The organism is Marinospirillum insulare DSM 21763 (assembly GCF_000686905.1).
In the GTDB taxonomy this organism is placed as follows: Bacteria; Pseudomonadota; Gammaproteobacteria; order Pseudomonadales; family Halomonadaceae; genus Marinospirillum; species Marinospirillum insulare.
Genome location: NZ_JMLW01000011.1, coordinates 1 through 57671 on the forward strand (window position 1 = coordinate 1; position 57671 = coordinate 57671).

At 43.1% G+C, this 57671-nt stretch carries 56 protein-coding genes, 1 tRNA gene and 1 rRNA gene (1 of these 58 running past the window's edge); 34 read left to right on the plus strand and 24 right to left on the minus strand.

The genetic code is table 11. The features are described from left to right. Nucleotides 1-131, minus strand: a 16S ribosomal RNA gene (locus BP27_RS0105730); the annotation flags it as partial. Nucleotides 132-571: 440 nt separating this feature from the next. Continuing rightward, entirely contained in the window at nt 572-1771 is a 1200-nt protein-coding gene (tyrS, locus tag BP27_RS0105740; RefSeq protein ID WP_027850740.1) for a tyrosine--tRNA ligase, read from the minus strand. Nucleotides 1772-1897: 126 nt separating this feature from the next. Here tyrS and BP27_RS0105745 point away from each other — a divergent pair, with 126 nt between their 5' ends. After that, nucleotides 1898-3013 carry an anhydro-N-acetylmuramic acid kinase gene (locus BP27_RS0105745; protein ID WP_027850741.1) on the plus strand — a complete coding sequence of 372 codons (1116 nt, stop codon included), beginning with the start codon at nt 1898-1900 and terminating at the stop codon, nt 3011-3013. A gap of 13 nt (nt 3014-3026) precedes the next feature. On the opposite strand, the gene erpA is transcribed toward BP27_RS0105745, so the two are convergent. The 4 genes from erpA to argC all read right to left on the minus strand — a co-directional run bounded on the left by erpA (nt 3027) and on the right by argC (nt 5842). After that, nucleotides 3027-3380, minus strand: coding sequence for an iron-sulfur cluster insertion protein ErpA (gene erpA, locus BP27_RS0105750; protein ID WP_027850742.1), 354 nt, complete (start codon nt 3378-3380; stop codon nt 3027-3029). 105 nt (nt 3381-3485) lie between these two features. Further along, nucleotides 3486-4019 (minus strand): bactofilin family protein, encoded by a 534-nt coding sequence (locus BP27_RS15365; protein ID WP_084324527.1) that lies wholly within the window; start codon nt 4017-4019, stop codon nt 3486-3488. Continuing rightward, the gene (locus BP27_RS15370; protein WP_051610374.1) at nt 4020-4757 is read right to left on the minus strand and encodes a DUF6776 family protein; all 738 of its coding nucleotides are present in this window, start codon (nt 4755-4757) and stop codon (nt 4020-4022) included. A 35-nt stretch (nt 4758-4792) separates the two neighbouring features. After that, nucleotides 4793-5842 (minus strand): N-acetyl-gamma-glutamyl-phosphate reductase, encoded by a 1050-nt coding sequence (argC, locus tag BP27_RS0105765; RefSeq protein ID WP_027850743.1) that lies wholly within the window; start codon nt 5840-5842, stop codon nt 4793-4795. Nucleotides 5843-5998: 156 nt separating this feature from the next. On the opposite strand from argC, the gene hemJ reads away from it, so the two are divergent. The 15 genes from hemJ (at nt 5999) to BP27_RS0105840 (ending at nt 22219) form a co-directional block, all read left to right on the plus strand. Further along, a complete protein-coding gene (gene hemJ / locus BP27_RS0105770) occupies nt 5999-6436 on the plus strand; it encodes a protoporphyrinogen oxidase HemJ (RefSeq protein ID WP_027850744.1) in 438 nt (145 codons plus the stop codon). Between the two features lie 19 nt (nt 6437-6455). Continuing rightward, entirely contained in the window at nt 6456-7277 is an 822-nt protein-coding gene (gene thiD / locus BP27_RS0105775; protein ID WP_051610376.1) for a bifunctional hydroxymethylpyrimidine kinase/phosphomethylpyrimidine kinase, read from the plus strand. Further along, a complete protein-coding gene (thiE, locus tag BP27_RS15375; protein ID WP_084324528.1) occupies nt 7270-7956 on the plus strand; it encodes a thiamine phosphate synthase in 687 nt (228 codons plus the stop codon). Before thiD ends, thiE begins: the two co-directional genes overlap by 8 nt. Continuing rightward, on the plus strand, nt 7931-9214 hold the full coding sequence (gene hemL, locus BP27_RS0105785; protein ID WP_027850746.1) for a glutamate-1-semialdehyde 2,1-aminomutase: 1284 nt from the start codon (nt 7931-7933) through the stop codon (nt 9212-9214). Before thiE ends, hemL begins: the two co-directional genes overlap by 26 nt. Nucleotides 9215-9238: 24 nt before the next feature. After that, nucleotides 9239-10813 carry a bifunctional aminoglycoside phosphotransferase/ATP-binding protein gene (locus BP27_RS0105790; RefSeq protein ID WP_027850747.1) on the plus strand — a complete coding sequence of 525 codons (1575 nt, stop codon included), beginning with the start codon at nt 9239-9241 and terminating at the stop codon, nt 10811-10813. A 180-nt stretch (nt 10814-10993) separates the two neighbouring features. Next, nucleotides 10994-11431, plus strand: a complete 438-nt coding sequence (gene dksA / locus BP27_RS0105795; protein WP_027850748.1) for an RNA polymerase-binding protein DksA — start codon at nt 10994-10996, stop codon at nt 11429-11431. Nucleotides 11432-11521: 90 nt separating this feature from the next. After that, nucleotides 11522-11695 (plus strand): hypothetical protein, encoded by a 174-nt coding sequence (locus BP27_RS17290; RefSeq protein ID WP_027850749.1) that lies wholly within the window; start codon nt 11522-11524, stop codon nt 11693-11695. A 1-nt stretch (nt 11696) separates the two neighbouring features. Next, a complete protein-coding gene (locus tag BP27_RS15380; RefSeq protein WP_051610378.1) occupies nt 11697-14654 on the plus strand; it encodes an ATP-binding protein in 2958 nt (985 codons plus the stop codon). Next, nucleotides 14647-16092, plus strand: a complete 1446-nt coding sequence (locus BP27_RS0105810) for a sigma-54-dependent transcriptional regulator (protein ID WP_027850750.1) — start codon at nt 14647-14649, stop codon at nt 16090-16092. Before BP27_RS15380 ends, BP27_RS0105810 begins: the two co-directional genes overlap by 8 nt. A 723-nt stretch (nt 16093-16815) precedes the next feature. Next, on the plus strand, nt 16816-18180 hold the full coding sequence (gene pcnB / locus BP27_RS0105815) for a polynucleotide adenylyltransferase PcnB (RefSeq protein WP_027850751.1): 1365 nt from the start codon (nt 16816-16818) through the stop codon (nt 18178-18180). Between the two features lie 16 nt (nt 18181-18196). Next, the gene (gene folK, locus BP27_RS15385) at nt 18197-18706 is read left to right on the plus strand and encodes a 2-amino-4-hydroxy-6-hydroxymethyldihydropteridine diphosphokinase (protein WP_051610380.1); all 510 of its coding nucleotides are present in this window, start codon (nt 18197-18199) and stop codon (nt 18704-18706) included. 104 nt (nt 18707-18810) lie between these two features. Next, nucleotides 18811-19602 carry a 3-methyl-2-oxobutanoate hydroxymethyltransferase gene (gene panB / locus BP27_RS0105825; RefSeq protein WP_027850752.1) on the plus strand — a complete coding sequence of 264 codons (792 nt, stop codon included), beginning with the start codon at nt 18811-18813 and terminating at the stop codon, nt 19600-19602. Then, the gene (panC, locus tag BP27_RS0105830) at nt 19599-20465 is read left to right on the plus strand and encodes a pantoate--beta-alanine ligase (RefSeq protein WP_027850753.1); all 867 of its coding nucleotides are present in this window, start codon (nt 19599-19601) and stop codon (nt 20463-20465) included. Before panB ends, panC begins: the two co-directional genes overlap by 4 nt. 22 nt (nt 20466-20487) lie before the next feature. Next, complete coding sequence (gene panD / locus BP27_RS0105835) at nt 20488-20868, plus strand: aspartate 1-decarboxylase (protein ID WP_027850754.1); 381 nt, start codon at nt 20488-20490, stop codon at nt 20866-20868. 175 nt (nt 20869-21043) lie between these two features. Next, the gene (locus tag BP27_RS0105840) at nt 21044-22219 is read left to right on the plus strand and encodes an acetyl-CoA C-acetyltransferase (protein WP_027850755.1); all 1176 of its coding nucleotides are present in this window, start codon (nt 21044-21046) and stop codon (nt 22217-22219) included. Nucleotides 22220-22309: 90 nt separating this feature from the next. Here the strand turns inward: BP27_RS0105840 and dnaJ are convergent, their stop codons facing one another. The 5 genes from dnaJ to BP27_RS0105865 form a co-directional block, all read right to left on the minus strand. Continuing rightward, nucleotides 22310-23437: a molecular chaperone DnaJ gene (gene dnaJ / locus BP27_RS0105845; RefSeq protein ID WP_027850756.1), complete on the minus strand. Its 1128-nt coding sequence runs from the start codon at nt 23435-23437 to the stop codon at nt 22310-22312. A gap of 99 nt (nt 23438-23536) precedes the next feature. Next, nucleotides 23537-25459 carry a molecular chaperone DnaK gene (gene dnaK, locus BP27_RS0105850; protein ID WP_027850757.1) on the minus strand — a complete coding sequence of 641 codons (1923 nt, stop codon included), beginning with the start codon at nt 25457-25459 and terminating at the stop codon, nt 23537-23539. A gap of 64 nt (nt 25460-25523) precedes the next feature. Continuing rightward, the gene (gene grpE, locus BP27_RS0105855) at nt 25524-26117 is read right to left on the minus strand and encodes a nucleotide exchange factor GrpE (RefSeq protein ID WP_027850758.1); all 594 of its coding nucleotides are present in this window, start codon (nt 26115-26117) and stop codon (nt 25524-25526) included. Between the two features lie 96 nt (nt 26118-26213). Further along, complete coding sequence (locus BP27_RS0105860) at nt 26214-26417, minus strand: hypothetical protein (RefSeq protein ID WP_027850759.1); 204 nt, start codon at nt 26415-26417, stop codon at nt 26214-26216. A gap of 105 nt (nt 26418-26522) precedes the next feature. After that, nucleotides 26523-27824: an ISL3 family transposase gene (locus tag BP27_RS0105865; RefSeq protein WP_027850760.1), complete on the minus strand. Its 1302-nt coding sequence runs from the start codon at nt 27822-27824 to the stop codon at nt 26523-26525. A gap of 265 nt (nt 27825-28089) precedes the next feature. On the opposite strand from BP27_RS0105865, the gene BP27_RS0105870 reads away from it, so the two are divergent. After that, the gene (locus BP27_RS0105870; RefSeq protein WP_027850761.1) at nt 28090-28554 is read left to right on the plus strand and encodes a cyclic nucleotide-binding domain-containing protein; all 465 of its coding nucleotides are present in this window, start codon (nt 28090-28092) and stop codon (nt 28552-28554) included. A gap of 95 nt (nt 28555-28649) precedes the next feature. Then, nucleotides 28650-30107: an NAD-dependent succinate-semialdehyde dehydrogenase gene (locus tag BP27_RS0105875; RefSeq protein ID WP_245597816.1), complete on the plus strand. Its 1458-nt coding sequence runs from the start codon at nt 28650-28652 to the stop codon at nt 30105-30107. A gap of 118 nt (nt 30108-30225) precedes the next feature. Here the strand turns inward: BP27_RS0105875 and BP27_RS15390 are convergent, their stop codons facing one another. Continuing rightward, entirely contained in the window at nt 30226-30570 is a 345-nt protein-coding gene (locus BP27_RS15390) for an acyl-CoA thioesterase (RefSeq protein WP_051610382.1), read from the minus strand. 414 nt (nt 30571-30984) lie between these two features. Here BP27_RS15390 and BP27_RS0105885 point away from each other — a divergent pair, with 414 nt between their 5' ends. The 6 genes from BP27_RS0105885 (at nt 30985) to BP27_RS0105910 (ending at nt 38653) form a co-directional block, all read left to right on the plus strand. Next, nucleotides 30985-31974 (plus strand): PstS family phosphate ABC transporter substrate-binding protein, encoded by a 990-nt coding sequence (locus BP27_RS0105885; RefSeq protein WP_150112022.1) that lies wholly within the window; start codon nt 30985-30987, stop codon nt 31972-31974. Nucleotides 31975-32089: 115 nt separating this feature from the next. Then, the gene (locus BP27_RS0105890) at nt 32090-34369 is read left to right on the plus strand and encodes an ABC transporter permease subunit (protein WP_027850764.1); all 2280 of its coding nucleotides are present in this window, start codon (nt 32090-32092) and stop codon (nt 34367-34369) included. 41 nt (nt 34370-34410) lie between these two features. Beyond that, nucleotides 34411-36087, plus strand: a complete 1677-nt coding sequence (gene pstA / locus BP27_RS0105895; protein ID WP_027850765.1) for a phosphate ABC transporter permease PstA — start codon at nt 34411-34413, stop codon at nt 36085-36087. Between the two features lie 34 nt (nt 36088-36121). Beyond that, nucleotides 36122-36955 carry a phosphate ABC transporter ATP-binding protein PstB gene (gene pstB / locus BP27_RS0105900; protein ID WP_027850766.1) on the plus strand — a complete coding sequence of 278 codons (834 nt, stop codon included), beginning with the start codon at nt 36122-36124 and terminating at the stop codon, nt 36953-36955. A 60-nt stretch (nt 36956-37015) separates the two neighbouring features. Then, nucleotides 37016-37753 (plus strand): phosphate signaling complex protein PhoU, encoded by a 738-nt coding sequence (gene phoU, locus BP27_RS0105905; RefSeq protein ID WP_027850767.1) that lies wholly within the window; start codon nt 37016-37018, stop codon nt 37751-37753. 69 nt (nt 37754-37822) lie between these two features. Then, on the plus strand, nt 37823-38653 hold the full coding sequence (locus tag BP27_RS0105910) for a response regulator (protein WP_027850768.1): 831 nt from the start codon (nt 37823-37825) through the stop codon (nt 38651-38653). On the opposite strand, the gene phoR is transcribed toward BP27_RS0105910, so the two are convergent. From phoR to BP27_RS15400, 4 genes are all read right to left on the minus strand, one after another. After that, on the minus strand, nt 38636-39937 hold the full coding sequence (gene phoR / locus BP27_RS15395; RefSeq protein WP_036239522.1) for a phosphate regulon sensor histidine kinase PhoR: 1302 nt from the start codon (nt 39935-39937) through the stop codon (nt 38636-38638). The two genes, BP27_RS0105910 and phoR, sit on opposite strands and share 18 nt — an antisense overlap. Beyond that, entirely contained in the window at nt 39930-40619 is a 690-nt protein-coding gene (gene phoB / locus BP27_RS0105920; RefSeq protein WP_027850769.1) for a phosphate regulon transcriptional regulator PhoB, read from the minus strand. The genes phoR and phoB overlap by 8 nt, the downstream gene beginning before the upstream one ends. 77 nt (nt 40620-40696) lie before the next feature. Then, the gene (gene ubiA / locus BP27_RS0105925) at nt 40697-41563 is read right to left on the minus strand and encodes a 4-hydroxybenzoate octaprenyltransferase (RefSeq protein WP_027850770.1); all 867 of its coding nucleotides are present in this window, start codon (nt 41561-41563) and stop codon (nt 40697-40699) included. 2 nt (nt 41564-41565) lie between these two features. Next, the gene (locus BP27_RS15400) at nt 41566-42120 is read right to left on the minus strand and encodes a chorismate--pyruvate lyase family protein (RefSeq protein WP_150112023.1); all 555 of its coding nucleotides are present in this window, start codon (nt 42118-42120) and stop codon (nt 41566-41568) included. 60 nt (nt 42121-42180) lie between these two features. On the opposite strand from BP27_RS15400, the gene BP27_RS0105935 reads away from it, so the two are divergent. Together BP27_RS0105935 and BP27_RS0105940 are read left to right on the plus strand one after the other, a co-directional pair. Continuing rightward, on the plus strand, nt 42181-43359 hold the full coding sequence (locus BP27_RS0105935; RefSeq protein ID WP_027850771.1) for an FAD-dependent oxidoreductase: 1179 nt from the start codon (nt 42181-42183) through the stop codon (nt 43357-43359). A gap of 93 nt (nt 43360-43452) precedes the next feature. Then, a complete protein-coding gene (locus BP27_RS0105940) occupies nt 43453-43815 on the plus strand; it encodes an SCP2 sterol-binding domain-containing protein (protein WP_084324529.1) in 363 nt (120 codons plus the stop codon). Here the strand turns inward: BP27_RS0105940 and BP27_RS0105945 are convergent, their stop codons facing one another. Beyond that, nucleotides 43816-44058, minus strand: coding sequence for a hypothetical protein (locus BP27_RS0105945; RefSeq protein ID WP_027850773.1), 243 nt, complete (start codon nt 44056-44058; stop codon nt 43816-43818). Between the two features lie 101 nt (nt 44059-44159). On the opposite strand from BP27_RS0105945, the gene dsbG reads away from it, so the two are divergent. From dsbG to BP27_RS17295, 5 genes are all read left to right on the plus strand, one after another. Then, nucleotides 44160-45035, plus strand: coding sequence for a thiol:disulfide interchange protein DsbG (dsbG, locus tag BP27_RS16710; protein WP_027850774.1), 876 nt, complete (start codon nt 44160-44162; stop codon nt 45033-45035). Between the two features lie 9 nt (nt 45036-45044). Further along, nucleotides 45045-45857 carry a TlpA disulfide reductase family protein gene (locus tag BP27_RS0105955; RefSeq protein WP_027850775.1) on the plus strand — a complete coding sequence of 271 codons (813 nt, stop codon included), beginning with the start codon at nt 45045-45047 and terminating at the stop codon, nt 45855-45857. Between the two features lie 51 nt (nt 45858-45908). Beyond that, nucleotides 45909-45985, plus strand: a tRNA-Arg gene (locus tag BP27_RS0105960). Nucleotides 45986-46419: 434 nt separating this feature from the next. Then, nucleotides 46420-48051 (plus strand): sodium:solute symporter family protein, encoded by a 1632-nt coding sequence (locus BP27_RS0105965; protein ID WP_036239525.1) that lies wholly within the window; start codon nt 46420-46422, stop codon nt 48049-48051. 36 nt (nt 48052-48087) lie between these two features. Beyond that, nucleotides 48088-48225 (plus strand): putative transporter small subunit, encoded by a 138-nt coding sequence (locus BP27_RS17295; protein ID WP_162833723.1) that lies wholly within the window; start codon nt 48088-48090, stop codon nt 48223-48225. A gap of 62 nt (nt 48226-48287) precedes the next feature. Here BP27_RS17295 and tnpA read toward each other — a convergent pair whose 3' ends face one another. Next, the gene (tnpA, locus tag BP27_RS0105975; protein ID WP_027850777.1) at nt 48288-48716 is read right to left on the minus strand and encodes an IS200/IS605 family transposase; all 429 of its coding nucleotides are present in this window, start codon (nt 48714-48716) and stop codon (nt 48288-48290) included. 57 nt (nt 48717-48773) lie between these two features. On the opposite strand from tnpA, the gene BP27_RS0105980 reads away from it, so the two are divergent. Further along, on the plus strand, nt 48774-49952 hold the full coding sequence (locus tag BP27_RS0105980) for an RNA-guided endonuclease InsQ/TnpB family protein (RefSeq protein ID WP_027850778.1): 1179 nt from the start codon (nt 48774-48776) through the stop codon (nt 49950-49952). 113 nt (nt 49953-50065) lie between these two features. Here BP27_RS0105980 and BP27_RS0105985 read toward each other — a convergent pair whose 3' ends face one another. Continuing rightward, nucleotides 50066-50986 (minus strand): sensor domain-containing diguanylate cyclase, encoded by a 921-nt coding sequence (locus BP27_RS0105985; protein ID WP_027850779.1) that lies wholly within the window; start codon nt 50984-50986, stop codon nt 50066-50068. 188 nt (nt 50987-51174) lie between these two features. Between BP27_RS0105985 and BP27_RS0105990 the strand changes: the two genes are divergently transcribed. Together BP27_RS0105990 and mog are read left to right on the plus strand one after the other, a co-directional pair. Beyond that, complete coding sequence (locus tag BP27_RS0105990) at nt 51175-51579, plus strand: hypothetical protein (RefSeq protein ID WP_027850780.1); 405 nt, start codon at nt 51175-51177, stop codon at nt 51577-51579. Between the two features lie 9 nt (nt 51580-51588). Next, complete coding sequence (gene mog, locus BP27_RS0105995; protein ID WP_027850781.1) at nt 51589-52119, plus strand: molybdopterin adenylyltransferase; 531 nt, start codon at nt 51589-51591, stop codon at nt 52117-52119. A gap of 64 nt (nt 52120-52183) precedes the next feature. Here the strand turns inward: mog and BP27_RS0106000 are convergent, their stop codons facing one another. From BP27_RS0106000 to BP27_RS0106020, 5 genes are all read right to left on the minus strand, one after another. Further along, on the minus strand, nt 52184-53674 hold the full coding sequence (locus BP27_RS0106000) for an MFS transporter (protein ID WP_027850782.1): 1491 nt from the start codon (nt 53672-53674) through the stop codon (nt 52184-52186). Nucleotides 53675-53691: 17 nt separating this feature from the next. Then, on the minus strand, nt 53692-54168 hold the full coding sequence (locus BP27_RS0106005) for a universal stress protein (RefSeq protein ID WP_245597817.1): 477 nt from the start codon (nt 54166-54168) through the stop codon (nt 53692-53694). A 37-nt stretch (nt 54169-54205) separates the two neighbouring features. Then, nucleotides 54206-55798 carry an MFS transporter gene (locus BP27_RS0106010; protein WP_027850784.1) on the minus strand — a complete coding sequence of 531 codons (1593 nt, stop codon included), beginning with the start codon at nt 55796-55798 and terminating at the stop codon, nt 54206-54208. A 239-nt stretch (nt 55799-56037) separates the two neighbouring features. Next, nucleotides 56038-56700, minus strand: coding sequence for a two-component system response regulator NarL (gene narL, locus BP27_RS0106015; protein WP_027850785.1), 663 nt, complete (start codon nt 56698-56700; stop codon nt 56038-56040). Nucleotides 56701-56728: 28 nt separating this feature from the next. Next, a protein-coding gene (locus BP27_RS0106020; RefSeq protein WP_027850786.1) for a histidine kinase crosses the window boundary here: on the minus strand, nt 56729-57671 show its 3' portion. Its footprint extends 917 nt past the window's final position; only the last 943 of its 1860 coding nucleotides appear in the window; its start codon lies off the right edge, out of view; the stop codon is at nt 56729-56731.

Here is a 57671-nt window from a genome sequence, read left to right on the forward strand (position 1 = left end):
AGATACCCAAGTATTACTCACCCGTCCGCCGCTCGTCAGCAAGAAGCAAGCTTCTCCTGTTACCGCTCGACTTGCATGTGTTAGGCCTGCCGCCAGCGTTCAATCTGAGCCATGATCAAACTCTTCGGTTTAAAATCATAGTGTCACTTAAGGTGACTAATCTTGGCTCAAGGTTTCAAACGAATACTTGAATCTCAACCTGTCTAGTAAACTAAACCTGTAAAGCTTCTTATAAGCGCTTGCCTTGATATCTTGTGACTTCATCACAAGCCATCCCGCAAGCGCCCACATGAATGTTCCTGATGCTTCATTCTTAAAGAGCGGTGACTCAAAGTAGCTAGTTAATCAATCTAACAAGCTGCTGAATCAGAGGAGCGTAGTCTACAGCGTTTCGCCCCAGCGTCAAGCTTTGTTTTTAAATTCTTTAAAAGAAATACCTTTAAAAACAATCCTTTACACCCCTTGCCAAAGCTTTTCTAACTGCTTATTTCTAAGCACTCCCTGACAAGAGAGGCGTATTATAGGCACTAACTTTTTAAACGCAAGGGGTTTTTGAAAAAATATTACAAAATTATACTAAGCGTACTTTTGCATAGTTTTTCTTTCCTACTTGAATAACCTGCTCGCTGCCTTTTGCTAGACGGAAGGCTTCATCTACCACCTGATGATCAACCTTCACCGCACCTCTTTTTACTGCGTCTTTTGCCTGCGCCCCATTGGCAGTTAAACCTGCTCGATTAATGATTGCAGCGATTGGTAAATCTGCCTCACCTTCAAGATCAACATCCACTTCGAGCAAGTCTTCTGGTAACTCACCTTCTCCTAGACGGTTACCCGCCGACTTGTGCGCATTGGCTGCTGCTTCTTCACCGTGAAAACGCTCAATCAGTTCTCTTGCTAGCAGTATTTTAATGTCTCTTGGATTGGCGCCTTGCTCTACATCTTTCTTTAATTGGTCGATTTCTGCCAAGCTCTTAAAAGATAGCAATTCAAAATAGCGCCAAATTAAGCTATCAGGCATAGAAACTAGCTTATTAAACATAACACCTGGCGCTTCATCTATACCTACATAGTTGCCTAAGGATTTCGACATTTTCTGCACGCCGTCCAATCCTTCTAGTAAAGGCATAGTAATAACCACTTGTGGCTCCTGACCCCGACCCTTTTGAAGCTCTCGCCCCATTAACAAGTTGAATTTTTGATCGGTACCACCTAGCTCTATATCTGCCTGCATTGCTACTGAGTCGTAACCTTGAACTAGAGGATAAAGAAACTCATGTATAGCGATAGGCTGATTACTCTTGTAACGCTTTTCAAAATCATCCCGCTCTAACATACGCGCTACTGTCTGCTGTGCTGCCAAACCAATTAAATCTGAGGCAGACATTTTACTCATCCACTCTGAGTTAAATACTACCTGCGTTTTCACTGGATCAAGCACTTTAAAAACTTGATCCTTATAGGTTTGTGCGTTCTCCATTACTTCTGCTTCAGTTAGCGGCTTACGGGTTACGTTCTTACCCGATGGATCACCAATACGGCCAGTGAAGTCACCTATTAAAAAAAGCACGGTATGGCCTAGATCTTGAAGCTGGCGTAACTTATTTATTAATACTGTATGCCCTAGGTGTAAATCAGGAGCTGTAGGATCAAACCCAGCCTTTACTCTTAGCGGGCGATTTTCTGCTATTTTTTTTACTAGCTCTTCTTCAACTAGTATCTCGTGTGTTCCACGGCGAATAACTTCTAATGCCTCTTGCTGCTTATCCATTACTTTTCCTTACTTATCAATAGGGTGGTTTTAATACTTAGCCGTGTTCAGCCTAAAAATTTGTGGCAAAGTATAACACTAGGAAATAACTAATTAACCTTCTCACATTAACTCTAAGGAAAATTCATGAGCAGCCATTATGTTGGCATGATGTCAGGCACCAGCCTAGATGCAGTCGACGCACTATTAATTGATTTTAGCCTTAGCCAACCAAAACTAATCAAGCGCTGCTCGGTAGACCTACCCATTAAGCTAAAAGAGCTACTGACTTTTTTAGCTCATTCACAAAACCTAACCTTTAGACAATTAGCTGAAGCAGAAGATGGATTAACACGGCTCTATGCTGATTGCGCTTTGCAGCTTTTAGCAAACCTGCCAAACAATCTCCAACCTAAGGCCATGGGCTGTCATGGACAAACGCTAGAACACCAGCCTAATTTAGCACCCAGTTATACTTTACAATTACTCAACCCTAGCCTACTTGCAGAGCTAACTGGACAAAATATAATCGCTGACTTTCGGCGAAGGGATTTAGCAGCGGGTGGCCAGGCTGCACCTTTGGTGCCGGCTTTTCACCGCAATGTATTCCAGTCTTTAGCCAAAGATAGGATTATTGTGAATTTAGGCGGCATCGCTAATGTGACTTACCTACCTAAAAGTTTAGAACAAGATGTAATTGGCTTTGATACCGGGCCGGCTAATTTACTGCTTGATTACTGGCATCAGCTGCATTGGAAGCAACCCTTTGACGAAGGCGGTCAAAATGCTTCAGGCGGAAAATTACTAACTAGATTACTTGAAGCTGCCTTAGAAGATGAGTTTTTTTCCTTGCCAGCACCTAAAAGTACCGGTCGTGAAAAGTTTAACCCTAACTGGTTAACTAAACTTCTCTCAGGCTTCTCAAAAGAACAATTGAATGCACAGGACGTACTTAGAACTTTAACTGAACTTACTGCTGCCTCTTTGACTGATCAAATACAGTTACTTGATCCTGACAGCGAAGCTGAAATATTTATTTGTGGCGGGGGTTGGAAGAACAGTTTTTTAATAGAAAGGATTCGCAAACTATCGCCTGCTCAAAAAATCGCTTCTACTGAGGTTCTAGGTATTCCACCTCAGGATGTAGAAGCAGCTGCCTTTGCTTGGCTAGCTTGGCGACACGTGCAAAATAAAAGTGGCAACCTTCCTAGTGTAACAGGCGCTTTAGGCGAAAGAGTGCTAGGTGGATTTTATCCTGCCTAGTCTTTTGTGTCAGTTACACTGAGAAAGAGGAACCACAACCACAAGTAGTTGATGCATTAGGGTTAACGATAATAAACCTTGCCCCTTCTAACCCTTCAACATAATCGACAGTTGAACCACTTAAATAAGGGTAACTAAGTTCATCAAGTAAAAAACGAACGCCCTGCTCATCAATAACAGTGTCATCTGGCTGAATTTGATCATCGAAATCAAAACCATACTGAAAACCTGAGCAACCACCACCCGTCACATAGACACGAAGGCTCAAATCAGAATTAGATTCTTCTTCTACTAGACTTTGCACTTTCTTAATTGCGGCAGGAGTGGCGAGAAGTGCTTGAGGTACAAAACTTACGGCAGAGGTCATATATTTAACTCCAAGATGCTGAGTTAAAGTTTGACTTAACCCAGCACTCTAGTCAAGTATGCAAGTACCAGCTAGTTGCCAATTGCTAGCAACTAGCTGTAGCTGTTACTTTTTAGCTAAATCCTTAGGAGGAACATTTATCTGATTTGGCTCAGCCACTGGAGAAGCTGCTAGCTTTGGAGCAACACTAGCTTTGCTTTCTTTATTTGTATCAACTGTTCCTTTAGGTTTTTCTCGGGTCACTTGTTTAGGCATTTTTGCCCTTTCGTTACCCTTACCACTCTTGTAGCGATGTGCTAGGCGACCATCAACTTGAGAACCCATAACCATCTCTACTGTATTGTAGAAAATATCCCCTTTGATAGCGGCTTTAGCAGCTAATTCTAAATGCTCACAAGAATGAACATCGCCTACAATAGTTCCGTTAACAATGACATGAGGAACAGATACTTCACCCTCGACAAAGCCTTTGTCACTTACTCTTAATACTGCCTTAGACTCATCATCAGCAATAATATTCCCATAAACTTTACCGTCTATATGAAGACCGCCAGAAAAGTGTATATCTCCAACTATCTCTGCTTTACCTGATATTAGAGTGTCGAAATTATTGCTCGGTGGCGTTTTATTCCCAAACATTTACTTGGTCTCCTGGCTAATCCAGTCAAATTCTGTTTCGATGCGCATAGCTTTGTTTCCAGTTGATTGCAAAATTACCTGTACTTTTTCTGGCTTGAAGTCTTCTGGCAAGTGTATCTGTCCTGCTACGTTTTGAAAGAAACGAAACCTAAACCGAACACTTAGCTCATCAACCTCAGGCGAAACATCTTTTAGTGGCAAGGTAACATTTAAGGTTTTTCCACGAGACCCAACCAAACTAACCAAGGCGCGCCCTTCAATAAATGAATTATTATCAGTAACTTGAGTGATAACTAACTGATAATCAAATACGCCAGCATCTTCTGTTGGCTTAATATCAAATCTATCTATTCTAAGCCCACGGTCAGCTTTTTCAGGTGCCATAACTCGCTGATAAAAATGCAACTCATTTTCTAATTTTGCAATTCGCGCATTTAAGTTGAGCACTGTTTGCTGTACCTCTTGCTGGGCTTGCTTATCAACAGCATTACTACTTTCAGTGACCAACACTCTACGTCTTAACTCAACCAATTCTTTTTCTTGTTGGCGTGCCGTAATTCTAAGTTCGTTACGCTCAACAACTGCTGTACCACGCTCATGCCATATAGACCACTGCCCAAAATAATAACCACCAACAGCCAGTGCAAGCATCAAACATAAAACAATTACACGAGTAATTAGACGCCGGGCCGGGTTATAAGCAACGATCTCCAGGCGTTCGCCCTGTCCTTTATTCATTTTTTTATCCGCAACTGCTTAGTTAACTACAAAGCTTAGGGCATAAGTCCTGCATAGGTTAACCCTGCCAGCTCATCCTGACCAAACATGATATTCATGTTTTGTATTGCCTGTCCGCTGGCACCTTTGACCAAGTTGTCAATAACTGCAAGAACAATAACTAAATCACTGCCTTGTGGTCTGTGTAATCCGATTCTACACACATTTGCCCCGCGCACACTACGAGTTTCTGGACAAGAGTTCCACGGCATTATATCCACAGACGGCTCATTCTTGTAGCGCATTTCAAAAAGTTCTTGTAACTCTGCGTCGGTTAATCCTTGGTTCGCCGTATTCAAACGCACGTAAAGCGTTGCATGAATACCACGTATCATAGGTAACAAATGCGGCACAAATGTTAAGCCTACTGGTTGACCAGCAGCCTTGGTTAACTCTTGAGTTATCTCTGGGTGATGTCGATGATTACCGACAGCATAGGCTTTGATGCTTTCTGCCGCCTCACAAAAGAGCGATGGAACTTTAGCCCCTCGACCCGCACCTGACACACCTGTTTTACAGTCAGCAATAACCCCTTGGGTTTCTACTAGGCCTTTTTCAAACAAAGGCAACAGCCCAAGTTCCACTGCTGTTGGGTAGCAGCCTGGTACTGCAATTAAGCGTGCAGTTTTTATTTCTTCTCTAGCTATTTCTGGCAAACCGTAAACAGATTCTTTTAAAAGCTCTGGAGCACCATGCGGCTGGCCATACCACTCAGCCCACTCCTCAGCATTGTTTAACCTAAAGTCAGCAGACAAATCGATTACTCTTGTGCCAGCATCTAATAATTCACCCGCAAGCGCATGAGCAACACCGTGAGGCGTAGCAAAGAAAACCACATCGCAAGCGGCTAAAAGCGCAACATCTGGCTCTGTAAAGAAAAGGTTAGAGTAGTGACCTCGTAAGTTAGGGTACATTTCTGCAACACCAACGCCTGCCTCAGAGCGTGAAGTTATAACTTCAACCTGTGCATTCGGGTGAGATGCTAGAAGTCGCAGCAATTCAACACCTGTGTATCCTGTACCACCAACAATACCTATTTTTATCACTTTACTCTCCTAACCGTTATTGCTTAGTCTTTTACTCTAGGCGTGTAATCAATAATACACAAAATCACTTGTTAAGTATGCCACCTAAATACGTCTTATTACCTTTAGAAGCTATGTTAGAGTATCCTTCTTTTCTTTTACTCGCTTGGATTACTAATGACTTACTTATGGCTTAAAGCCTTCCACCTGATTGCTGTAGTCACTTGGTTTGCTGCACTTTTTTATCTTCCAAGACTGTTTGTTTATCACTCACAGGCTTTAAAGGAAGGCGATACACAAGGAGTAGAGCGCTTTAAAACAATGGAGCGCAAACTTTACAGAGGTATAATGAATCCCTCCATGGTCGCCGTGCTCTTGCTAGGTACTGGCTTACTTAGCTTGAACTTTGCGGGCTACTTAGCTCAAACTTGGTTGCAGATTAAACTAGGTTTAATCGTCTTATTGCTAATTTACCATTTTTGGTGTGGTATCCTGCAACGCAGCTTGGCTTTAGATAATAATAAGCAAAGTGAAACTTGGTATCGTGTTTTTAACGAACTACCCGTCTTTATACTTATTTTTGTTGTGCTCCTGGCGATTATCAAGCCTTGGTAAAGCATTGGACGTTTGAACTATGATCAAACTTGGGGTTCACCCTAATTTTCAAAAAAAACATCCACCTGTACTTGCTATTGGCGGGCACGACCCTTCAAGTGGAGCTGGCATAATTGCAGATGCTCAAGCTATTTTAGGCTTAGGTGCTTGGCCTATCACTTTGATTTCCTGTTTAACGGCTCAAAACACCCAACAAGTAAAACAAATTACTTACCAGCCCATTGAAGCACTTCAGCTACAGTTAGAAGTGTTACTTGCTGACTTCACACCTGCAGCCATAAAGCTGGGTGTCTTGGGTAGTTTAGAGGTGCAAGAGTTAGTTGCAAAACTAATTAAACGCTACCCTCAAACATCTTTGGTTATTGATCCAGTACTGGCTAGCACCAGCGGCACCAGCTTCACAAGCGACAGTTTAATAGGGCATCTAAAAGAAGAAATTCTACCCTACGCCACCCTTATTACACCTAACCTGCAAGAGCTAGAGCAGCTAGTTCCAAACAAAGAAACCGTTGAAAGCCAAGCTCAAGAACTCATTAAGCTTGGCTGCAAAGCCGTCTTAGTGACCGGTGTTCATAAACAAACGCACACTGTCAGAAACTTGCTTTTTACCAATTCAACTAACGAGCCCTTAGTAAACCGTTGGCAACGTTTAGAAGGTGAGTTTCATGGTTCAGGCTGCACACTTGCTTCGGCTGTTGCTGCCTTGCTTGCCCGTGGAGAAGCACTCCCGCAAGCCTCTGTTAAAGCGCAAGACTACACTTGGCAGAGTTTAGACAAAGCACTCAAGCTTACCGAAGGTCAGTTACTACCCCTTAGAATTCGAGAAGATAATCATGCCTAATCAACAAGCATTACGAGGCATTTATGCAATAACTGATGCAGACCTACTAGCTGACGATACTCAGCTACAAACAGCTGCTGAGTCTGCAATGCGTGGTGGCCTAAAACTCCTGCAATACCGTGATAAAACAGCAGACCCTAGTAAAGCATTGCGCCAAGCCCGTCTTTTAGCAGACCTGTGCCTTAGCTACAATTGCCAACTGATTATTAATGATGACCCAGAACTTGCTAAAGCAGCTAATGCCGCAGGTGTTCACCTAGGTCAAAGCGACTCCAATCTTATTGATGCACGTGAGTTATTAGGTAAAAAGGCCATTATTGGTAGCACTTGCCATAACAGCATTGAGCTAGCTTCTCTAGCTGCTCAATCGGGTGCTAGCTACCTTGCTTTTGGTCGTTTTTTTCCTTCTTTAACCAAGCCCCAAGCTCCATCAGCCTGTTTAGATATTTTAAAAGTTGCTAGCCAGTTTAACTTACCGCTCGTAGCTATAGGTGGCATACAGCCAGAGCACCTTCCAAGTTTAGCTAAGGCGGGGGCGAGCATGGTTGCAGTCGTAGCAGGTATTTTTGCTCAACCCTGCCCCAAAACCGCAGTAGAGACTTATCGCAATATTTTCGAACCCACTCTTTCTTTTACTTCTTATGAGGCCAATTATGACACGCTCAGCAGATCTGTTTAAACGTGCGCAAGAATTTATTCCAGGTGGCGTTAACTCACCTGTCCGTGCCTTTAAAGGCGTTGGTGGAACACCTTTATTTATAAAAAAGGCTGAAGGTGCATACCTAGTTGATGAAGATGACCAACGCTATATAGATTACATTGGCTCTTGGGGGCCGATGATTACGGGTCATGCTGATAAAGATATTTTAGATGTAGTGCGTAGCCGTTTAGATTTAGGTTTATCTTATGGTGCACCTACTGAGCTAGAAACTGAAATGGCTGAAGTGCTTTGTAAGCTAGTACCCTCTATGCAAAAAGTACGCATGGTGAACTCAGGTACTGAAGCAACCATGAGCGCTATTCGCTTAGCAAGAGGTTACACAGGTCGAGATAAAATTGTAAAATTTGAAGGTTGCTACCATGGTCATAGCGACTCCTTACTTGTGAAAGCAGGTTCTGGCGCACTAACTTTTGGTGTGCCTACCTCCCCGGGTGTACCTGCAGACCTTGCACAACACACATTAACTCTCACATTTAATGACATTGAGGGTGTACGCGCTTGCTTTAAAGAGTTAGGCGACCAAATTGCTTGCATTATTGTTGAACCAGTAGCAGGGAATATGAACTGCATTCCACCCCAAGCAGGTTTTTTAGAAGCCTTACGTGAGGTGTGTACAGAGAGCGGCGCATTATTAATTTTTGATGAAGTAATGACAGGTTTTCGAGTTGCCTTAGGTGGCGCACAAGAACACTATAAAGTGGACCCGGACTTAACCACCTTAGGTAAAATAGTTGGCGGTGGTTTTCCAGTAGGTGCTTTTGGTGGCAAGGCTGAATTTATGGATAAGCTCTCCCCACTAGGGCCTGTTTACCAAGCGGGTACATTGTCTGGTAATCCCTTAGCTATGGCTGCAGGATTAGCACTACTTAAAAAAGTCAGTCAGGCTGATTTCCATAAACAGTTAAGCAGCTATGCCAAGCGCCTCTGCCAAGGCTTAGAAGAAAGAGCTAAGGCTGCTGGCATACCTTTTGTTACACAACAAGCAGGCGGTATGTTTGGCTTGTTTTTTACTGAGCAATCGGCCGTTAATAACTTTGCTGATGCGACTGCATGCAACCTAGAGCGGTTCAATGCCTTCTTTCATGCCATGCTTAAAGAGGGTGTTTATTTAGCACCATCCGCTTATGAAGCAGGCTTTATTTCTTCCGCTCACCAAGAAGAAGAACTGGAAGCAACTTTAAATGCAGCAGAGCAAGCTTTTGCTAGCTTAAAATAAATTCATTTCACCAAGGAGCTGCTCGTGAACGAGGCATTAGTCCAAGCATTAAAAAACCCAACAAGTTACCCACACCCTGTTGATGAGGTACTGGTTAGAGAAACGCATATATCTTGGGTTTTCTTAGCAGGCGAGTTTGCGTACAAACTTAAAAAACCCGTTAACTTTGGTTTTTTAGACTATTCCTCTCTCGAGCAGCGCAAGCATTTCTGTGAGTTAGAGTTAAAGCTTAACCAGCGTTTAGCACCCGATTTTTACCTTAATGTTTTACCTTTATCGGGCAGTGCTGAAGCACCTAGTTTTGATGATGCTTCTGCTCCGTTTGAATACCTATTAAAAATGCGTCGCTTCGATGATTCGCAACTTTTAAACGCCTTGCAACAGCGTGGTGAACTTAAAGAAGAACACCTTTTGCAACTAGCTGAAGAATTGGCTGAATTTCACCATAAGTTAGCGCCTGGCTTACCCCCTAATAATCTTGGTACGCCAGAAGCCATTTGGTTTCCAGCACAGCAAAATTTTGATCAAATTCGTGATTTACTCGACGATGAAGCAAGTTTAAAGCAACTCAAGCTACTTGAAGACTGGTCTAAAGATACGTTTTCACGCTTTGAAAATACTTTTGCCCAGCGTTTAGCCGATGGCTTTGTACGCGAGTGTCATGGTGACCTACACCTGGGAAACACTACGCTTTGGCAGGGTAAAGTCGTTGCCTTTGACTGCATTGAGTTTAACGATGCTTTTCGCTGGTGCGACGTTATTAGTGACCTAGCCTTTTTAATTATGGATTTAGAAGACCGTGGCCTGAAAAAAATGGCTCAGGTGACTCTGAACCACTACCTAGAACAAACAGGTGATTACGAAGGGTTAGAGCTACTTTGTTTCTACAAGGTTTACCGTGCTTTAGTCAGAGCCAAAGTAAACCTCTTCCGCTTAGCTCAACCCGGCTTAGATGAAGAAGATAAGGCTACGGTTATGCGCCAATACCGTAGCTACACCGATCTAGCAGAAAGCTATACGGACTTTCACTCACCCTATCTACTCATTACCCACGGTTTTTCTGGCAGTGGTAAAAGCACTTTAACTACTGGTGTTGTAAGAGAGTTAGGTGGCATCCGCATTCGATCCGATGTAGAGCGTAAGCGTATTTTTGGTTTAAAACCTGAAGAAAGCAGTCAATCAACAGAATTGACTGGAGGCATTTATACTGCTGAGGCAACAGAACAAACCTATAACCGTTTATCTAAACTCGCCAACAGTGTTCTACGCTCATGCTTTCCTGTCACCCTCGATGCCACTAACCTAAAGAAAAGCCAGCGTGACCAGTTACATGCAGTAGCAGAAAGCCTTGGGCTACCATCTTTAATTATTTCCTTAACAGCTGATGAAGCTACCTTACGTCGCCGTTTAACCAAGCGCATTCAAGAAGGAGAAAAAGTTGCTGAGGCCGACCTATTAGTACTTGAGCACCAGCTTGCAAATCATGACCCTTTAACAACAGAAGAATTAAACCGTGCTGTTACTGTGGATACGGATGCACCTGCAGCAAGCCAAATGCTAGTAAAGCTAATTCGTGACTACTTACGTTTAGAGGACTAAATACTTTCGTTTTTTAAATTTTTTTGTGATTTAGACCTACTTTAGGCTAATGCTAGCGTTACCCCTGCTAAAAATTTAGGTATGATCCTTGCAATTAGCTAAGAATTGCATTAAATAATCTAGTCTTTTCGCTCGGTAGCTACCGAATACAGGACGACTATTACGCCACGAGGCAAGGCTATGCCAGAGAGTAAGCAAGATATGAATAATAACCAAAGCTTTACACCTTACCAAGAAACGTCTGGTGAGGAGTATATGAGCAACAATCAGCTAGACCACTTTCGTAAAATTTTGCAAGACTGGAAACAAGATTTAATGGAGGAGGTTGACCGTACAGTTAAAAACTTAAAAGAAGAAGCTTCTAACTTTGCAGACCCTGCCGATCGTGCAACTCAAGAAGAAGAATTTAGCTTAGAGCTTAGAACTAGAGATAGAGAGCGAAAGTTAATTAAAAAAATTAATGAAACACTGACAAGCATTGAAGAAGATGACTATGGTTATTGTGAAGCTTGCGGTATAGAAATAGGTATTCGTCGCCTAGAAGCTCGCCCAACAGCAACCATGTGTGTTGACTGTAAAAGTTTAGCTGAAATTAAAGAAAAGCAAATCGGTGGCTAAAGCTTAAGCAATGCTCCTGTTTAACCCAGCGCCCTGCTGGGTTTTCTTTCAAGTTAAAGTAATTTCACACTAGCGAGCAGAATTACCAGCATGTATGCCTACCGCCTTATCTTATTGCTAGTCACCCTAGGTTATTTTTTCTCACCTTGGTTACTTCAACCCTGGGGCAGTAGTGACTGGTATAAACCCTTTGTTTTTTGGGCTGGACTTATCGCAGCTACGCTTTGGCTAGAGCAAAAGCGCCGACTTGAGCTGCTAGAGTAATATGAGCTTTACTCTGACCCAAATATTTGGCTTAGGTGTTGGCTACCTCTCTCTACTGTTTGCTTGTGCTTGGATAGTTGAAAAAAACTGGTTACCCAAAAAAGTAGTTAAGCACCCTTTAGTTTATGTTCTAGCGCTGGGAGTTTATGCTAGTGCTTGGGCTTTTTATGGTTCTTTTGGCTTAGCTCATCAATACGGTTATGGATACCTAACCTACTATTTAGGCATAGCAGGTATTTTTGTACTCGCTCCTCTCTTGCTTTCACCTTTACTTAGGCTGGCTCGCACCTATCAACTTTCATCGCTTGCAGACCTATTTGCTTTTAGGTATCGAAGCCGCTGGGTAGGTGTAGTTGTAACCCTAGGCTTACTATTTGGAAGCATGCCGCTTTTAGCTTTACAAATTCAAGCTATCGGCGATGTTATTTACCTACTCACTAACGAGTCTTCGCCCTATCATTTAGCTTTTGTATTCTGTGCTGTCATTACACTTTTTGCTATTTTGTTTGGTGCAAGGCACATCTCTTTAAGAGAAAGACACGAAAGCCTGCTCTTTGCGATTGCCTTTGAATCTTTAGTTAAGCTGGTAGCTTTTTTAGTTTTAGGCGCAGCAACGCTATATAGCGTCTTCGGTGGTTTCGATGGCTTAGAAGTTTGGCTAACAAATAACAGCGCCACACTCAATGCCGCACAAGAGCCCCTAGAAAGTAACCAGTGGCGCACTCTGTTGCTTGTTTTTTCTGCAACCGCACTCACCATGCCGCATATTTTTCATATTATTTTCACAGAAAACCCTTCAGAAGAAGCTATGATGCAATCCAGCTGGATGCTACCTATCTTCTTATTACTGCTAGCTATACCTGTGCCTATTATTTATTGGGCTCACCAAGCACTAGGAAGTAGCTTACCCGTTGAGTATGCAACCCTTTCCCTAGGTGGTTATTGGGGGCTTCTATCTTTTATTATTGGTTTAGCGGCAGCTAGTGGCACCATTATTGTTATGACTCTCGCACTGGCACCCATGGTACTTAACCACCTGGTACTTGCGGTTTATCAGCCCCCTGCTGACTTCGATATTTATTTTTGGCTGATACGCATGCGCCGCTTGCTTATTGGCTCTTTAATCTTTGTTGCCTACCTGGTTTATTTGATTGTTAGTGTTGAACATGACCTAGCTACTCTTGGCTTATCTGCTTTTATAGTCACCTTGCAATTTTTACCCGGTGCTTTAGCACTATTGTTTTGGCCTATAGCTAACCGTAAAGGTTTATTAGCAGGTTTGTTGGCTGGCTTTATAGTGTTAATTCTTGGCTTAGGCTTTCCACTTTTGTTCAACATTCATCAACTGACTGTACAGGGCCTAACTTTTCAACTGAAAGGTATAGATGACTGGTACTCAATTACTGTCTATGCGACCACAGCTAACATTGGCTTATTTATTCTTATTTCTCTGCTAACTAAAATTAGTGAAGAAGAGAAAGCTGGGGCACTTGCCTGCTCCCAAAATGCCTTATTCTTTCCTAAGCGCTTACAGTTAAAAGCTAGGAATGTTGAAGACCTAGTTAGACTTTTAAGCATTCCTTTGGGTATAGAAACTGCACAAAGAGAAGTAACTAGGGCAATAAATGAATTAAGTATTAACCCATTAGATGTTCGTCCTTACACCCTAAGGCGCTTGCGAGATCAAATTCAAGCCAACCTATCTGGGCTAATGGGCTCAGCAGTTGCCCAAGAGCTAGTTGACCGTTATTTGCCTTGGCAACGCCAAGAAAAACCTTCAGATAATGACATCCACTATATTGAACGCCACCTAGAAGACTACCGCTCTCGTCTAACGGGTATGGCAAAAGAGTTAGATAAACTGCGCCGCCACCACCGTCAAACACTGATGTATTTACCCGTAGGTATTTGTGCGCTGGGTAATGATCAGGAGGTTTTAATGTGGAATAGAGCAATGGAAGGCTTAACCGGTATAAGCAGTGATCAGGTTATTGGCTCTAGAGTTCGCCACCTTCCAGAGCCTTGGAGCCAACTTTTAAATAACTTTCTTGAAGGTTCTACTAATCCGGTTTATCGCCAACCTTTAAAAAACACCGACGGTAGCACTGCCTGGTTAAGTTTGCATAAAACAAAGCAAGATAACCCTGCAGCCTTGATGGGCGGCACTATTTTATTAGTAGAAGATCAAAGTAACTTAAAGCTGCTTGAAGACGAACTCTTGCATAATGAACGTCTTGCATCTATTGGTCGTTTAGCAGCGGGAGTCGCTCATGAAATTGGCAACCCTGTGACGGGTATTTCTTCCTTAGCACAAAATCTACATTACGATGCTGAAGAGCCTGAAATAGTTAGAGAAACCAGCCAGCAAATACTAGAACAAACCCATCGTATTACCAGCATCGTTCAGTCATTAGTTAATTTTGCTCATGCTGGTAGACCAAGTGATAGCTTAAAGTTTGAACAGGTTAATTTACATGGTGCTCTACAAGAAGCCATTAACTTAATTTCGCTTAGTCATAAGGGTGCCAACCGAATTTATACCAACCTTTGCCCAGAAGACCTTTATGTAATGGGTGATGCTCAACGTCTAGTGCAGATTTTTGTGAACCTTATAGCTAACGCTCGTGATGCAACCGTAGATGGAGGCAAGGTATTGTGCATGGGTCAACAAAAAGGGCAGGAAGTTATTCTAGAAATTCACGATAACGGTGACGGTATATCCCCACAGCACCTAGAGCATTTATTTGAGCCTTTTTATACAACTAAGCAAGTTGGTGAGGGCACTGGCTTGGGACTAGCGCTAGTTTATAGTATTGTCGAAGAGCATGATGGACAAATACAGGCACTTAGCCCTAGTCCAGAATTTCTAAGTGGCAGCTGTTTTCGCTGCCGCTTTCCACTACCTATACCTACAAGTAGTGAGCTAACTTATCAGGAGTCATCAACCAACCATGAGTAAAGTACTGATTGTTGAAGATGAAGGGATTATTCGTTCTGCTCTAAGACGACTACTAGAGCGCAATGGTTTTCAGATTGCTGAAGCAGGCACTGTTGCTGAAGCACGCCAATTACTAGCTGAACAACCTTTTGATTTAATTATTAGTGACCTTCGCCTACCAGGTGAAGAAGGAACAGCATTAATTAACCAAGACATTCCTGTGTTAATTATGACTAGCTATGCCAGCTTACGCTCAGCTGTTGATGCTATGAAACAAGGTGCTGTTGACTACATAGCAAAACCTTTTGATCATGATGAGATGCTTTCTGCAGTTAATCATATTCTCAACCAGCACAGACGACAGCAAACACCTGAAAATTCACCCTCTGCTAACTCAGAAGTAGAAAGCTCCGCAGATGGTTTACAAGGTATGCTGGGTGAAAGCCAAGCAATGCAAGCTGTCTTTCAGCAAATAAAAAAAATTGCTCCATTCAATACACGGGTTCTTATTCTTGGTGAGTCTGGTACGGGTAAAGAACTGGTGGCTAAAGCACTGCATAATTTAAGCCCTCGCCATAAATCACCCATAATTAGCGTTAACTGTGCAGCCATACCTGAAACATTAATTGAGTCGGAACTTTTTGGGCATGAAAAAGGAGCTTTTACTGGTGCCAATACTAGTCGCAATGGTTTGGTTGAGGCTGCCGACGGAGGAAGCTTGTTTCTTGATGAAATAGGCGAACTACCTCTTGAGGCTCAGGCTAGACTGCTCAGAGTTTTACAAGAAGGCGAAATTAGAAGATTAGGCTCAGTAGAATCTAGAAAGGTTGATATACGTCTTATAGCTGCAACCCACCGTAATATTAAAACCCTAGTCGACCAAGGAAAATTTAGACTCGATCTTTACTACCGTTTGAATGTTATTGAACTGGAGCTACCCTGTTTAGCAGAGCGTGAAGATGACATTTTGCTAATTGCCGGAAGCTTGCTTAAATCCTGCTGTGAACGCCTAGGTAAACCTACCTCTCGCTTTTCAAAATCTGCTATGAGTGCACTCTTAGCTTATTCTTGGCCGGGTAATGTGCGTGAATTAGAAAACAGGGTAGAGCGTGCCGTTATTTTAGCAGACGACACCCTCATTCATGCTGAGGATTTAGAGTTACCTCAAGCTATTCAGCAACCCAAAAAAGCCAACTTCACCACCTCTCTCAAAACGAGCAATAATCAACCTGTAACTGAGGCCCTTGAAGTACCAACGGCTGATGATACGTCTAACCCAGCGCATTTACCTCTAGATGACCTTTCACTAGAAGACTACTTTGTGCGCTTTGTAGAAGAAAATGAAGATCAAATGAGTGAAACACAGTTAGCTAAAAAACTAGGCATTTCTAGAAAGTGTTTATGGGAAAGGCGTCAAAAACTAGGTATTCCTAGACGTAAAACCAGTGCTTCACGATAAAAAAACAAGTGTTACCGTTACACCCAAACTGCCATATAAAGCTCTAAAACTGGGTAACACTTTTTAATTCAACCAGCCCTAAAACACCCCACAAAAACCTAAGCTATTGTTTTTAATAGAGTTATTAAAACTTGGCACATATCCCGCTATATACTTAGTAAGAATAACAAGAACACCGGCGTCAGCCGCTCAGAAAAAACAAAAACAAACCTGAGTCTGACCGAACCGGCTTCCAAAAAACAAAAACAAATAGGAAGCCTGGTGAACGACCGCCACACTAGCCAACACAAAAATAAAAAAAGGCGAAGCGGCTTTAAGAGCAAACAACAACAATAAAAGCTAAGGTCACCGGTCTTCAGCGAAAACTGATGCAAAATTGATAAAAATAAAAATAATATCAAGTGCATACAAAGGGTGAATAAAAACAATAAACACCCGGGAAAAAGTCCAAGCTGAGGCTAAATTGTTTTGAATACGAGATGGTCTGCCAAGGCAGAAGAATAAAAACAAAAGCATCTGTTAGTTGGCGACTGTGATGCGTATTCAGAGCGATCTAGAATTTTCATCCTAGATAAACGAAGGGACTCGTAAGCATTAATCGACTAATAAGGGGAAGGCGTTTACGCCTTCCCCTTTTTCTTTTGTCTATTTAAGCCTTTCTTCCTTTGCCCCACCCCACAGGTCGGTTAAACTGCCTCATCTTTCTTTTTACCTTGGATCAAAATGATTAAAGGAATTAGCAGTTACATCAAAAGCCGTATGAATAAGCCAAACCTAAGCAGCAAACCACAATTTAAAAAACTACCACGTTCAGAGCATCCTATCTCTCGTAGCGAGATACACGAAGGTGCAATCAAGGTGCTCTATCGTTTACATAAAGGTGGCTATCAAGCTTATTTAGTGGGCGGTTCAATCCGCGATCGTCTTTTAGGTAAAAACCCTAAAGACTTTGATGTAGCAACCGATGCAACCCCTGAGCAAGTGACCGAACTATTTCGTAACTCTCGAATGATAGGTAGACGCTTTAGAATAGTTCACGTTAGGTTTGGTCGAGAAATAATTGAGGTGACCACCTTTAGAGGTAAAACTGAAGAAGCCACCGACAAGCGTATTAAGCAAACCGATGAAGGTATGCTTCTACGCGATAATGTTTGGGGGTCAATTGAAGAAGATGCTCTAAGGCGAGATTTCACAGTTAACGCGCTTTATTACAGCATTAAAGATTTTTCTATTCATGACTATACGGGTGGCTTAGAAGACCTAAAGAATAGGCGCCTGCGTTTAATTGGTGACCCAGTTACACGCTACCGTGAAGATCCTGTTCGTATGCTTAGAGCCATACGTTTTGCTGCCAAGCTTAACTTCACACTAGAAGCAGCGACTGAAGCACCTATACGCGAGCAAGCCAATCTTCTACTTCAAGTAGCACCAGCGCGCATGTTTGATGAAGTACTAAAACTTTTGCTGGCAGGTCAAGCCTTAACCACCTTACATTTACTAATAGACTATGGGCTTTTTGCATTTTTGTTTCCTTCCACCCATGAGGCGCTCAAAACTGATCCTCTAGCCTTAAAAATACTTGAGCAGGCAATGAAAAATACAGATCAACGTATTTATGAAGGCCGCCCTGTTACACCTGCTTTTCTATATGCCGTTTTACTCTGGCCAGGCTTAAAACAAATTTTTAATGACTTACAAAATAATGGCGTTCCTGCTTTTCCAGCCATGCAACAAGCTGGTAACCGGCTGCTGCAAAGGCAGAATCAACACATTACTATACCCAAGCGTTTTGCTTTCCCCATGCGTGAAATTTGGGACCTACAGTTAAAGCTGCCATTGCGCCATGGCAAACGCGCTTGGGCACTTATTCAAATGCCGCGCTTTCGTGCTGCTTATGATTTTTTACTATTACGAGAAATTGCTGGCGAGCCAACTGAAGGGGCAGCAGCTTGGTGGACTGCTTTTCAAGAAGCAGATGAAAGCGAGCAGCATAAGCTAACTGCCTCTTTAGGTCCTGCATCAACAAAAAAATCTGGCAGCAAACGACGTAAACCAAGACGTCGTAAACCAACAACGACTAACCGCTAATTAAAGGTAGTTACTAATGGCTAACGCTTGGATAGGTTTAGGTAGCAACCTAGAGAACCCTAGCAAACAAGTTTCAGATGCATTTTTAGAGCTAGCAAAGCTTCCTAAAACACAACTTTTAAAAGCATCAAAGCTTTGGAAAAGCAAACCTTTAGGCCCACAAGACCAGCCTGACTTTATTAATGCAGTGGCTGAAATTTCAACAGAGCTAGAGCCGCTAGCACTCTTACACAGCCTGCAAGCGATTGAAGCTTTACACCAGCGTAAAAGAGAGCAGCACTGGGGACCAAGAACACTTGATTTAGATATTTTGTTATACGATGAGCAAGTCTTAAATAGTGAGAAGTTAACACTACCTCACCCAGGTATTGCTGAACGCGCATTTGTACTCTGTCCTTTGGCGGAATTAAATGAAAATTTGTACCTACCTAATCTAGGCTCGGTTAAGCAATTAATTCAACAACTTGGCCAAACAGCTTGCAGTGAAGTGTTACCCTTAGAAGCAAAAGCCTGCACAAGTTTTTGACTTTTAGGTTACGAGGGGTAACAATTAATTTTTTATCCCCTATATAATCGCTATAATGTAGTATCCAACTTTATCCATTACCTATCCTGCAAAGGGAGCAGTCCATGAAAACTGTTACCATCAACACCCTGAGAGAATTAAAAGAAGCGGGTGAAAAATTCAGCGTACTCACCTGTTACGACTCCACCTTCTCTACTCGCATCAATGAAGCAGGCGTTGAGGTAATGCTTGTTGGAGACTCTTTAGGCATGGTTTTACAAGGCCATGACTCAACATTGCCAGTAACTGTTGAAGACATTGCCTATCACACTCAGGCAGTCAAGCGCGGTAATCAACACGCTCTTATCATGGCTGATCTACCTTTTATGTCAGATTCAAGCCTAGCTACTCTACTGGAAAACTCTGCAAGCCTTATGCGTGCAGGTGCTCACCTAGTTAAAATAGAGGGCGATGCTTGGCTAGCCGAAGGGATAACTCAACTAAGCCAGCGTGGAATACCTGTGTGCGCACACTTAGGGCTTACACCTCAAACAGTTAACCAGCTAGGTGGCTATAAAGTTCAAGGCCGTGGCGATGCTGGTCAAGCTTTAATAGATGCAGCTATTAAGCTAGAAGCTGCTGGTGCTTCTCTGCTTCTTTTAGAATGCGTACCCACCCACATAGGTGAAGCTGTTACTCGAGCAGTGAAATGCCCAGTTATAGGTATAGGTGCAGGCCCTAAAACTGATGGTCAGGTTTTAGTATTGCACGATATGCTAGGTATAACGGTGGGCAAAACCGCAAAATTTGTGAAAAACTTTATGCTAGAAGCCAGTTCAATTCCTGAAGCTTTAGCTGCCTACCATAAAGAAGTAAAATCAGGTGAATTTCCTGCTGAGGAACATTGTTTCAAATGAAAGCACCTCTAAAAACCCTGGTTGAAATTAGCCAATTACGTGAAGAATTAGCGGCTTGCCGTGCTCAAGGTAAAAAAATTGCTTTAGTTCCAACCATGGGCAATCTACACCAAGGCCACTTGCGTCTAGTTGAAGAAGCTAAGCGTCATGCTGATTTTATTGTAGCCAGCATTTTTGTTAACCCTCTACAGTTTAACCCTGATGAAGATTACGAAAGCTATCCACGTACGCTTGCAGAAGACCAAACCAAACTGGCTAGTGCTGGTTGTGACCTACTCTTTACTCCAAGCGTAGAAGTGGTTTACCCCAATGGACAAGAAAACCAAACCCGTGTTGTTGTTCCTGGGGTAAGTGAAGGTTTATGCGGGCAAAAACGTCCTGGTCACTTTGATGGCGTAGCAACTATTGTTACTAAGCTGTTCAACTTTGTGCAGCCAGATGTTGCCTGTTTTGGACAAAAAGACTACCAACAGTTAAGTGTCATTCGTAAGTTGGTTGAAGACTTGTCTTTTGCAATTAAAATAATTGATGTACCCACTCATAGAACACCAGAAGGGTTAGCGCTGTCTTCACGTAATAATTACCTAACCCCTGAACAGCTAGCTAAAGCACCAACGCTTTATGCAACATTAAAAGAAGCCGCGAAAGAGCTAGCCGCTGGTAACACTCACTTCAATGAGCTTAACCACCAGGCACGAGCCCGCCTAGCAGAACAAGGTTTTGCACCAGAGTATGTTGAAATTCGTAATCTTGATCTAAGCCCAGCCAGCTTGACTGCTAACACTTGGGTCATTCTTATAGCTGCTAGGTTAGGCAAGACTCGCCTTATAGATAACCTGATTGTTCAGCGTGACAGCAATTAATTAAAAGAGGTAAGACAAAGCAATGCAAACCATTTTACTGAAAGCCAAACTCCACCAAGCTCGCGTTACCCATGCGGTTCTTGAGTATGAAGGCTCCTGTGCCATAGATGGTAACCTATTAGATATGGCTGGCATGCATGAGTACGAACAAATTCAAATTTATAACCTTGAAAATGGTAAGCGCTTTACTACTTATATTATTCGTGGTGAAGAAGGCAGTGGAATCATCTCAGTTAATGGTGCTGCCGCTCACTTAGCCAGTGTTGGAGACAGGGTAATTATTTGTGCTTACGCTAACTATTCTGAAGAAGAACGCTTAAAGCATAAACCTGCACTTATCTACATGGCAGAGGGTAATGCCGTAAGTCACACAAGTGACGCTATTCCTGTTCAGGTTTCTTAAACCTAACATCAAGGCAGCCAAGGCTGCCTTTTTTTATAACAAATTTACCTCTTTTTTATACTAGCAGTAGGCAATCAACTTGGCTTCTGGTACATTTTTACTTTAGCCATGGATAATATTCGTTATTTTGCCCCACCTGCTATCACATTTAGTGGGGCTTTTTTGGAGAATTAATATGCAAGATGTCGTTATTGTTGCTGCAGGTCGTACTGCTATTGGTGGTTTTGGTGGTTCACTTGCTAAAGTTCCTGCTCACGAGTTAGGCGCAACCGTTATTAAAGGACTATTAGAGAAATCGGGCGTTAAAGCAGACCAGGTAGATGAAGTTATTTTAGGTCAGGTGCTAACTGCTGGCTGTGGTCAAAACCCTGCTCGCCAAGCATTGATTGCTGCTGGCCTGCCTGAAACAACCTCAGCCATGACCATTAACAAGGTATGTGGCTCGGGCTTAAAAGCACTCCACCTAGCCACTCAGGCTATTCGTTGTGGTGATGCCGATATTATTATTGCTGGTGGCCAAGAGAACATGAGTTCTACACCACATATTCTACCTAATTCACGCAATGGCCAGCGTATGGGGCCTTGGACTGCACAAGACACCATGATTGTTGATGGTTTGTGGGATGCGTTTAACGATTACCACATGGGTATTACTACAGAAAATATCGTAGACCAGTTTAAAATTAGTCGTGAAGATCAAGATGCTTTTGCAGCAGCCTCGCAAGATAAAGCCTCTAAAGCTGTTGCAGCTGGTCGTTTTAAAGATGAAATTTTCCCTGTCACTATTCCTCAACGTAAGGGTGACCCTATCGTTTTTGATACTGATGAAGGCCCACGTAGTGTCACTGCCGAAAAACTTGGCACTATGCGCCCAGCATTTAAAAAAGACGGTACAGTAACCGCAGGTAATGCTTCTTCTATTAACGACGGTGCTGCTGCAGTTATTCTTTGTTCAGCTAAAAAAGCTGAAGAGCTTGGCTTAACAGTACTTGCACGTATTAAAGCTTACTCCTCAGCGGGTGTAGATCCAAAGATCATGGGTACTGGCCCAATTCCTGCCACGCGTTTGTGCTTAGAAAAAGCAGGCTGGGATATTAACGAGCTAGATTTAGTAGAAGCTAACGAAGCCTTTGCTGCACAAGCACTGTGTGTGAACCGTGAACTCGGCTGGGATGTTAGTAAGGTCAACGTGAATGGCGGCGCAATTGCCCTAGGTCACCCCATTGGTGCTTCTGGTTGCCGTGTTTTGGTTTCTTTAGTACACGAAATGCTTAAGCAAGATGCTAAAAAAGGCCTAGCTACTTTATGTATTGGTGGTGGTCAGGGTGTTGCTTTAGCGGTAGAGCGCTAAGCTAACTTATTTGCCTAGAATTAAAACTCTAGGCATTAAAAAACCCCTAGTCTTTTGGACTAGGGGTTTTTATTTAGCTAAAGGTAAGCTTTAAGGTTTCATATCTTCAAAAAACTTCTTCACACCATCAAACCAACTACTCTTTTTAGGTGAATGCTTGTCTGCTCGAGTATCTTCGTGGAACTGTCGCAGAATATCTTTCTGCGCTTCACTTAAATTAACCGGTGTTTCTAGCACCACTCGGCAAAGTAGGTCACCCTGAGCACCACCTCTTACTGGCTTAACACCTTTACCACGCAAGCGGAATAATTTACCTGTTTGTGTTTCAGCAGGAATTTTTAATTTAACACGACCCTGCAAGGTAGGAACTTCTAATTCGCCACCAAGAGTTGCATCAACAAAACTCACGGGCACTTCACAATAAAGGTTGGCACCATCTCTTTCAAAAATGGGGTGTGGGCGTACATTAACCTGCACATAAAGATCGCCCGTAGGGCCACCCATACGACCTGCTTCACCCTCACCAGAAAGACGAATACGATCACCCGTATCGACACCAGCTGGAATTTTAACTTCTAGGGTTTTAGTGTTTTGTATACGACCTTCACCGTGGCATTTTTTACAGGGGTTGCGTATAGATTTACCCGCACCATGACAGGTAGGACAGGTTTGCTGAATTGCAAAAAAGCCCTGCTGCATGCGTACTTGCCCCATGCCATTACAAGTAGTACAAGTCTCAACCTTGCCATCTTCAGAGCCAGTAGCATTACAGTGATGGCACTCCTCTAAAGTTGGTACTTTAATTTTTACACTACTGCCTTTAACTGCATCTTCTAAGTCTAAATCTAGCTGATAGCGTAAATCTGAACCGCGTTGGGCTCCACCTCGACTCCCTCTAGATCCACCCCCAGAGAAGATATCGCCGAACATATCGCCAAATACATCACCAAAGCCACCACCAGAGAAGCCGCCAGCACCACCACCCATTTGTGGATCTACACCAGCGTGACCAAAACGATCATAAGCTTCACGCTTTTCTTCGTCTGCTAAAACCTCATAGGCTTCGGTCGCTTCTTTAAATTTATCTTCAGCTTCGGGATCATCTGAATTGCGGTCCGGATGGTATTTCATAGCTAGACGACGGTAGGCTTTTTTGATTTCTTTTTCATCAGCCCCCCGCTCTACACCTAGGATTTCGTAATAATCACGTTTTGCCATGGTTTTTTGTCACCGCCTGTTTCAACCATCTTATAAAGATAACGCGGGATGAGTCTCCCGCGTTATCTGTTATCTTTACTAATTGAGCTACCAGAAAACTTACTTCTTATCGTCTTCTTTCACTTCTTCAAACTCTGCGTCTACTGCATCGTCTGGACCTGCAGAGGCACTAGCATCTTCACCAGCCCCTTCAGCCTGAGCAGCTTCTTCAGCGTACATTTTTTGTGCCAAGCTACTAGAAGCTTCAGTTAAGGCTTGAGTTTTAGCTTCAATAGCTTCTTTATCGTCACCTTTCATTGCTTCTTCAAGCTCTGCAATGGCTGTTTCTATGGCTTCTTTTTCAGCCGGCTCAACTTTATCTGCGGCATCCGTTAGTGTTTTACGGGTTGCGTGAATCATGCCGTCTGCCTGGTTGCGTGCTTGCACCATTTCTTCAAACTTAGCATCTTCAGCAGCATTCGCTTCAGCATCTTGCACCATCTTCTCAACTTCTTCATCTGACAAACCAGAAGAAGCTTTGATAATGACCGACTGCTCTTTTCCTGTTGCTTTATCTTTAGCAGAAACGTTAAGAATACCGTTAGCGTCTAAATCAAAAGTTACTTCAATTTGTGGTGTGCCACGTTGTGCTGGTGGAATGTCTGCTAAATCAAAACGACCCAGTGATTTATTCTGAGTTGCTTGTTTACGCTCACCCTGCAGAACATGAATGGTTACAGCATTCTGGTTATCTTCAGCAGTAGAGAAAACCTGAGACTTCTTGGTTGGTATAGTTGTGTTCTTCTCAATTAAAGAAGTCATCACACCACCCATGGTTTCAATACCTAGCGTTAGCGGTGTTACGTCAAGAAGTAGAACATCTTTTACATCACCTGCCAGTACTGCGCCCTGGATAGAAGCACCCACTGCCACTGCTTCGTCTGGGTTAACATCTTTACGCGCTTCTTTACCAAAGAAATCTGCAACCTTAGCTTGTACCAGTGGCATACGAATCTGACCACCAACTAGGATTACGTCATCAATTTTACCAGCAGCTAGGCCAGCATCTTTTAATGCAACACGGCAAGGCTCTAGTGAACGCTCAACTAAATCTTCAACTAATGACTCTAACTTAGCGCGTGTTACTTTTACGTTTAAGTGCTTAGGACCACTTGCATCAGCAGTAATGTAAGGTAGGTTCACATCGGTTTGCTGAGCAGATGAAAGCTCAATTTTTGCTTTTTCAGCAGCTTCTTTTAAACGCTGCATGGCTAAAGGATCACCTTTTAAATCCATGCCGTTATCTTTTTGGAATTCTTCTGCTAGGTAGTCAATCAGACGGATATCAAAGTCTTCACCACCTAAGAAGGTGTCACCATTGGTTGCCAAAACTTCAAACTGGGTTTCGCCATCAACGTCGGCAATTTCAATAATTGAAATATCGAAAGTACCACCACCTAAGTCATAAACTGCAATGGTTTTATCGCCACGTGCTTTATCCATACCGTAAGCAAGTGCTGCTGCAGTAGGCTCGTTAATAATACGCTTAACATCTAAACCAGCAATACGACCGGCATCTTTAGTCGCTTGGCGCTGACTATCATTAAAGTAAGCAGGTACAGTAATAACCGCTTCTGTAACCTCTTCACCTAAATAGTCTTCTGCCGTGTCTTTCATTTTCTTTAGTACTTCAGCAGAAACTTGTGGTGGAGCCATCTTTTTGCCGTTTACTTCAACCCAAGCATCGGCATTGTCAGCTTTAACTATCTTGTAAGGCACCATCTTGATGTCTTTTTGAACAACTTCTTCATCAAAACGACGACCAATTAAACGCTTAATAGCATAAAGAGTGTTATGAGGGTTGGTAACTGCCTGACGCTTGGCACTTTGACCAACTAAAATTTCACCATCTTCTGCGTAAGCAATAATAGAAGGAGTTGTACGACCACCTTCAACGTTTTCAATAACCTTAGGTTTATCACCATCTAAAACAGCAATACATGAGTTAGTGGTACCTAGGTCAATACCTATAATGCGACCCATAATTTTATCTCCGAAAGTAAGTTCAATTCGCTTATCTATTTAATGTGTGCTGACTGACTAGATTTCAAGCCGTCTCATCAATTTTTTTTGGCTCACCACCTGTTGCTACTACAACCATGGCTGGGCGTAGCAGACGATTATTTAAGGTGTAGCCTTTTTGCAATACATCCATAACGGAATTTGAAGGCAGAGCGGGGTTAGGTACCATGCTCATTGCTTCATGGTATTGCGGGTCAAAAGTTTGACCTAGAGGATTTAACTGTATGATTTGAAACTTTTCCATTGCAGCTAAATACAACTGCAAGGTCATTTCAACGCCTTCTTTTTGAGACTCATCTGCACCGGCCATTGCTTCTGTTGCTTTCTCTAAACTATCCACAACGGGTAGCAGTTCGCGGGCAAACTTTTCTAAGGCAAATTTGTGGGCTTTTTCTACGTCGGCTTCTGCGCGACGCCTTACATTTTGCGCTTCTGCAGCAGCACGTAGCATTTGATCACGAGCAGAGGCGACTTCTTGCTGCAAACCTTCTACCTGAGCAGACAGACTAGCAATTTCTTCTTCTGGGCTCATTTCTTCACCCGGTCCAACTTCTGCAGTTGTAGCTTCTTCTCGCAAATCTGCTTCAGTTTGCTCTTGGACTTCTTCTTGCTTGCTCATATTTAACTCCGTAAACCGGGTACAGAAAAATACCCTTGCGTTAATTCATGCTGAACTGGTTAGGTCTCACATAAATGGGGGCAAGCTAACAAAGTTTCAAGAGAGAATTTCAAACATCTTGGCAGGGGTAAAATTATACTGCTTGAGCAAGGCTTCTACTTCATTCTTTAGTGACGCATCTAAGTCTGCCACTAATGGCTTTTCTTCTAGCTTAAGCAGCTCTTTACGAAACTGTTTTTCTAGCTCGTCATGCAAATTTATTTTTTGCCGATAGTAGTCTGGCAAACCTCGTGTCTTCAAATCTTCTACCTCTAAATAATTTCTTATGTATAGCAACCTAACTTAGAGCTGCTTTAACTTTCACGCCTACTTTCATGCTTACTGGCAAAAACCGGCTCTTCGCATTTAAGGGTGTAGCTGCTTTTTAAACCCACCTGATTCTAACAAGCACCTTGCTATGTAGTTGGTTAAATTTCTAAATCCCAGTGCTATGCCTCGTAAGTGCTCCAGCCTGCCGTTAATCGCTTCAGTTGGCCCATTACTAGTGCCAGGGCGGTCAAAGTAGGCAAGGATGCTCTGAGCGTGTTTTTTTAATGTTTTTCCTAAGCGTTTAACTTCAATAAGTTCTATCGGTAAGTCAGGCGCTGTGATTATTTTTATAAGTGCTTGCATTAGTTTTTTGCCACGTCTGCGATCTGGCTCGTTATAAGCTGTCACCACTCGTTGATACATACTCCAACTGCAATCTACCTCAAGGTGGCGTTCATCGGAGAAGAGTCGAGTAAGTTGCTTTTTATTGGTTTCAGTTAAGTAGCTAATACGAGTAAGCAACACTCTACGATTTTTATAAAGCGGGTCACTTTTATGCCCTCGACGGCCTAGTATTTCCTGTTGAGCACGCCTGCGGCAGTCATCTAGCATACTGCTTGCCCAGCGTATGACGTGGAAGGGATCAAGTACGGTTTGGGCTTTGGGGATAACTTCTTCAGCAGCCGATTTAAACCCTGAGAAGCCATCCATGGCAATGCTTTCTATTTTGTCACGCCAGGGCTGAGGGCGGTTCTGCAACCATTGCTTAAAGGCTTGCTTAGAACGTCCTTCTAATACATCAAGTAAACGTGCTGGCCCAGTTTTATTACGCACGGGCGTGAGGTCTATGATGGCAGTAACGTACTTATCGCCGTAGCGTGTATGCCGCCAAACATGCTCATCAACACCCAGCACAGTCACACCGTCAAAACGCGCTGGATCATTAAATAATAGGCGCTGACCTTCGTTGATAATGGCATTATTAGCAGTGTGCCACGCTACACCAAGATGAGCAGCAACACGTGATACCGATAGATGATCAATCACGATAGCAGCCAATGCCCAGCGTATCGCCCCATAGGAAAGCTTTGAGCGTGGCGGTGCAGCACTGCTTGTATCTTCATGCCAGAAACAACCGCAAGCACAACTAAAACGACGAATACGCAGCAGTAATGTGGTCGTTCGCTGACCATAAGGCACGTGGGCAAGACACCTATCGACAGTACCTCGAGAAACGCCATAAGTTAAGCATTTAGGGCAAGGCTCTGGCAATTTAGTGAAGCGACACTCAAGAACAGCATGGCTTTCAGTAATATGCTGGCCAGTAGCAACAAGGCCAAGTTTATTTAGTTGGCAAAAGCTGGAAAGGTTAGGGCTAGAAAAGGTAAGATTGTTCATGTCGGGGGCTTAGTTTTTGTTGGTGTGGGAACTTACATTTTCTAAGATCCCCGACTCCTTTTCCAGCCGGTCAGGTTTTTTCTACACCCTTAAATGCGAAGAGCCCAAAAACCTTGCCTACAAACCTATGAGAAGGGTCAACCAAATCACTTTTAAAACATAACCAACCTTTAAGTAACAATTATCAACCTAGATCACACCTTAATTGCATTTGGCTCTGCTATTCTAAGCTGACTAATATCCGTTACTCAGTGGAAGCTCAACTATGAAACAAATCAATACGCTAAGGCACAAAGTTATCCAGCTTCTTAACCGCCTTGATTTTTTTAAAAACTTTAGCGATACAGATATAACGCTACTGGTTGAAGGTAAAGGAATGATTGTACTAGCAGAAGAGGGCGAGTACGTTATTAAAGAAGGAACCATAGACCCTACCTTATATATACCTCTAAGCGGAGAGCTAGAGGTACGCATTACCAACGAAGCAGGCAAAGAAGTGCCAGTAGCTAAAATACCACCTGGTGAAACAATTGGCGAGGCATCTTTTTTAACAGACAACCCTAGAAGCGCCAATGTTGTAGCCCTCAAACAAACAGTCATGTTTCGTTGTAGTCGAGTGGCTCTAAACAACCTAGCACCCTCTGCGCGCGAAAAAATAAAAGACCAAATTATTATCAAACTAGTTGAGCGTTTAAACCAGCAAAATCAAACACTCAGCAACCGTCAATAAGCGCCCACTTAACCTTTTATCTCTGAATAGACCTATATTCTTACTCTATTAACACGCCTAGACTGTTAACTAGTATTAACGAAATGAGGTTAAAAATGCCTGATACTATTCAAGAATTCATTACCAACAAGGCATACATCAATGGCTTGTGGATAAACTCACTAAGCAACAAGCGTTATAAAATACTTAACCCTGCAACGGGTGAGTTTTTAGCTGAAGTTCCTTCAATGTCCGATGCCGATACTGAACAGGCAATCAATGCTGCTAATGCAGCCTTACCTGCATGGAAGCAATTAACAGCTAAAGAGCGTAGCCAACTTTTACGTCGCTGGTTTGATTTAATCATGCAAAACCAAGATGCTCTAGCCACGCTAATGACTCAAGAACAGGGTAAGCCTCTGGCTGAAGCGAAAGGTGAAATAGCCTATGCAGCTTCTTTTGTAGAATGGTTTGCAGAAGAAGCCAAGCGAATTGATGGTGAAGTGTTACCAGGCCACCAGCCAGATAAACGCATTCTCGTTCTCAAGCAACCCGTAGGCGTAGTGGCTGCCATTACACCTTGGAACTTTCCATCGGCCATGATTACTCGCAAAGCAGCGCCAGCACTTGCAGCCGGCTGCACCCTGGTTTTAAAGCCTGCACCCCAAACCCCCCTCTCTGCCCTAGCTTTAGCAAAACTTGCCGAACAAGCCGGTATTCCTGCAGGTGTATTTAATGTAGTGACTGCAGATACAGACGATGCTCGCCTAGTAGGTGAAGTGCTTACCGCGAGCCCGATTATTCGTAAGCTTTCTTTTACAGGGTCAACGCCTGTAGGTATTCACTTAATGCAGGCCAGCGCACCAACACTTAAAAAGCTTTCACTTGAACTAGGCGGCAACGCACCCTTTATTGTTTTTGATGATGCTGATTTAGATGCAGCTGTTGAGGGCGCCATTATTTCCAAATACCGCAATGCAGGACAAACCTGTGTTTGCGCTAACCGTATTTATGTACAAGCAGGTGTTTATGATGCTTTTGCTGAAAAATTCTCTGCTGCAGTACAAAAGCTAAAAGTGGGCTCAGGTATAGAGTCAGGTGTAGAGATTGGTCCATTAATTGACCAAAAAGCCGTTGAAAAAGTAGAAGCCCATTTAAAAGATGCTCTAGATAAGGGTGGAAAACTTTTACTCGGCGGCAAACGCCATTCGTTAGGAGCCAGTTTTTTTGAACCTACTGTTATTACGGGTGCAAATCAAGATATGCGAGTAGCTAGAGAAGAAACCTTTGGTCCTTTAGCGCCTTTATTTAGCTTTAAAGATGAAGCAGAAGTTATCCAGCTTGCCAATGCAACCGAATATGGTTTGGCAGCCTACTTCTATGCCCGTGACTTATCACGGGTTTGGAAGGTGGCCGAAGAACTAGAGTACGGCATGGTGGGTATTAATACTGGTGTTATTTCAACTGAAGTAGCACCTTTTGGCGGCATTAAGTCATCTGGGCTAGGTCGTGAAGGTTCACGCCATGGCATAGATGAGTACTTAGAAATGAAATACCTTTGCCTTAGCGTTTAAGAGAAGAACAATGACAAACACTAATCAGCCTATGATTCGGTGTAAATAAGTTTATTGGTTTTTAATGAAAAAGGGGTTAGCTGTTAGCTAGCCCCCTTTATTTTCTACAGCTAAAAACTTAACACTTAGGCAAGGTTCTTATACGTCCTTTATCATCTAGAGCAACCATTACAAAAGTTGCTTCTGTCACTTTATAAAGGCTATTAGGATCTTGCTCATTGGGCGGTAAAATCCACACTTCAATATTAATTTTCAAAGAGCTAGTACCTGTTTCAACTAGCTGAGAGTGCACCTCTACTAAGCTACCTAAACGAACGGGGCACAGAAAATCCATACTACTTAATGCAACCGTGGCTGTACGCCCTTTAGCTAAACGTGCCGCAGTTAGTTCAGCAGCCTGTTCCATTTGTGAAACCACCCAGCTTGCAGAAATATCACCGTGCAAATTAGTATCTTTAGGCATGGCAACTAACTTAAGCGTTCAGGCTGTAGAAAAACCTAAGAGGTCTCAGGTTTTGGAAGATTTGCGCGCTCCTACGTAAATTCTGGAGTTTCTGATGATGAAAAGTGCTCCAGAATTCACGTAGAGTCGCCATTTTTAGTATGAAAAATGATCAATTTTTTTAGGCTGAGGTTTTTCTACAGCCTCGTTAGCTGGCCTTCCGGCCCGGGAATATCTTCAAGATCATCGAGTTCTGTCATTACTGCACCCATTCTTTTATCGAATTTTTATTTTGTTCGCAGTTGCGATATAAGAAACTTTACCTGCAATGGCTTAGAAAGCAAACCTGTTTCATCAAACTGTCATTTATCTATTTTAAGCTGCATCCCAGTTAAGAGAAACCAGTTTAAATAAGACGATGAAACGGAGAAGCACATGACTTTTAAAATTCCTAGTATAAAAACAAACCTATTAGCTAGCGCACTGGGTTTAACCGCTGCGTTATTAACGACCAGTACAATTGCAGCAGTTGATCCAAAGCTACCTGACTACGCTCGTACCAGCGGCGTATCAGGCAACCTAACCAGCCAGGGCTCAGACACCCTAGCCAACCTAATGACGCTCTGGGCTGATGAGTTTAAAAACAGCTACCCTAACGTCAACATTCAAATTCAAGCAGCCGGTTCGTCCACTGCACCCCCTGCTTTAGCAGAAGGCACCTCTAACATTGGCCCCATGTCGCGCAGAATGAAAGACAGCGAAATTGAAGCCTTTGAAGCACGTTATGGTTATCGCCCTACGGCTATACCTGTAGCAATCGATGCCTTGGCGATTTTTGTACACAAAGATAACCCCATTAAAGGGCTCACTTTAGATCAAGTTGATGCTATTTTTTCTTCAACTAGACGCTGCGGTGCCAACCAAACCATTACCCGCTGGGGTGATTTAGGTATGCAAGGTGCTTGGGAAAACCGCCCCATTCAGCTTTATGGTCGTAACTCAGTGTCTGGAACCTACGGCTACTTTAAAGACAATGCGCTTTGTAAAGGCGACTTTAAAAACAGTGTTAACGAACAACCTGGGTCTGCTTCAGTGGTTCAGTCTATATCCACCTCACTTAACGCTATTGGTTATTCAGGTGTAGGTTACAGAACTTCATCTGTACGCACTGTGCCTTTAGCAACTAAAGCAGGTGATCGCTTTGTTGATGCCACCCCAGAAGAAGCTGCTTCAGGTGAATTCCCGCTTTCACGCTTTTTATATGTTTATGTGAACAAGCGCCCTAACCAACCCATGCAACCTTTAGACAGAGAGTTTGTAAAATTAATTCTATCTAAACAAGGTCAAGAAGTTGTAGTACGTGATGGCTATGTTCCTTTACCGGCAACCTTGGTTGAAAAACTACGCAAAGATTTAGCCCTTTAAATTCAGCTAATCACTCAACAAAAAGAAGCAGCTCTAAGGCTGCTTCTTTTTTTGTCATTTAATTGTCACATAAAAAGCTTAAATTGCTCACAAAGCAACTTGCATAGGTTAGACCATGAAGGATATATCTTCAGTTTTAGAGCAAAGACTTAATAGCTCTAGTATAAAAAAACGTCGTAAGTTTCGGGCATTTAAAGATATTTTTGCACGCTATGGTATTGCTGTTGGCGGCATGGGTGTCATAGTCGCGATTACCTTAATTTTCTTTTATTTGCTTTATGAGGTGGTGCCCCTTTTTAAAAGCGCCAGCCTAGAAACCACCAGTAGTTTTTCTTTACCTAATGAGTTAACAGCTAGCCAGAACCTTGCTCTGATTACTGAAGAGCAGAATGAACAAGCTGGAGTGCTCACTCGTCAAGGCCAGCTAATATTTTTTAGCACCCAAGATGGCACAGAAAAAGCACGTCACCAGCTTCCACTTGGGCAAGCAAGCATTACTAGCCTTAAAGAAAAAACGCCTAGTGACAGCAATCTCATGCTTGGCTTAAGCAACGGCCAGGTCATTGCGGCAACGACCCGTTTTCAAGTTGAATACAACAGCCAAGGGGAAAGGGGTGGTATTCAGCCTACTGTTACGCCTTTATTCAAAGCTAACCCTTTACAGTTAGATCCCCTCAAGCGTGCTATTCAACAAGTCACCTACCAAAAGCTCCACGATGGTTTTTTAGTCGCTGGCCTAGTTAAACAAGGTGAAGTGTTATTAAGCAAAGTGGAACAACGCACTAACTTTATTAGCGGTGCCACCCAAGAAACCATTAAGCCGCTAGTTTTTCCTAGTCAAACAAATTATCAGCGTCTACTTATCGCACCTGATGCTCATTATATTTTTGCATTAACGGCGAGTGGACAGTTAGATGTTTATAACGCGCAAAACTTAAACTCAATCGTTTTAGATCATAGCGTACAACTAGTAACCGCTGACCAACAAGTGACACAGCTTATCTTTCAGCTAGGTCAACAATCATTATTAGTAGGCGACAGCCAAGGCAATATAAGCCAATGGTTCATGGTTAGAAATGCTGCCAGCCAACACCGTCTCACCCAAATTCGCACCCTGAAATTAGCCGATGCACCCATAAAGTTTTTAGAAGCAGAACAGCGCCGCAAAGGTTTTATTGCTATAGATGACAATGGACGTGCGGGTATTTTTAATACCACCGCTGAGAAAAAAGCCATCGACCTACAGTTACTCAGCACCAGCCAACCGCAGTTAATTAGCCTGGCACCTCGTGCTTCTATGTTACTAGCATTAGACAAGCAGGGTGTGGTGCATAACTTTGCTATCGACAACAAGCACCCAGAAACCTCACTTAAATCTTTATGGGGCAAGGTTTGGTACGAAGGTTATGAAGAACCCGAATATACTTGGCAATCCTCCTCTGCTTCTACCGAATTTGAGCCTAAATTCAGCTTAACCCCCTTAGCTTTTGGCACCTTAAAGGCGGCCTTTTATGCCATGCTGCTTTCCGTACCTTTGGCTATTTGCGGTGCAATGTACACTGCCTATTTTATGGCTCCTGAAGTCCGCAACAAGGTAAAGCCAGTGATTGAGTTAATGGAAGCCTTACCTACGGTTATTTTAGGTTTTTTTGCTGGTCTATTTTTAGCACCTTTTATGGAAAGCCATTTAACCGGCGTATTTGCACTACTAATTATTATGCCGCTGGGTATCGTTACTTTTGCTTTTGCATGGGCGCAACTGCCTGGCAGCCTACGTCACCGTGTACCTGAAACCTGGCATTTAGTTTTAGTCATTCCACTGGTAGTTTTGCTTGGCTGGCTTTCCATAGCACTTAGCCAACCTTTAGAAATCCTCTTTTTTGCTGGCGACCTGCGCAACTGGCTCACCAATGATTTAGGCATTCCCTTTGATCAACGCAATGCCATGGTGGTGGGTTTTGCAATGGGCTTTGCAGTTATCCCAACTATTTACTCCATCGCCGAAGATGCCCTCTATGGTGTTCCCAAGTCATTAAGCCACGGCTCACTGGCTTTAGGTGCAACCACCTGGCAAACCCTCGTTAGAGTAGTTTTACCTACTGCTAGTCCAGGCATTTTCTCTGCAGTAATGATTGGTATGGGGCGAGCCGTGGGAGAAACCATGATTGTACTGATGGCAACAGGTAATACGGCAGTTATGAATGCCAATATTTTTGAAGGTATGCGAACCCTAGCTGCCAATATTGCTGTTGAAATGGGCGAGTCAGCCATAAGCAGCAGTCACTATCGTGTGTTGTTCCTAGCTGCATTGGTGCTCTTCTTATTTACTTTTGTTGTGAACACCTTAGCGGAACTGGTTCGCCAAAGGCTACGCAAAAAATACAGCTCCCTTTAAGTCAGCCCAGTGCATAGCAATAATTTTAGGAGTTAAGATTCATGCAAATTTCATTAAAAGATTGGGTTCGCAGTGGTTCACCCTGGATCTGGCTTAGCGCCAGCGCAGTGGCCATTAGCGTGGTACTAGTGCTGGGTTTACTTGGCCTTATCGCATCACGAGGTCTAGTGCATTTTTGGCCTGCTACGCTGCAAGAATATACCTACACCCAGACCCAAGATTTACAAATTCAAGTATTGGGAGAACAGGTACAAAGAGAAGAAGTCACCGCTGAACAAATTCGCAATTCAGGCATTCAGGTAGCCGAAGGTGTCGACCTACTTGCGCGTCAGTTAATTAAAGTAGGTAACCGCGATGTGTATGGTTCTGATTTTCGATGGGCATTAGAAAATCAGTTAAGCAACCTAAACTACCCAACCTACGCCACCAGTTTTGAACGCCGTGAACAGGGTAACTTTTATGGCTTTATTTTAGGCATCAAAGATCAAGGTCAGCTAGTTGCTGAACAGGAAAAAGGCAGCAACCAACTTTGGCCTGCCGTTACTGAGCGTCTAGAAAAAACCCTACGCATTCACCAGCAAATTGAAGACTTAGAAAAAGGCGCAATTGGTAGCATTAACTACCAGTTAGAAGAGCTGCGCCTAGACAAAAGACGTTTAGAGCTCAAGGGCCAGGCCACCCCTGAAAACCTTGCGCCACTGGAAGCCAAGCAAGCAGCTATGCAAGCTGATTATGCACAACTAGAAACACAGCTAAGAACGCTTTACCAATCTTTAGCAACCAGCAGCCTTGTTGTTGTAACGGCTGATGGGCAAAGCAAAGAGATCAACTTCAGCACAATTGTAAGAGCTTACCAGCCTAATAATATGAGCCTAGGGCAAAAGCTAGGCCATTATTTTGCCAAGCTTTGGGAGTTTGTTTCTGACGACCCACGGGAAGCCAATACAGAAGGGGGTATTTTTCCAGCCATTTTTGGCACCGTGATGATGGTGTTAATTATGTCGCTGCTAGTAACACCCTTTGGTGTAATCACAGCAATATATTTGCGCGAATACGCCCGCCAAGGTTTTATTACTCGATTAATTCGTATCGCCGTTAATAACCTTGCCAGTGTACCCTCCATTGTTTATGGCGTATTTGGTCTGGGTTTCTTCGTTTATTTTATTGGTGGCAACCTAGACAAAATTTTCTACCCAGAAGCAGCACCTTCTCCCACCTTTGGTACACCCGGTTTGCTGTGGGCATCTTTAACCTTGGCACTGCTTACTTTGCCAGTGGTTATTGTGGCTACAGAAGAAGGTTTATCACGTATTCCACGCTCAGTTAGAGAAGGCTCTTTAGCCTTGGGCGCTACCAAGCTTGAAACGCTATGGCGTATCGTAATTCCTATGGCCAGCCCTGCCATGATGACTGGTGTTATTTTAGCCGTGGCTCGTGCCGCTGGTGAAGTGGCACCGCTCATGCTAGTGGGTGTGGTGAAGTTAGCGCCTAATTTGCCCTTAGATACCAATGCACCTTTTTTACACCTAGAGCGCAAATTTATGCACCTAGGCTTTCATATTTACGATGTCGGTTTTCAAAGCCCTAATGTCGAAGCAGCAAGGCCTTTAGTTTATGCCACAGCCTTAATGCTAGTTGTGGTGATTGCGCTACTTAACCTAACCGCTATCACTCTGCGTAATCGGTTAAGAGAAAAATACCGCGCCTTAGATGTGTAGCTAGTAAAACGAATAATGAATAAAGGTAAATAAAATGAATACTCAAACAACTGCCCCTGCCATAAAAATGGCTGACTTAGGGCGTAAAACACAGCAGATCAGCTTAGAACAAGAAACCACCAGTATCGATGTTCAAAACATGAGTCTCTACTACGGCAAAACCCAAGCCTTAAAAGATATTAGCCTACAAATTCCTAAGCAAAGGGTTACCGCCTTTATAGGCCCTTCAGGTTGTGGCAAATCGACCCTATTGCGCTCTTTTAATCGCATGAATGACTTGGTTGATGGTGTCAGCATTGAAGGCCAGGTGAATATCGACAAAACCAACATCTATGACAAAAGTGTTGACGTTGCAGACCTGCGCCGCAGAGTTGGCATGGTGTTTCAAAAGCCTAACCCTTTTCCAAAGTCCATTTATGAAAACGTTGCTTATGGTTTACGTATTCAAGGCATCAACAATAAACGCCTGCTAGATGAAACCGTGGAATGGGCCTTAAAATCGGCGGCGCTTTGGGACGAAACCAAAGATCGCTTGCATGAATCAGCTTTAGGCATGTCGGGTGGTCAGCAACAACGCTTGGTCATTGCTCGCACCATTGCCATTAAGCCAGAAATTTTATTGTTAGATGAGCCTGCTTCTGCACTAGACCCTATTTCCACGTTAAAAATAGAAGAGCTGATTCATAACTTAAAAGACAAGTTCACCATCATTATTGTGACTCACAATATGCAACAAGCAGCGCGAGTTTCAGACTACACCGCCTTTATGTACCTAGGTAAAGTTATAGAGTTTGATAACACCGACAAGCTATTCACTAACCCCAGCCAAAAACAAACCGAAGACTATATTACCGGTCGCTATGGTTAAGTCGTCCTAACCTTATTTAAAGCCTAGCCAACACCAGTAACGTTAATTAGCGAGCCAAAAATGAAAATAAACCAAGATAGCCATAGCACCCATATTTCACAAAAGTTTAACCAAGAACTAGAAGAAATACGCAGCCAGCTTTTAGAAATGGGTGGTCTAGTCGAGCAGCAAATTCATGATGCCATTCAATCCCTAACAGAGGGTGATACTCAGCTAGCCAAGGCTGTTTGTGAAAAAGACCAAGAAGTGAACCAGCTACAACTCGATATAGACGAGCAGTGCACACAAATTCTTGCGCGCCGCCAACCAGCTGCATCTGACTTACGTTTAGTCTTAGCTGTTATTCGTGCCACAGCAGACTTAGAGCGTATGGGGGATGAGTCAAGCAAGGTAGCTAAAGCCACTTTAAAACTAGCGGAAGAAGGTCATTCACCCAGAGGTTATATAGAAGCAAGGCACCTAGGAACGCTCGTTAGAAAAATGGTTCAGGATGTTCTGAATGCTTTTGCACGTTTTGATACCACTCAAGCCTTAGCAGTATTGCATGAAGACAAGAATGTTGACCTAGAGTACCAGTCAGCTACCCGCTCACTGGTCACTTTTATGATGGAAGACCCACGAGCTATTTCACAAGTTATGAACATTATGTGGGTACTCCGCTCACTAGAACGGATTGGTGACCATGCCAGCAACCTAGCAGAATATGTTATCTACCTAGTTGAAGGGCAGGATGTACGTTATACCCAAACAGAAAAAATTGAGGCAGCACTCACTCGTCCCAAGCACTCAGAGAAGTAAGCTGACATAAGCGCAGAAATAAGGTTAGAATCGAAATGACACTAACCTCTTACTGTTGAAGGAATAACTATGGTCAAGTTAAGGCTACTAGTTGTTGATGATGCCAAGTTTATTCGTGACCTGGTACAAAAAACCCTGCGTGCTGAATACCCAGAAATAGAGCTAATGGAAGCCTCTGATGGGCGTAAAGCGCAGGCAATCTTAGAGCGCAACAGCTTTGATATGATTTTATGTGACTGGGAAATGCCCGAGATGAGTGGCATAGAGCTGCTTGAGTGGGTACGCGCTCAAGAAAACATGCAAGAGCAGCCTTTTATTCTAGTCACCAGCCTAGACCAAAAAGAGCATGTAGTAGAAGCACTAAAAGCGGGCGTAAATGATTACGTTACCAAGCCTTTCTCTGCTGAACAGTTAATTAGCAAAGTAATGAAGCAGCTAATTAAATCTGGAAAAATCACCCGTGAAGAAGCCATGAACATGGGGCGCAAAGAGCGTATTTCATCAGCAGGCGGGGCTGAACTCCTCACAGGTGGTGGCAACCCCTTAGTTTCGGCAGCCAAAAAGCCAACGCCAGCAAGAAGAACACCCAAGGGCAAAGCAATTCTTTTGGTTGGCGAACAACGTATGACGGTACTAATTCGTGATATTAATAAACAAGAAGCACAGCTTCTAGGAAAGCTAAGTGAAGGCAAACCTTCTTTAGCAGAAGAGGTAACCCTTGGACTGGTTTTTGGTCGTGAAGAAAAAGCTATAAAAACCACTGTAAAAGCTTATATTTCTAGCTTGCAGCTAGCTGAGCGCAACCAACAAACAGATAAACTTAACCTAACCCTTCAGTTCCTACCTCAAGATGCCGAAACCAGTGCTAAATTTGCAAAAATTCTAGCGCTTATGGGTTAGTTTAACTGTTTTATTTAAAGGGAAACAACAGGTAAAACTGCTGCCTATATCTGGCTGACTAGCCACTTCTAACTGCCCTTGATGGCGCAACATAACATGCTTAACTATGGCTAAACCTAAGCCGGTTCCGCCTGTACTGCTAGAGCGTCCTTTATCTATACGATAAAACCGCTCGGTTAAATGAGGTAAAAAAGCTGGGTCGATACCCTGCCCTTTATCTTCCACCTGAAAATAAGCTCCTTCTGTATTTTGATACCAACGTAAAGTAATGACTGTACCTGCTGGCGTATATTTCACGGCATTAAAAACCAAATTAGAAAACGCACTGCGTAATTCTTTTTCACAACCATAAATCCCTAAAGATTCATCAACCTCTAAAAATAATGAGTGCTGTCCACTAGACAAGGCTTGAGCATCTGTTTGTATAGAGTTAATAAGCCTTGCCACCCTTAGCGGCTCTCTTCCCGCCTTAAAGTTACTGGTTTCTAGGCTAGAAAGGGTTAACAAATCTTCTACTAATTGCTGCATACGCAGTGATTGACCACGCATTAGGGTTAACCCACGCTGCCACTTACTTGGCAGACTTTCAGCATGATCACTAAAGGTTTCTAAATAACCCGATAAAACCGTTAAGGGGGTGCGTAGCTCGTGAGACACATTGGCAATAAAATCTTGACGCATCACCTCTAAGCGCTGCATTTTAGTGACATCACGCACCAGTATTAGTCGCTCGTTACTACCAAAAAGGGTTACCTGAAACTCTAAACTGCGATCTTCATTTAAAGGTGAAGCAAGAGTCAAAGGGTCTTGGTACTGCTGGGACTCGTAGTAATCAACAAAACTGGGTTCGCGTAATAAATGCGTAATGGGGTAACCAAGATCACTGGGAGAACGTAGACCTAGCAAAGCTTCTGCTGCAGTATTCCACCATTCCAGATTACCCTTGCCATCAATCATAACTACGCCATCGCGCAAAGCCTGGCTAGAGTCTTGAATACGATTTAAAATTTGCTTTAAGTGCAGCTGGCTAGACTGCTGGCGGCGTTGATAATGATAAATACCATCAAATACTTCACCCCAAATACCCTTGGCTTCTGGTGGCTCTTGGTCTGGTTGGGCTAACCAACGAGTCAGCCGCATTAGCTGCCAAAAATTCTTGGCTACAAAAACCAAAGCAGCTATAAACAAACCTAAAACTGCTTGATTAAAAAGCCAACCAGCTAGAAACCCTAAGAGCAGGTAAAGAACAAGCACTTTGACTTCTTTACGAAATAAACTAGTCATGGGTAGAAAAACGATAACCCGTTCCACGTACCGTCTGTATTAAGCCTTCGTGCTTAGGACCTAAAGCTTTACGCAAACGGCGTATATGCACATCAACGGTACGGTCTTCAACATACACGCCACCACCCCACACCTGATCTAGCAACTGGTTACGAGTAAATGCCCGCTCTTGATGCGACATAAAAAATTGCAATAAACGAAACTCGGTTGGGCCAACTTCTAAAGGCTCATCAAAGGAAGTGACTCGGTGGCTCACAGGATCTAGACGCAAACCTTCTACTTCTACTGCTGCTTCCATAGCTAGGGGAGTTGTTCTTCTAAGTACCGCTTTTAAGCGTGCAACTAACTCACGGGTAGAAAAAGGCTTAGTCATATAATCATCAGCGCCAGCTTCTAGCCCCTGAATTTTATTGTCTTCTTCACTACGGGCAGTCAGCATAATGATGGGTATTTCAGCTGTTGCACTATCTCGCTTTAAACGCCGCGCTAACTCTATACCACTGGTGCCTGGCATCATCCAATCAAGAAGAATTAAGTCTGGATTACAATCAACAACTAGAGCATGAGCTGTTTGTGCATCGCCTGCTTCTAAACACTGGTAATCAGCCATTTCCAAAGCCATCACTAACATTTCTCGGATAGCGGCTTCATCATCAACAATCAATATTGTTTTAGTGGTCATTGTCCTTCACTCTCTTAAGCTTGGTGCATTTTTTTCTAGCCTATTACAGCTGCATGACAAAATGATGACACCCAAACTTAAGCAACCCAGTAATCTATCACTAACAGAATAAACAAAACCATACCCGCATAATGATTGTTTAGAAATGCTCGCAAGCATGGCCCACGCTGACGGTGACGAATTAACCACTGCTGCCAAATAAAAAAACCAGCCATGGCCAATAAGCCTAAATAAAAAATATTGCCACGTTCAAATGCTAAACCAGCTAGAGCTAAAAGCACTAGCGTCACCAGTTGAGTTACTCCTATGGCAAAACGGTCGTAATCACCAAAAAATACCGCAGTGGATTTAACACCAATTTTTAAGTCATCTTCTCTATCTTCCATAGCGTAGGCAGTGTCATAACCAACCGTCCAAACCAAGTTAGCAAAAAATATAAGCCAAAGTGCTGGGGGCAAACCATTCGTTTGAGCTGCAAAAGCCATAGGGATAGCCCAAGAGAAGGCTGCACCTAAAACCACTTGAGGAAAGTGGGTGTAACGCTTCATAAAGGGGTAGCTAGCCGCTAATAACAGAGCAATAGGCGCTAGCGTTAAAGTAAGCAGGTTAGTAAACAGCGTTAAAATAAACGAGATTAAAATTAAAACAATAAAAAGTACCAGCGCTTCTTTGGCGGTTACCCTGCCTGTTGCTAAAGGGCGTGTACAAGTACGCCTAACATGGCCATCTACTTTGCGATCTGCAAAGTCATTAATAACACAGCCAGCCGAACGCATTAGCACTACACCTGCTACAAATATAAACAGCACTTTAATGTTTGGCACACCATCTGCCGCAAACCACAAGGCCCAAAGGGTTGGCCAAAGCACTAGATAAGTACCAATGGGGCGGTTCAGCCGAGTTAAGTCTATAAAGGCGGGAAGACGTTGATACCAGGGTGTCATACTTATTGCGCTCCAGATAAAGCTAACTGTTTAGCCATAGGGTGCAAGAAATGCTCAGCCACTAGCAAGCGTAGGTTTTTTGCATAAAAACATGAAGCTCGACCCCATAAGCTAGGTGTAGAAAGCTGGTTAGGTGCGCAGAAAACAAAGGGACCACGTTTAATTAATGGGTCACTAAATAAAACCTGCCCTAAAGCTGTATTGCCCACTTGAGTTAAGCGACGACGCAAACCACCTTGAGTATTTAAAGGCAGTACCGATCGAGCAAATACCCAAGGCTCACCATCGACCTCTAGCAATACCTCTCTCACCCAAGCTCGCTGCTTTATACAACCCAGTAAAGCCACCTCGTTAGCTGGGGCAAGGATAACTTTTTCACTTAATACGCTAACTTTAAAGTCTTGCTGGGCATGGCTTTTTAACCTTAGAGTAAGCGAGCCTTTTTCTTGCAGCCAGCTACGCCAAGCGCCCGCGGGTGCACCCGTTAAATGGGCAGCCGGCAGCCAGTTTATTGAAGCAGTTTCGTTTGGCTGTTGCTTTAAGCTGGTAAGGGTCATAAAAAACGCTAGCACTTTTCGGTCTATAATGGCTGCGAATTCTAACACAAGGATAGCTTTATGCCTTCAACTCAACCAACGCCGCCTCTGATTATTCTTGGTTCAGGTATGGCTGGCTATCAACTAGCAACAGAACTCAGGCGCTTAGGTGATGCTAGACCCATTACCCTGGTTACAGAAGATTCAGCAGACTTCTACTCAAAGCCACTCTTATCAACTGCCTTAGCTAAAAAGCAACAGCCTGAACAGCTAGTTAGTGCCAGTGGGCAACAACAAGCTGAAAAACTACAACTGACTATCTTGCCCTTCACCCGGGTAACCGCTATACAACCTAATGAAAAACGCATCATTACTGCAGAACATACCCTAGACTACCAAAGCCTTGTTATAGCTACAGGTGCTCGACCTAACCTACCGTCTATACCTTTAGCTGAAACCACACCTAAGAGCAAAGTGCTCTATACAGTCAATAGCTTAGAAGACTACCAAGAGTTACGGCAGCAACTAGCAACCAGCCCTAGCGTACTGATTATTGGTGGTGGCTTAATAGGTGTTGAAATGGCTCAAGATTTATTAGCAGCCAACTTTGATGTAACGCTCCTAGCAAGAAGTAATAGTTTATTAGATGAGCTAATTCCAGCCGAAGCAGCTGAGTTACTAGAAAAAAAGCTTAAACAACAAGGGTTAAAGCTGTTTAAAAATACTTCTGCCACCCAAGTGACTCAACATAAACAAGCTTGGCAAGTGCACACAGACCAACAGCTAAAGCTAACAGCTCAAACTCTGATTTGTGCTACAGGCTTACACCCACGTATAAGAATTGCTTCAGAAGCAGGTATAGCGACTAACAAGGGCATTCTGGTTGATCAGCAATTAAAAACCAATATGCCTGATATTTATGCATTAGGTGACTGCGCGGAAATTACTGGCCTTAATTTAATGTATGTACAACCTATGATGGCCAGCGCTCGTGTTTTAGCTGCACGGCTAACGGGTGACTTAACAGCCAAGCTGAATCTACAAGCCTTACCTATTTTGATAAAAACTCCTAGCTGCCCAGTTGTTGCTGCACCGCCAGCCAAGTCTGCCGAGGGTAGTTGGCAGTATGAAAAAGAAGCGGATAGCTGTATAGCAGAGTTTAAATCTAACACTGGCCAGCTCTTAGGTTTTGCGCTGGTAGGCAAGGCTGTAAGGCAAAAAACACGCTTAACTAAAGCTTTACCTCCTTTAATTAGCTGACTTTTTAAAACACTTGTTTTATTCTGCTGTTGCTTGGTATTTTTTCAGGTCACTGATTTTTATTCATGCTAACAACTCTGGACTCTAACAATAATGCTCAAACTAAGATTTTTACTTTGGATGCTAGGTTTTTTACTTAAACGTACTTGGCGTAAAGATGAAAAGTTTCGCCAAAAACTAGAAAAACAACCTTTAAACTTTTCAATTAAAACAGCAGATAACAAACTAGAGCGTTGTTTTTTCTTAGAGTCTAGCGGCATAACAACGGCTAAAGCGAGCAAAGAAGCGCTCGATATGACTCTAGCTTTTGGTACGCCTGTTCAAGCTTGGAGTACACTCACTAATAAAGATAAGAATGCTTTTATGCGAGCTATTCAAGAAGGCGAAGTAAAGGTGGAAGGTGACTTTAAACTGCTTTTCCACCTACAAAGCCTTATGAAACATCTAAAAATTTAACTAATCATCTGCTTCATCTTCACGCAGCTTGGCAAAACGTTCATCTGCCAAGCGCAATTCCTTCTGTTGTTGGTAGCGTCTTAACACCGCTATCACCAACGCCGCTGTTAACATTAACAATAAAACCACGAGCTGATAACTACCTGCCTGCCCTCGCCCTAAACTTGTTTCCAATAAAAATATCGCTAATAAGCCTGCGGCTTGTGAAACTATTGCCCAAATACGCAGTCGATCATTAAACATACTATTTTCACCTGGCCTAAAAGATGACACTAGCTAGCAAACTAGCTAACCTTGTCCGTTAATTTTACCTAGCACTCTATCAGCAGAGGTTTTTTATCCTTATGACGCGCCACTTATTTTTAACTTTATTAGCACTAACATTTAGCCTGCTACTGAGTTTATCTAGCTACACCTTGGCAGAAAACACCCCGGCACAAAACACACCAAGCCAGCCAGCAGAAACCCAGTTAGAGTTAGAAGTTTTGCCCGCGCCAATCCAACACCTTAAAAACAAAGGGCTAGTTATTGTACGTGAATTTCCTGTGGGTGCAGCGCTTAAAGGTTGGGTCGTTAACTATCAAGGCAAGGATATGATTGTTTACACCACTGCCGATGATGAATTTTTAATTAATGGGGTTTTACTCGATGCACAGGGTAATGATTTAACCGAAGGTCACCAAAAAAGCTGGATACCACGCCCTAGCTGGGATGATTTAGCAACCAGCCACTTTATTACTGAACCTAGCCTAGCACCCGAGTCTACAGCTGGTGAATCCACTATTTATATGTTTTACGATGCCAACTGCCCCTTCTGCCATCTAGCTTGGTTAGCCCTACAGCCCTACCGTGAAGCTGGGCTAGAAGTTCGCTGGATTCCTGTTGCCTACCTAAAGCCAGACAGCCGAGATAAGGCAGCGGCTATTTTAAGTACACCTAAAAACAAACAAGCTGAACACCTAAGAGCCAGTATGCAAGCTTTCAACACTGACACTCAAGACTTTAGCCAACCACCTAGCAACGAAAACAAACAGCAGCTACAAACAAATATGAATCTAATGCAGTCTTTAGGTATTAATGGCACACCTGGCTGGGTATGGCTAAACAAGGAAGGCAAAATGCAAACCCAAGCTGGCATGTTACGTCTACCCAAGCTACCTAACGTGACAGGGCTGCCCGCACAAAAACATACTGAACCCACTTTAATGCGTTTTCGCTAAGACAAAACAATGGAAGCTATTACTTTAGGGCCGCTTGTTCTACCCCTAAGCCGTTTACCTGGTTTAATTGCGCTTATTATTTTATTGGTAGGCAGTGAGCTACTGAACAAACGCTATTCAGGCTTAGCTCGCTGGGCTTGGCTAACGGCTCTAGTAGCTACTTTGGGCTCTAGACTGATTTATGCTACTAGCACCCCTTCTGCTTATTTAAGTGAGCCTTGGACTTTACTGTATTTTTGGCAGCCTGGTTTTAGTGTTTGGGGTGCCATTTTATCTGCAGTTATTTTTACGGGTCTATATTTATACAAAAAGCCACAACTTTTACCTAGCAGCCTAACCACCCTAGGTATCGCCAGCATAGTCGGCTTAGCACTATTGCTACTTACGCCAGGAAATGATTTCACTAGAGAAAGCTTACCCACACAAACCTTTACTAATCTAGAAGGTGATGAATTAGCGCTGACTCAGTTTCAGGGCAAGCCCTTGGTTGTGAATATGTGGGCAACCTGGTGCCCACCCTGTCGACGTGAAATGCCCATGCTACAAAGTTTTGAAGGTGACGACCGAGTACAGCTAATAATGATTAACCAAGGTGAAAGCCCGGTAGCAGTAGACCAGTTTTTACGCAGCCAAAACTTAAGTTTTAGCCAGGTATTAATTGATGTTCACCAAAAAGCAGGCAGAATCTTTAGAGCGCCCGGTTTACCCGCAACCGTGTTTTATAATGCCCAGGGTATACAAGTAGATAGGCACTTTGGAGAATTAAGCCGCGCACAAATAGAAAGGTTTATTCAGCAACAGGCATCCTTGCTAGACAAATAATCACTAGCCCCCTACAATTCACAGCCTTGTAAATATACTTTTACACACCAAGCGCTAGTAGCTCAGCTGGATAGAGTGTCGCCCTCCGAAGGCGAAGGTCGTGGGTTCGACTCCCGCCTAGCGCGCCATTTAAAGCTGGCTAAATCACTAAAACTACCCGGAAGCCCTACATGATTAGGGCTTTTTGTTTTCTAGCTGAATACCTTCCTAAAAGAAATAGAGTCCACCCTAACTGGTTATAGCCAAGTCTACTTTTGGTGTAAATTGGCAGCTATTTGCTTTTTAATGTAGAATAGTTGATCTTCCGCAATGGAAAAATCTTTTAAGTCAATCAGTTATAGCTTATTAACTGCCCATTCACCTAACTCGGAGTTTATTATTTATGGTCACGGTTGCCTTTCGCTTCCATCAGCCTGTTTCTATTAAGCCCTTACTTTGCATTCAAAATATCTCGCTTCCTACTTAAGTACCTTCTTTTAGTTTTCTTGTAAATTTAATACTGCCCTGTGGTTTAAGGGTCAGGGTTTTTTGTGCCTAATTTTTACACTAAGAGATTAAGTCAATGGAATTAGATTTTTATCAATTTTCTACTACCACCGTGCTGTTAATGCTGGCAGCTTTTTATGGTGGCACCTATTTACTCACCTTATTAATTCGTAAGAAAGATGAGAATACAGATGCTTATATGGTTGCTAACCAGCGCATTGGTATAGGTTTAGCTTCATCGAGTATGACTGCCACTTGGATTTGGGCAGCCTCTTTTTATGCTGCAGCTACTTCCGGTTATACCTATGGTGTTTCTGGCCCCTTGCACTATGGTTTTTGGGGCGCACTAATGATTTTGTTTATCTATCCTTTTGGTCAGCGTTTTAGAAAGCTTGCACCTAGAGCTCACACCTTGGGTGAATTAATTCATGCTCGTCACGGCTCTTCAAGCCAGCTAATTTTAGCCATATCTAACGTCTTAGGTAGCACCATCAGTTTAATGGTTAACTTTACTGCTGCAGGTGCTTTAGTGGCTGTTTTGTCACCCCTATCATTTCAGGCAGGGGTTATTATAGCGGGCATTGGTGTTTTGGCTTACACCTTTTGGTCTGGCTTTAGAGCAGCAGTTTTTACCGACTTTATTCAGCTAATCGCATTAATGGCCATTGCTGTGGTGATTATTCCTGCCATTTTATTTGCTATGGGCGGGCCTACTGCTTTTGTTACAGGTTTAAGTAACTTAAGCCTAGAGCAACAAAGCTTCTTTTCTAAAACTGCTTTCTTAGAACAGGGTGCTCCCTTCTTTTTTGCTGTTTTAGCTTATGCAGTGGGTAACCAAACCATTTCACAACGCTTGTTTGCCGTAGATGAAAAGCACATTAAATCTACTTTTATTACTGCAACGCTAGGTTATGGTGCCATAGTTATTGGCTTGGGTATGATTGGTTTGTTGGCACTGACTGCAGGCATTGAGCCAATGAATGGTGATACTAACAACCTTATCCCTCAGGTAGTTTCTACCTACTTGTCGCCCGTTATGGTGGCCTTGTTTTTCTTGCTAGTCATTAGTTCGCTTTCATCAACAGCAGACTCAGACTTGTGTGCGCTTTCGGCGATTATGATGGCTGACGTTTATGGTAAAAATATTGCCAAGAACAAACCTAACCCAACACGCATGTTATTTATTGGTCGCATTACCATGATAGTAGCAACGGCTTTAGGTATCGTTTTTGCCAGCTTCTCTTTAAATATCTTGGTGATGCTGGTCTTTGTGGGGGCTTTATGGGGTGCAATTGTTTTCCCGGTTATTGCTAGTGTGTTTTGGAATAAAGTCACTAATGCTGCCTTTACCTGGTCGGTTGCCATTGCCATGCTGCTCTTCTGTTTAGTGCGTTTTGAACTCTTACCTATGGTTGGCTTAATTGCTTATATCTTTGAGGCTATCAGTGCTGTGGGTGCTGCCGTGGTTATTGGCTTAATGGCCTTTGCTTTTTTTGGCTTGCGCTTAGGTATTGCCTTGGGTGTTTTAGCAGGCATTGCGGCACTTTACTTTAACCTAGGCTTTATGCGTGAGTACACGGTTTTACTCGCTTCTTTAACAGCCTTTGGTGTTAGTACGCTGGTCTGTACAGTGATGAGCTTAATGAGTAAAGCACCAAGATTTGACTTCAGCACCATTAACGAAAGAGTGCAGAGTTACGATCACTAATAGCTGCATAAACAAATATTTTATAAGAGGTTAGTTATGGATATTAAAGCGAGTTTATATTCCATTTATATTTTGATGTGGCCTGCCTTAAGTTTAGGCGTACTGCTTTATATACTTCGCGCTGTATGGCGTGACGCTAAAGAAGCTAAAAGCCAAAACAAAGAAGTGCTTTAGCAAAATCCGCGTAAACCCTCGCCCAATCGGGCGGGGATATAAGCGGAAACCGCACAGCGGTTCTATTTTGGTGTGGTTTGACTCTGCACATACTCTCTCAGTGTTTCGATAGTTGCGCCGCCTGCACTGCAGGCAAAATAGGACCGTGACCAGAGTACTGCACTTTTGCTTTGCCGGGGTATGTGGGTATTGAGTATGCGTATCCGGCGCGATGAAACCGATTTCAGGTTATTTACCATAACGCTGATCGCCAGTTTCGGCGGATAGGCTATCAGTAGGTGAACGTGATCCATCTCACCGTCCATTTTCAGCAGGTCACATTCCAGCTTCCCACAAATAGACTCAAACGCTTCGTGTAGTTGCTCAATTATATAGCCGTCGAACAGTTTTCGCCGGTATTTTGTAGTAAAGACCAGATGTACAACCAGCTTGGTGACGCTGTGGCGTTTTCGGAGATAATCTGATAGCAACTCTTTATGATGTACACTCACTTGAAATATAACCTTAATAGCTCTACGATATATGCATTATATCAATGAGCGCTGAAAATGTTAAAGGCCACAAAAGTACGCATCTATCCCACATCTGAGCAGGCGGAGTTTTTAAACCGCCAGTTCGGTGCTGTGCGCTTTGCGTACAACAAGGCTTTGCATATCATCAGCAGCCAGTACAAGCGTCATGGCCTGAAATTGAAGGCCAAAAAAGACCTCAAGCCCCTGCTGGCCGTGGCGAAGAAATCTCGCAAATATCACTGGCTCAAAGACTTTGATTCGATTGCCCTGCAGCAAGCCTGCATCAATCTGGACAAAGCCTTCCAAAGCTTCTTTGATCCCAAGCTGCCTGCTCGTTATCCCAAGTTCAAGCGTAAACACGGCAAGCAATCCAGCTATCACTGTACGAGTGTCAGCTGTGGTAATGACTGGATCAAAGTGCCTAAGTTAAAGCAGCCGATCAAAGCGCGTATTCACCGAGCGTTGGCTGGGAAGCTCAAGAGTGTTACCTTATCCTGCACCGTGACAGGTGAATACTATGCCTCATTGCTGCATGAGGATGGTGCAGAAACAGCGACACCCATGCAGAGCCTAGATGAATCCAAAGTGCTAGGGCTGGATATGGGTTTAACGCACCTAGCCATTGATTCAAACGGCACGAAAGAGTTGAATCCACGCTTTTTGAAGAAAGCCAGCGCTAATCTGCGCCGCAAGCAAAAAGCCTTATCACGCTGCAAAAAAGGCAGCAAAGGTCGTGCAAAAGCCCGACTTAAACTCGCCAAGGCGCATCAGCGCCTAGCCAATGCCCGTGCTAATTTTCAGCACAAGCTGTCTCGAACGATTGTTGACGAAAACCAAGCGATGATTGTCGAGACATTAAAAGTCAAAAACATGCTGAAGAACCAAAAGCTATCCAAGCACATTGCCGATGCCAGCTGGTCGGGCTTGATCCATAAGCTGGAGTACAAGGCGAAAGAGCAAGGTAAGCACCTGATCAAAATTGATCAGTGGTTTGCCAGCTCTAAGACCTGCTCTTGCTGTGGATACAAGCTAGAAGAGTTGCCGCTGGAAGTACGCAACTGGCAGTGTCCAGCTTGTTCGGCATGGCGAGATAGAGACATCAATGCAGCCTTAAATATCAAGGCACAAGGTATTTTGAAATTAAAGGCCGCAGGTCTGTCGGTCTCTGCCAATGGAGGCAAGCGTCAATCTGGTCGCGCACCAGTTGCTGCCTGAGAAGTTGGAAGCCTCGCCCGTGGCGCTAGGGCGGGGAGCAGTCACTAGTTGAAACACTTAACACCCAAACGACAAGCTTCTGGTTTGGGTGTTAAGTAGCAAGCTAGAAATAGCTATTCATGAACTTTTATCTGATTCCTACCACTATTTTTTGCAAGATAAAGAGCTTTATCTGCTTCTGCAATCAGCGCATCTAAGCTTTTAGTGGTAGCGGCTTCTAAAGCACTAATTCCAAAGCTAGCTGTACAGCTTATTTCTACAGTTTGGTTGGTGACTTTATTTTCTGCAAAAGCATTGCTTAGGCGCTCCGCCAAAATAAGTGACTGCTCCAAGGTTGTTTGCGGCATAAGTAATGCAAACTCTTCGCCACCTATACGGGCCAAAACATCAGATGAACGAATTTTATCTTCTGCAATTCGTGCAATATTCACTAGCGTTAAATCACCTAAGGCATGTCCATGCTGATCATTAATTTGTTTAAAGTAGTCTAGATCAAACATAATTAAAGCAACTGGCGTCTGGTTACGTTCTGCCTGGTGAAGCAGTTGTTTACCAAGGTTAAAGAAAGCGCGGCGATTATTTAAGCCTGTTAGTGAGTCAGTGTCGGCAAGCTGCTCTGCCTTCAAATGCGCTCTACGCAAGTCCTCTTCCATTTGCTTACGATCAGTTATGTTCGTAGCTACTTCTATGCGTACTAAGCGACCATCTAACCAAGGCACTGCCTGATCACGGCACTGATACCACTGATTATTTTTGGTGTTTTGCATTTCTGTAATTTGCACACCTGTTGGCTTGCCTTGCTTGTCTAGCAATATAGGGTTGGTGCAAAAGCTACAAGGGCCTGTTTGATCTGTTTGTAAAACCTGCCAGCATTTGCGTCCTGCTGGGTCTCCCCACTTTTTTCGACCATACTCATTTATAAATAAAAGTTCGTGAGTCTCCATATCTGCAACATAAACTAAGGCATCTAGGCTGTCTAAAATAGTGGTTACTGCCTGATGGCTAGTATTTAAGTCTTTATCATTTGGTTTCATTTAATTAGTGAGGCTCTTTTATTCACAACAATTGATTACATATTAACACTAGGTTATATACATTTCACTCATTTAATTAGGTCTTCTACCTATCTCTTAATAGGTAGCTCTTCTGCCACTTATGTGCTGACCTGCTTAGGTTCGCAGTTGTTAAGATAATGTTTTATTGTCTTTGCTGGAGCTGCCTTATGTCTATTGAAAACTATACTGACCTTATTAGCATTGCTAAAAATGAGCCTAACCCTCAGCGACTGCTGTTTGTGTTTGCTAAAGCAGTATTACCCGACGATGCCACACCTGAAGAAAAAGCTGCTTTTGAGCAAGGTGAAGGCGGCGCACTCGACCCCATTCTTTGTGTTGATAAAACACCCGACGAAGCAGCAAGTTTTGCTACACTTGTAGCCGAGGCTGAAACGACTGGGCATTCTTGGGATATCGCTTTTGTTTCTGCAATGAGTGGTCATGCAGGGCAGGCGCTAAATAGTGACGAGTGTGTACAACCTTTAAACATGATGGTTGAACAAATTCGTTTAGGAAAAATATCTCAATTTTTAGCCATGAGTCGTGAAGGTGAGTTTATAGAAATATACTGAGGTAACGGAATGAGTAAAACTGCACGTATTGGCGTTGTAACCGTGAGTGATAGAGCTAGCTCTGGTGCTTATGAAGATATTTCTGGCCAAGCGATTATTAACACCTTAGAAGATTATTTAACCAGTCCTTGGGAAACATTTTACCGAATTATTCCCGATGAAAAAGACATAATTGAATCCACCTTAAAAGACCTAGTTGACTACCAAGGCTGCTGCTTGGTTATTACCACAGGCGGTACAGGCCCTGCACTGCGTGATGTAACTCCTGAAGCTACCGAAGCAGTTTGTGACAGGATGATGCCAGGTTTTGGTGAGTTAATGCGTGCAGAATCGTTAAAATACGTACCAACGGCTATTTTATCCCGTCAAACAGCTGGCTTAAGAGCTAGCAGTCTTATTTTAAACCTACCAGGCAAACCTAAAGCTATTCGTCAGTGCTTGGATGCAGTTTTTCCTGCGATTCCTTGCTGTATCGATATTATGGAAGGCCCTTACCTTGAGTGTGATGAGTCTGTTATTAAGGCTTTTAGACCCAGTTAGTTTTTTTCTAGCAATAAAAAAACCGCCAAGCGCTTAAAAATGCTTGGCGGTTTTTTATGGTTTATTATTTACCTTGCTGGGCTTCTTGCTCTGCAATCATTCTATCCACGGATGAAATATAGTACTCATCTCCAAAAGCATCTTCCGGCTCTTTTAGCCAAACCAAACATATAAGCCAACTCACAAAAGCACCACCAGCAATAATATAAAAGAACTGGCTAGGGGTGACATAAGTAAACAGGGTTAGGTAAACCACGGCACCCACATTGCCATAAGCACCTGCCATGCCAGATATTTGACCCGTTACCCGTCGTTTAATAGAAGGAATAATACCAAAGGTTGCCCCTTCTGCACCCTGTACAAAAATGGAAGTAAAGATGGTGACAGCTATGGCAATAATTAATGGCCAAGACGAATTAAGCATTCCCATTAACGCAAAACCAATCGAAATACCAAACATATAGCTCAGCATAACAAAGCGCCGGTTACCTAAGCGATCCGATACCATCCCTCCCATAGGGCGAGCTACCAGGTTAACAAAGGCAAAAGAAGCGGCAATTAAACCGGCTGTTGCCGCATTAAGCCCCCAAGTTTCTTCAAAAAACATGGGCAACATAGAAACAACCGCTAATTCAGCACCAAAATTAGCAAAGTAGGTAGAGTTAAGCGCTGCCACACTATTAAAGCTATAGCGATCATCTTCTGGCACACCCTTCTTTAAAATTGGCACATTCACACGCAGTATTTGTACTAACTGGTAAATAACCACTAAGCCAATAACCGCGTAGGCTATCCAAGCACCTGTGGCATTTATATAACCCATGTTTTCAATACGCCAAACTAGGATAGCCAAGACACCTATCAACGGCACTGTCCAAAGCATAAGCTTGATCATATCGCCCCAAGTGCTGACTTCTAGTGCAGCGGTTTTTCTTGGCTTACGGTGAGCTTTTTCATCTGGCCCATCACTAATAGCAAACCAGTAATAAACACCGTAAGCTGCCATTACTACGGCACTTTGAGCAATTGCCCAGCGCCAGCCATCGTCGCCACCGTACATAGTTAAAGCAATGGTCGGTAAAGACATAGCCGCAGCGGCTGAACCAAAATTACCCCAACCAGCATAAAAGCCTTCGGCAAAACCTATATCTCTGGGCTTAAACCATAAAGCTGTCATGTGAATACCCACCACAAAACTTGCACCAATAGAACTCAGCACTAAACGCGAAACCAATAACTGGGTAAGAGTAGAACCAAAAGCAAAAGCTAGGGCAGGAATTGACATGGTAACCATCAACACCGAAAAAACTCGGCGTGGGCCAAAGCGGTCTAACGCCATACCCACAATAATTCGTGCAGGTATAGTCAACGCCACGTTACAAATAGCAAAGAGTCGAAGATCGTCACGGGTAAGCCAGTCAACACTTTTTAACATGCTACTAGCCAAAGGAGCCATATTAAACCAAACATAGAAAGTTATAAAAAAAGCGATCCAAGTAAGGTGTAATGCGCGAATTTCAGGGCTTCTAAATTTGAATACTGCGGAAACTTTCATAGCAATGCTTCCTTTTATTATGGGCTAGGTAGAATTAACAAAGGGCATTCCACTCTGCGAGCAAGGAAAGAAGTCACACTTCCTAGCGTCATATAATCCAATTCATCAACAAAATAGCTTAAAGATTGAGCAATAAATCCACCGTCAGGTTGGTGGCTATGCCGTGCAACTATCAACAAGTTGGGTACAATTTTTTTGGAAGCTTGAAGCAGCATTTTTCTAGGATCACCTTCTGCCATAATCAACTCACAGCTCAGGTTTTGTTCTTCTATAAATGCCTTACCTTCCTCTAAAGCTTGTTTTAATTCGCTGTACTCTTGCTGAAATAAGTCTTCGTTTGCATCCGAGGCAGCGCGTGGGTTCTCAGCAACGGCCATCAATAAAATGACTGGGTTTTGTGCCCCAAACAATGACAGGGTTTGCGCTAAAGCCAGCTTGGCATTTCTTGATCCGTCGTAGGCAATCAGTAGTTTCATTTTGATATCCTCAAACATTAACTGCCCCCGTTATCAACAGAGGCAGAGTGGATCTTTAGGGGTTTTTTACGTAGGCATTACTGCGAAGGTAGAACCACCAGTTAACCACCAGACAAAGCGCATAAAAAACCGCAAAGCCATACATAGCCATTTCTGGTGTTCCTGCGCGTATTTGATCACCCATAACAATGGGTGCAATAAAAGCACCATAAGCAGCAACGGCAGAAGTCCAGCCTAAAACAGGGCCTTTTTGTTGTTGGTTAAAAATAACCCCTATGCTTCGGAAGGTAGAGCCGTTACCTATACCACTGGCGGCAAACAGCACCACAAAAAGTATTAAGAAAGTATAAAAGTAGCTATTAGGGTCATTAGAGTTGTAGGCCAACATCATTACATAGCCAGTTGCTACTGAAGCAAAAACCATAACCACAGAAATAATCTGCGTAACGATGGCACCGCCCACCTTGTCTGAAATCCAACCACCCACAGGGCGAATAAGCGCACCTACAAATGGACCTATCCAAGACCAAGTAAGCGCACTAGGCGCATTATCATTCACCACACGCAGCACATTGCCATCAGCATCAACCTGCATTAAGTTGCCAAAAATAACACTGATAGATAGAGGTAGAGCTGCTGAGAAACCAATGAATGAGCCAAAGGTTAATATATAAAGCACGGTCATAGACCAGGTGTGCTTGTTAGAAAAAATACTAAACTGCTTTTTAATGTTGGGCTTAATATCACCAGGTATTATTTTTAATAAAAATACTGTGAGCAGGATAGTTAAGGGTAAAGCTACCCACATGCTCATATAGTTAAGCGCCATTACACCAACAATGGAGGTAATAATACCCACTAAATACAAGCCAAGAATTTTACTAAAGGCAGCAAAGGGAGTACCTGGATTAGGTGTAATAACACGCAGGTTATTCATACCCAACCAGCCAGCAAAAGCTAAAGGTATTAAGAAAACCAGCCACACAAACCCAGCATTTTGAATCCAAGTATTGGTACCCGCTTCTATACGACCAATTAAAGTACCGCTGGCTTTTTGTAAGGCTAAAGGTTCACCAGCTAAAAAACCAAATACGCCCACGGTCATAACTAAGGGTATAAGAATCTGCATGGTAGTAACCCCAAAGTTACCTAAGCCAGCATTCATACCCAAACCATAGCCCTGTTTACTTTTTGGAAAGAAAGTACTGATGTTACTCATAGAGCAAGCAAAATTACCGCCACCTATACCCGATAATAAAGCCAAAGCTTGGAAGACGATTAAAGGGGTCGACGGATTCATTAATGCTAAGCCTGTTCCCAAGGCTGGAAACATTAGCAGGGCTGTGGTCAAAAAGATGGTGTTACGACCACCCGCTATGCTTATCATAAAAGAAGCTGGAATACGCAGGGTTGCACCCGATAAGCCAGCAATGGCGGTTAGTGTGAAAAGCTGTTCAACACTAAAAGAAAAACCCAAATTTTGCATTTGGGCGGTAATCATTCCCCACATTAACCAAACTGCAAAGCCGATTAACAGGCTAGGAATGGATATCCATAGATTGCGATTAGCGATTTTTTGACCTTTTTCTTGCCAGTAGGTCTCATTCTCGACATCCCAATCATGTATGTCTTGATTTGTTTTAGCCATGGTCGTATCTCTTTTCCGTAGTGAATACAAAGCTGCCACTTACAGAAATAAAGATACGCTTTAACAATTAAAAAAGTAGTTGCCCAAAATAGGTAGTTTTTGTCTTCTACTCATTAAGTAATAGCCCGACAGAAAGTCCATCTCTTTGTTTTTAAAGTGTTTTCTTGAATTTACCTTTGGTTTTCTATAAAAAACTGACCCATTAGATTTTTGTAGGTACTTATTAGCAAAAGTTAAATCTACTCTGGATGACGTGTCACGCCTTCTTGCACCGCCCAAACTGCCACTTCAACTCTTGAGCGTAGCTGCATTTTTTTGAGTAGGTTTTTTACATGCACTTTTACTGTGCCTTCGGTTACATCTAAGCGCCTGGCAATCATTTTGTTAGATAAGCCTTCAGCAATTAAGCGCATTATTTGCATTTCGCGTGCAGTTAAATTGGCAATATCTGGACCAGAAGTAGCTGAGCGCTGATTACGCAAGGCTTTGGCCAAAAGTGTGGTTAACCTTTCGCTCACCACCATTTTACCCAAGGCCGCTTGGCGCAATTCTTCTAATAGATCTTCTGGCTCCATATCTTTTAATAAGTAACCATCAGCACCTGACTTTAAAGCCGCTACCACGTCTTCCTCATGGTCAGATACAGTAAACATAACTATTCGTGATGCAACGCCTTCTGCTCTTAACTGCTTGAGCACCTCTATACCGTTGGTGCCTGGCATATTCAAATCTAAAAGAATCAAATCTGGATCTAGCTCTAAAGCAATTTTCACACCTTCTTCTGGACTACCAACATCACCCACCAACAGCAAATCTTCTTCATCTTCTATTAGCTGCTTTATGCCTTTACGCAAAAGCGGATGGTCGTCAATAATAATGATCTTTGCTTGCTCTTCACTCATTTTTTAATCCCACTAAAATTTTATGCCTTTAGGCTGGTGTGCTTGCTGACTGCAGCTGTAGCGAGGCAGGTATAAAGCTTAAATACAACCCAACGCCACCCCCTCTACGGTTATAAAGATTGATTTTACCTCCTAGGGTTAAAGCCCTGTCACGCATAATCACTAAGCCATAATGTTGGTCTGGTGAGCTAGCTTCTTTAAACCCTCGGCCGTTATCCTCTATTGCCACCTCGACCTCATCGCCTTTTCTGCCCACTAAAACCTTAACATTGGTTGCCTTTGCATGCTTTACCACATTGGAGAGTGCTTCTCTAATCACTTGCAACACATGAATTTCTTCATTTGGGCTTAATAAGTCTGAGGGCAGATCAAATTCTACAAAAATATTAAAACCTAAGCGCTCTGAGAACTCCTCGATCGTTTTTTCTATAGCAGATCTCAAGCCTGGTTTATCTAGCTCCAAACGGAAGGTGGTTAGGAGCTCGCGTAGTTGGCGATAAGCATTACTAACACCTGCGCGAACTTCTCCCAGTGTTTCTTGCTGTTTTTCAGAGGCATTCTCTTTCTTTTGTTGTTTTTGTAAGCGGCTGATTTGAATTTTTAAATAAGAAAGTGACTGTGCTAAGGAATCATGCAGCTCACGGGCAATAATACTGCGCTCTTCTAACAAAGAAAGCTGCTGACCTTCTTGCATTTGCTGCTGAATATAAACCGCAGTTGCTAATTGATCGGCTAAAGTTTGCAATAGTCGCACTGCTCTTTGGCTTAACTGGCGACCTAAGGGATAGGCAACATCTAGAGTGCCTAAACGTCTACCTGCTGTGGCAACAGGTAAATACATATGCTCGTGTCCACCGGCAATGGTTACATTGGTTAAAGAGCTTTTATCTATACAAGCTGAACAGTCTAAGTTACGGCAATAAACAGGCCGAGTCGCACTTAGAGTCGTCATCACCTTAATGCTTTTTTGC

Bases quoted from the DNA above. Each gene is read 5' to 3' on its own strand.
- BP27_RS0105745 (WP_027850741.1), top strand. From the start codon at position 1,898: ATGAGCAGCCATTATGTTGGCATGATGTCAGGCACCAGCCTAGATGCA.
- pstA (WP_027850765.1), top strand. From the start codon at position 34,411: ATGCAAATTTCATTAAAAGATTGGGTTCGCAGTGGTTCACCCTGGATC.
- BP27_RS15365 (WP_084324527.1), bottom strand. From the start codon at position 4,019: ATGTTTGGGAATAAAACGCCACCGAGCAATAATTTCGACACTCTAATA.
- BP27_RS15380 (WP_051610378.1), top strand. From the start codon at position 11,697: ATGAGCTTTACTCTGACCCAAATATTTGGCTTAGGTGTTGGCTACCTC.
- hemL (WP_027850746.1), top strand. From the start codon at position 7,931: ATGACACGCTCAGCAGATCTGTTTAAACGTGCGCAAGAATTTATTCCA.
- BP27_RS0105810 (WP_027850750.1), top strand. From the start codon at position 14,647: ATGAGTAAAGTACTGATTGTTGAAGATGAAGGGATTATTCGTTCTGCT.
- pstB (WP_027850766.1), top strand. From the start codon at position 36,122: ATGAATACTCAAACAACTGCCCCTGCCATAAAAATGGCTGACTTAGGG.
- BP27_RS17290 (WP_027850749.1), top strand. From the start codon at position 11,522: ATGTATGCCTACCGCCTTATCTTATTGCTAGTCACCCTAGGTTATTTT.
- BP27_RS0105945 (WP_027850773.1), bottom strand. From the start codon at position 44,058: ATGTTTAATGATCGACTGCGTATTTGGGCAATAGTTTCACAAGCCGCA.
- thiE (WP_084324528.1), top strand. From the start codon at position 7,270: ATGCCTAATCAACAAGCATTACGAGGCATTTATGCAATAACTGATGCA.
- ubiA (WP_027850770.1), bottom strand. From the start codon at position 41,563: ATGACACCCTGGTATCAACGTCTTCCCGCCTTTATAGACTTAACTCGG.
- BP27_RS0105985 (WP_027850779.1), bottom strand. From the start codon at position 50,986: ATGAAACCAAATGATAAAGACTTAAATACTAGCCATCAGGCAGTAACC.
- BP27_RS0105980 (WP_027850778.1), top strand. From the start codon at position 48,774: ATGTTAAAGGCCACAAAAGTACGCATCTATCCCACATCTGAGCAGGCG.
- BP27_RS0105875 (WP_245597816.1), top strand. From the start codon at position 28,650: ATGCCTGATACTATTCAAGAATTCATTACCAACAAGGCATACATCAAT.
- dnaK (WP_027850757.1), bottom strand. From the start codon at position 25,459: ATGGGTCGCATTATAGGTATTGACCTAGGTACCACTAACTCATGTATT.
- grpE (WP_027850758.1), bottom strand. From the start codon at position 26,117: ATGAGCAAGCAAGAAGAAGTCCAAGAGCAAACTGAAGCAGATTTGCGA.
- BP27_RS0105940 (WP_084324529.1), top strand. From the start codon at position 43,453: ATGCTCAAACTAAGATTTTTACTTTGGATGCTAGGTTTTTTACTTAAA.
- panD (WP_027850754.1), top strand. From the start codon at position 20,488: ATGCAAACCATTTTACTGAAAGCCAAACTCCACCAAGCTCGCGTTACC.
- BP27_RS0105955 (WP_027850775.1), top strand. From the start codon at position 45,045: ATGGAAGCTATTACTTTAGGGCCGCTTGTTCTACCCCTAAGCCGTTTA.
- BP27_RS0106000 (WP_027850782.1), bottom strand. From the start codon at position 53,674: ATGAAAGTTTCCGCAGTATTCAAATTTAGAAGCCCTGAAATTCGCGCA.
- BP27_RS15370 (WP_051610374.1), bottom strand. From the start codon at position 4,757: ATGAATAAAGGACAGGGCGAACGCCTGGAGATCGTTGCTTATAACCCG.
- BP27_RS0105935 (WP_027850771.1), top strand. From the start codon at position 42,181: ATGCCTTCAACTCAACCAACGCCGCCTCTGATTATTCTTGGTTCAGGT.
- BP27_RS15390 (WP_051610382.1), bottom strand. From the start codon at position 30,570: ATGCCTAAAGATACTAATTTGCACGGTGATATTTCTGCAAGCTGGGTG.
- BP27_RS0105990 (WP_027850780.1), top strand. From the start codon at position 51,175: ATGTCTATTGAAAACTATACTGACCTTATTAGCATTGCTAAAAATGAG.
- phoU (WP_027850767.1), top strand. From the start codon at position 37,016: ATGAAAATAAACCAAGATAGCCATAGCACCCATATTTCACAAAAGTTT.
- BP27_RS0105865 (WP_027850760.1), bottom strand. From the start codon at position 27,824: ATGAACAATCTTACCTTTTCTAGCCCTAACCTTTCCAGCTTTTGCCAA.
- BP27_RS0105890 (WP_027850764.1), top strand. From the start codon at position 32,090: ATGAAGGATATATCTTCAGTTTTAGAGCAAAGACTTAATAGCTCTAGT.
- dnaJ (WP_027850756.1), bottom strand. From the start codon at position 23,437: ATGGCAAAACGTGATTATTACGAAATCCTAGGTGTAGAGCGGGGGGCT.
- BP27_RS0105840 (WP_027850755.1), top strand. From the start codon at position 21,044: ATGCAAGATGTCGTTATTGTTGCTGCAGGTCGTACTGCTATTGGTGGT.
- folK (WP_051610380.1), top strand. From the start codon at position 18,197: ATGGCTAACGCTTGGATAGGTTTAGGTAGCAACCTAGAGAACCCTAGC.
- phoB (WP_027850769.1), bottom strand. From the start codon at position 40,619: ATGACCACTAAAACAATATTGATTGTTGATGATGAAGCCGCTATCCGA.
- erpA (WP_027850742.1), bottom strand. From the start codon at position 3,380: ATGACCTCTGCCGTAAGTTTTGTACCTCAAGCACTTCTCGCCACTCCT.
- hemJ (WP_027850744.1), top strand. From the start codon at position 5,999: ATGACTTACTTATGGCTTAAAGCCTTCCACCTGATTGCTGTAGTCACT.
- phoR (WP_036239522.1), bottom strand. From the start codon at position 39,937: ATGACTAGTTTATTTCGTAAAGAAGTCAAAGTGCTTGTTCTTTACCTG.
- mog (WP_027850781.1), top strand. From the start codon at position 51,589: ATGAGTAAAACTGCACGTATTGGCGTTGTAACCGTGAGTGATAGAGCT.
- panC (WP_027850753.1), top strand. From the start codon at position 19,599: ATGAAAGCACCTCTAAAAACCCTGGTTGAAATTAGCCAATTACGTGAA.
- narL (WP_027850785.1), bottom strand. From the start codon at position 56,700: ATGAGTGAAGAGCAAGCAAAGATCATTATTATTGACGACCATCCGCTT.
- panB (WP_027850752.1), top strand. From the start codon at position 18,811: ATGAAAACTGTTACCATCAACACCCTGAGAGAATTAAAAGAAGCGGGT.
- BP27_RS15400 (WP_150112023.1), bottom strand. From the start codon at position 42,120: ATGACCCTTACCAGCTTAAAGCAACAGCCAAACGAAACTGCTTCAATA.
- dsbG (WP_027850774.1), top strand. From the start codon at position 44,160: ATGACGCGCCACTTATTTTTAACTTTATTAGCACTAACATTTAGCCTG.
- BP27_RS0105910 (WP_027850768.1), top strand. From the start codon at position 37,823: ATGGTCAAGTTAAGGCTACTAGTTGTTGATGATGCCAAGTTTATTCGT.
- thiD (WP_051610376.1), top strand. From the start codon at position 6,456: ATGATCAAACTTGGGGTTCACCCTAATTTTCAAAAAAAACATCCACCT.
- dksA (WP_027850748.1), top strand. From the start codon at position 10,994: ATGCCAGAGAGTAAGCAAGATATGAATAATAACCAAAGCTTTACACCT.
- pcnB (WP_027850751.1), top strand. From the start codon at position 16,816: ATGATTAAAGGAATTAGCAGTTACATCAAAAGCCGTATGAATAAGCCA.
- BP27_RS0105870 (WP_027850761.1), top strand. From the start codon at position 28,090: ATGAAACAAATCAATACGCTAAGGCACAAAGTTATCCAGCTTCTTAAC.
- tyrS (WP_027850740.1), bottom strand. From the start codon at position 1,771: ATGGATAAGCAGCAAGAGGCATTAGAAGTTATTCGCCGTGGAACACAC.
- BP27_RS17295 (WP_162833723.1), top strand. From the start codon at position 48,088: ATGGATATTAAAGCGAGTTTATATTCCATTTATATTTTGATGTGGCCT.
- BP27_RS0106005 (WP_245597817.1), bottom strand. From the start codon at position 54,168: ATGTTTGAGGATATCAAAATGAAACTACTGATTGCCTACGACGGATCA.
- BP27_RS0105885 (WP_150112022.1), top strand. From the start codon at position 30,985: ATGACTTTTAAAATTCCTAGTATAAAAACAAACCTATTAGCTAGCGCA.
- BP27_RS0105965 (WP_036239525.1), top strand. From the start codon at position 46,420: ATGGAATTAGATTTTTATCAATTTTCTACTACCACCGTGCTGTTAATG.
- BP27_RS0106010 (WP_027850784.1), bottom strand. From the start codon at position 55,798: ATGGCTAAAACAAATCAAGACATACATGATTGGGATGTCGAGAATGAG.